The organism is Bacillus sp. ISL-57 (genome assembly GCF_018613135.1).
GTDB classification, from domain to species: domain Bacteria; phylum Bacillota; class Bacilli; order Bacillales; family DSM-1321; genus Peribacillus; species Peribacillus frigoritolerans.
Map to the genome: position 1 here is coordinate 288,358 of NZ_JAGGQV010000001.1, position 57,671 is coordinate 346,028.

Sequence of the window (57,671 nt, forward strand, 5' to 3'; positions counted from 1 at the left end):
ATTACCGGTATTACAAAGGCAATCGTTCAAGCGGGCTGGCTTGCAGCAGAATCACAATTAGCCATCATTTTAACCGTTATCGGATCCGGTCTGTTTGCCTACTTGGGGATTTTGGTTGGGACCAATGCTGCAAAAGAATACGGCGGATCACCTGCACTTGGTGCCCTTGCTGGTATCCTGGTCATAAACCCGGCCGTCGGCGACATTTCATTGTTCGGTGAAAATTTGCTCCCTGGCCGCGGAGGGTTGATCGGAGTGCTCTTTGCAGCTATTTTCATAGCCTTGGTGGAAAAACAGGTCAGGAAATTCATTCCACAATCACTGGATATCATTTTGACGCCAACCATCGCTTTACTCGTTACCGGGATTGTCACTTACATTGTATTTATGCCGGTAGGAGGGTTTTTATCGGATGCCATTACGACCGGGTTATTGAATGTATTGGATTTCGGCGGTGTTGTAGCTGGATTCGTGCTTGGGGCGGCCTTCCTCCCTCTCGTCATTACTGGTTTACATCAAGGTTTAACGCCTGTCCATCTAGAATTGATAAATTCGATTGGTGATGATCCACTGCTACCCATTTTGGCGATGGGTGGCGCGGGCCAAGTGGGAGCGGCATTTGCCATCTATATGAAAACGAAGAAAGCAAGTTTGAAGAGAGCTATCGGAGGAGGCCTTCCTTCAGGGATGCTAGGTATTGGTGAACCCCTAATATTTGGAGTGACCCTGCCATTGGGCCGGCCCTTCTTAACTGCATGTTTAGGTGCAGGAGTAGGCGGGGCATTCCAAGCTCAATTCGGAATCGCCACGTCTTCCATCGGTGTGTCCGGACTGCCGCTTACCTTTCTAGTTCATCCAAACCAAATTGCCCTGTTCCTTGCTGGGTTGTTCATTTCCTATATAGCAGGTTTTATTTTTACGTATCTGTTCGGATTTAAAGATGAAATGGCGGTTGGATTTAAGTGATCGGAATTTCATTTTATCTACAGGACCCGCATGCAGAAACACAAATTATACATGCTGCAAACCTAGGAGTGAAGAGAGCATTTACTTCGCTCCATATTCCTGAAGAAAAGGGAGACCTCGTGAAGAGGATGATCAGGCTTTTAAAGCTTGCAGAGGACTATGGAATGGAAATCCATGCAGATGTCTCATTAAATACGCTTGATCATTTGGGGATTAACAAATTTACGGATTTAAGGCCATTAGGTATTAAAGGGATTCGCCTTGATGATGGGTTCGGTAAAGAAATGGTCATTTCTTTATCTAAGGTGTTTTCACTCTCACTTAATGCAAGTACGTTGAATGAAGATGAACTTTTAGCCGTGCTTGGGGGCGGTGTGGAACCGGAAAATCTGATAGCTTGGCACAACTTTTATCCAAGGCCTGAAACGGGCCTTGAAGAAGTGTTCTTTCATGAACAGAATAGAATGTTCAAGAAATACGGCATACCGATCTTTGCTTTCATCCCGGGTGCAGGAAGTAAACGCGGTCCTCTTCATGAGGGCCTTCCAACGCTTGAAAAACACAGGTTGATGAATCCTTACGCCGCCGGAATTGAGTTGATACAGCATGTGGAAGGAGTTTACGTTGGAGATCAAGGAACAGAGGATAATCTACTTGAGAATCTAACTGCATATGAAAATCTGAAAATTCTAACTGTTAGAGTGGAATCCCGACTTTTGGAAAGCGGACTGTATAAATTGAGGCCAGATGTTTCTCAAGATGTTTTCCGGCTGCAGAATACCCGGGTCACCGCAAATGTTGAGCCGAGTAATACAGCTGCACGAAGCCTTGGATCCATAACGATGGACAATGATGCTTACGGAAGATATCGGGGAGAGGTTCAAATTTGCAAAAGAGACCTAGGGGCAAACCACCGAGTCAACGTTATAGGAAGAGTTATAGAAGAAGATTTACCTTTGCTGTCCCTTCTAAAGCCTGGTCAAACGATAAAACTTATAATTGGGTAAACAATTGGACTCCAAGAATCCAGGGGTAAATGGAAACATTTCATGAAGGCTTTTTTAAAGAGGCGGCTGCTGGGATTCCCGATGCTGCCTTGATTTCTTTATGATCTATATAGTTCATTTCCATTCATCTTTACCCCTTCACGGCAGTGGTTTTGAATTGTTGCTAACAGAACTAAAAAGAATACAAGGGAGGAAGCCTAATGATAAAAAGGATATGTGCCCCAGCTGGAATCGCATTATGTTTGGTTTTATCCATTATGGGAGGGAGTGCGACAGCAAAGGGATACGAGAATGAAAAAGCGGTTTCCGATATTCAGGAAATCGTAGAAAACATGACAATCGATGAAAAAGTCGGTCAAATGCTCATGCCGGATTTTCGTAATTGGCAAAAACAAGGAGAAACAAAGGCTACCGGGTTTATTGAAATGAACTCGGAAGTTGCAAGCATCATCAAAAAATATCATCTGGGCGGTGTGATTCTGTTTGCTGAGAATGTAGTCGATACCGAACAAACGGTTCGGCTCACGGATGGTTTGCAGATGGCAAGCCCGGACCTTCCGCTGTTCATAACGATTGATCAGGAAGGAGGAATCGTAACTCGTCTTCAAACTGGAACGAACCTTCCTGGTAATATGGCACTTGGTGCAGCCAGAAAAGAGAGTTACGCTTATCAATCCGGAGAAATTATTGGTAAGGAACTGTCGGCACTTGGCATAAATGTCAATTTCGGACCGTCTGTCGATGTCAATAATAATCCCGGAAATCCTGTTATTGGCGTTCGTTCCTTCAGTTCCGATCCGGACCTTGTATCAAAGCTTGGCATTCAGATGATAAAAGGATTGCAAAAACAGAACATGATAGCGACGACCAAGCATTTCCCTGGCCATGGAGATACAGCAGTCGACAGTCATTATGGTCTTCCCCTTGTTTCTCATGATAAAGAGCGATTGCGCTCAATCGAGCTGCTTCCTTTCCAAAAAGCCATCGATGCTGGAGTTGATATGATGATGACTGCACATGTTCAATTTCCTGCATTCGATGACACTACCTATATCAGTAAAAAAGACGGTCAGGAAATCATGGTTCCTGCAACGCTGTCACAAAAGGTCATCACGGGTCTATTACGTGAAGAAATGGGATTTGACGGTGTTGTGGTTACAGATGCTTTGAATATGAAAGCCATCGCGGACAACTTCGGACAGGAAGAAGCTGTGGTCCTTGCCCTGAAATCTGGTGTTGATATTGCTTTGATGCCGGCACAGGTTAATTCGCTTCAAATGGAAAAGAATCTAGCCTCTGTATTCAATGCAGTGAAGGCGGCAGTGACAAGCGGGGAAATCCCTCTAAATCAAGTCAATCAATCTGTCACGAGGATACTTGAACTAAAAGTGAAAAGAGGGATATTAAACCCGGAGGATACCCCGATAGATAAAAAAATCGAAACCGCGCTTCAAGTGGTCGGGAATGAAACTCATTTAATAAAAGAAAGGAAAATGGCGGAAGATGCCATCACTCTATTGAAAAATGAACACAAAACATTGCCTTTCAAACCTAAGAAAAATGATAAAGTTTTAATTCTTGCTCCTTTTGATGACCAAGTTGAATCCATGTCCAGGAGCATCAGCGAATTAGCTGATAAAAAGAAAATAAAGAAAGTCCAAATAACGGGTATGAGTTTTTCAGGAAAGTCATTTACAGATCAAGTGGCCAGACTCATTGATGAATCGGACTTTGTCATAACTGGTTCCTATATTGTCAAAAACGATCCGGCTGTCAATGATGGAGTGATAGATGATAGCATTCAAGATTCGTCGAAGTGGGCAACAGCCTTCCCTAGAGCGGTCATGAATCATGCTAATAAGAAAGATAAAGAATTTGTTTTAATGAGTTTAAGAAACCCTTATGATGTTGCAAACTTTGAAGAAGCGAAAGCGGTTCTTGCTGTTTACGGGTTCAAAGGGTATTCGAATGGGCGTTATAGACAGCCGAATATCCCGGCGGGCATCTCGACCATTTTTGGAGAATCAAAACCTAAAGGCACGTTGCCGGTCGCTATACCATCAGTAACTAAGCCCGATGAAAGCCTTTATAAATTTGGATATGGATTAGATATTAAATCTGGAAGACCCATTAAAAAATAGGGAGAGAAGCAATTTGAAAAGAATGTTAATCCTATTTACCATTTGCATGCTTTCTTTCGGCATCGTTTCCTCAAAAAGTGTAACAGCTATTAAAGAGAAGAAAAAACAAAGAGTCAGTCCCGGTATTGAAGTTCTTTTAAAAGATGAAAAGAACGTTTTAAGCGGAAAGAAAGTCGGCTTGATTACGAATCCAACTGGCATCGATTCCAAATTAACCAGCATCGTCGATCTCCTTCATGATGATCCGGATATTAATTTGACAGCGTTATTTGGTCCAGAACATGGAGTGCGTGGAGATGCGCAAGCTGGTGCAAGCGTTGAATATTATATTGACGAAAAAACAGGATTGCCCGTTTATAGTTTATATGGCAAAACGAAAAAACCGACGCCTGAAATGTTAAAGGATGTTGAGGTCCTTGTTTTTGATATCCAGGATGTCGGAACACGCTATTACACTTATATCTATACGATGGCTTATGCAATGGAAGCAGCCAAAGAAAATGATATCCCCTTTATCGTGCTGGACCGGCCGAACCCACAAGGCGGGGAGACGGTTGATGGACCGGTACTTGAACCTGAATTCTCATCGTTTGTTGGGTTGTATCCAATTCCGCTTAAGCATGGGATGACTGTTGGGGAACTCGCGACTTTGTTCAATAAAGAATTCAAAATAGGAGCAGATCTAAAGGTCATCAAGATGAAAGGCTGGAAGCGAGATATGGATTATGACGATACTGGTCTCCCTTTTGTCTTACCGTCACCGAATATGCCGACAGTTTCCACTACGTTCGTATATCCGGCAACAGGCTTGATCGAGGGAACGAATGTCTCGGAAGGCAGAGGAACGACCAAACCATTCGAGTTGATAGGTGCTCCTTATATAAACAGTGATGAGCTCGCTGGGAAATTAAATGCATTAAGGTTACCCGGTGTAAAATTCAGGGCAGCGTCCTTTACACCTACATTTTCAAAACATGCAGGTAAACTTAGCCACGGAGTGGAAATTTATATAACGGATAGAGAAGAGTTCAAGGCTGTCCCTACTGGACTTCACATCATCAAGACCATTCAGGATCTATATCCCGGTGATTTCGAATTCCTTGCAGCCAACAATTTCAATTTATTGATTGGCAATGGCTGGATAATGTCTAGAATTAAAGAAGGTTCAACAGTAAATGAAATCTTGAAAGAATATCAAGTAAAGCAGGATGCCTTTAAAAAGGTTCGCAAAAATTACTTGCTCTATAAATAAGTGAAAAAAGAAAAGTCCGGGTTGGACTTTTCTTTTTTTATGGGCTTTCGAAGGAGGAGTAAATCGCTAAGACTTTATTCCTGATTATAGTTAAATTTATAAATGAAATGAAGTTCTAAAATGGAAGGAACCGTTGTCTAATAGAATATGGGCTTTGCCCTAAATCAGTATTGTCAGGAGGAAAGCGGAATGAAAAAATATCTTCAAAAAATAGGGCGTTCCTTGATGCTGCCAGTAGCCGTATTGCCGGCAGCCGCCATTTTAATGGGGATCGGTTACTGGATAGATCCAGCAGGATGGGGAGCGGGAAGTCCGTTAGCAGCTTTCTTAATCAAAGCAGGTTCTTCGATCATTGACAATATGGCAATCTTGTTTGCCGTTGGAGTGGCGTTGGGGATGTCGAAAGGAAAAGATGGAGCTGCCGCTTTGAGCGGGCTGGTAGCCTATCTGGTCGTAACGACATTGCTTTCCACGGACACGGTGGCGATGCTGCAAGGAATCGATGTAAAAGATGTAAATCCAGCATTTGTGAAAATAGAAAATGCATTTGTCGGAATCCTCTCGGGTCTTATAGCGGCAGCTATGTTTAATCGTTTCAGTAAGGTAGAACTGCCGGATGCTTTCGCTTTCTTTAGCGGTAAACGCCTAGTCCCGATCCTTACTGCGGTTGCCATGTTACTGGTTTCCCTAATATTATTCTTCGTATGGCCACTCATCTACTCTTGGTTAGTTATATTTGGGGAAGGAATAAGTGAATTAGGTGCCGCTGGAGCAGGACTCTATGGGTTCTTCAATCGGCTTTTGATACCAACTGGTTTACATCATGCATTAAACTCCGTGTTCTGGTTCGATGTAATAGGTCTTAACGATATCGGTAAATTCTGGGCTGGAACGGGAATAAAAGGAACCACAGGCATGTATCAAGCCGGCTTCTTTCCCGTCATGATGTTCGGTTTACCGGCAGCGGCCCTTGCCATGTACCATTCGGCAAAATCACGGAAGAAAAAACAAGTGGCCTCATTAATGCTCGCAGCCGGCTTCGCTTCATTTTTCACAGGCGTTACTGAACCTTTGGAATTTGCTTTCATGTTTGTTGCACCAGCCCTATTCGTTGTGCATGCCTTATTAACAGGAATATCGTTGGCTATTGCTGCGACTTTCCAATGGACAGCAGGGTTCGGTTTTAGTGCAGGATTCATTGACTTTGTTTTAAGCTCAAGATTACCAATGGCAAATGAACCGTATATGCTGCTTCTTCAAGGACTGGCTTTTGCAGTCATCTACTACTTCTTATTCCGATTCTTGATAACTAGGTTCAATTTAATGACTCCCGGCAGAGAAGATGATACAGAAGATGAGCTTGATGGCGGAGGAGCGATTGCGGAAGCAGACAGCTCTCAAGGCGGGAAAAATGAGAGTAAATTCTTTGGAATGGCTTCCGCTATTTATGAGGGATTAGGCGGAGACGCTAACGTAACATCTGTAGATAACTGTGTTACCCGTTTAAGGGTTGAAGTGGAAAATATGGAATCTGTCGATCAGAGTAAAATCAAATCAGCAGGGGTTGCTGGAATCAATATTGTGGGTCCGCAAAGCATTCAAGTCATCGTAGGGACACAGGTACAATTCATAGCTGATGAAATAGAAAAGATCAGGCGGCAATAGATCTGGTTAAACTGCATTTTGCCTTTTAATGAAAAAATCTACGATCAGAATAATGATTTCTGATCGTAGGGATTATTATGGTAAAGTACTGATTTTTAAAGCGCGAAAGATTTACTTAATAAACTCTGCTCTTAAAATAGAATAAAAGGAATCAATGTTCTATAATATATAAGGGTATAGTGAAGGATTTGCCATGAAGCTTAGAGAAATAGTATAGGAGCTCGCCCGCCAATCATTGATCATCGGTGATGAAGGCTGTATACATACATAACAACCTAACAGGGTACTAAGATACTAAACAAGCGATATCTTATGAATTTTTTCTGCCTTTTAATATAAGGGAGGTTCCGGTCATGTATAAACAAAAAACCAAAGAGACGGACAGTAGTGTCATTGAGTTCATCGAAAACGTCGATAACCCGAAAAAACGTGAAGATGCCTACGAATTGTTGAGTGTTTTTACCGAAACGACAGGTTATGAGGCAAAGATGTGGGGACCGAGCATAATTGGGTTCGGAACCTATCATTATAAATATGAATCAGGTCACGAAGGAGATGCCCCCCTGGTTGGCTTTTCACCTCGAAAAGCAAAAATCAGTTTATACTTTGCTCCAGGGGACAAAAAAAGAGAAGAATTGTTACAGGCATTTGGAAAACATACTTCCGGAAAAGCGTGTGTGTACATCAATAAAGTGGCAGATATCAATATTAATGTATTGAAAGAATTGATTAATCAATCTGTCAAGTTTTTGAGAGATACATACCCGGACAATGAAATATAATAAAATGTTTGTTTAAGAGGAACAAGAAAGCGAGTGGGATTGAAAATGAGAAAAATTAATGTGGGCATAGTTGGGTACGGATTGTCAGGAGCTACTTTCCACGCGCCATTACTAAGTGTTTTAGAGCAGTTCCAAATAGTGAAAGTTGTGAGCTCCAATAAGGAAAAAGTCCAAAAGGATTTGAAATATGTGGAAGTGGTAGGCAGCTTAGAGGAAATTCTTGAAGACCCATCCATTGATTTGGCTGTTATTACGACACCGAGTGGTTTGCATTATGAAATGGCAAAGCAAAGCTTGTTAGCCGGGAAGCATGTCATCCTCGAAAAGCCGATGGTTGTGGAAGCTTGGGAGGCGGAGGAGCTCATCAAGATTGCTGAGGAAAAGAATCTTCTTTTAAGTGTCTATCATAACCGGAGATGGGATAATGACTTTTTGACCGTGAAAAAACTTATGGATGATGGAGTGCTTGGGGAAATCAATACATACCAAGTCCATTATGATCGATACCGGCCTGTGGTCAGGGATAGATGGAGAGAAAAACCAGGCCCGGGATCAGGCATGCTTTATGATCTAGGATCACATCTCATCGATCAAGCACTTCATTTGTTTGGATTGCCGCAATTCGTATGGGCAGATGTATTTTCCCAAAAAGAAAATGCAGAAACGGATGATTATTTCCATGTGATATTAGGATATGAAAAGCTGAGGGTCATCTTGCATTCAGGCTCAATCGTTCCGTTTAATGGACCGCGGTATCAGGTTCATGGAAGTAAAGGATCATTTATCAAATACGGTCTTGATTGCCAAGAGGCTGACTTAAGTGAGGGGAAAAAACCAGTGGATGACTCTTGGGGTGCAGATGATCCCGAATTCTATGGTAAGCTGGTTACGGTTGAAGGAGAAAATGAGATGCATGAAACCATCGAAACACTGCATGGTTCTTATTTAACGTATTACCAGGCAGTTGCCGATAGTATATTGAGCGGGAAAAAAGCTCCAGTCACTGCCCAAGAGGGGTTAGCGGTCATTAAAATCATTGATGCGGCTTTTGAAAGCAGTAAAGGAAAGAAAGCCATTTTTATTAAATGAAATTAATTTCCCTTTATTACAATATGAAATGAGAAAACTGAATGATAAGCGGCCTTATTCTAAAATTAGGTCGCTTTTAGAATGTAGACAAACTCGTTAAAAGTCGAGTTTGTCTACATTTTTTTATGGCTTGTACAATTTGGACATTGATTGGAACGTAGGGCACTCGCTTTCCGCGGGCGGTCCGGGAGCCTCCTCGGCTTTCGCCTGCGGGGTCTCCCCTGGACGTGTTTTCCCGCAGATGTCTCTTGTTTTAAAATAGAAGTTTTAAAACTTGAGGTGATGAGGATGCTTTCTATACTTGATTCTAATCAGTGAGATCAACTTGAAATAATTACTTTAGATCAACTTTTTTATTTTGGTGAAATAAAAGCTTCAACTTTAGGAAAGAATGTAGCAAATACTCGTGAATTCAAGTGTTACGGAAGATTTTGAGCAGTTTCCGCAAGAAAATGGAGCAGAGTATGCTAGAGTTGGGGACGTTACTCGTGAAATTGACGCATTTACTCGTAAGTTTGAAGCAAATACTCGTGACTACAAATATTACGCATGATTTGGAGTTAAATCCGAATGAAATAGGAGCGAATATTCGAGAGTTGGAAGTGTGTTACTCGTGAATTAGAGCCATTTACTCGTGAATTTGGAGCAAATACTCGTGAAATTGACTCATTTACTCGTGAGTTTGAAGCAAATACTCGTGAATTAGAGTGTTACGCAAAAATATGAGAAGTTTCCGTATGAAATTGGAGCAAGTTCTCAAGAGATTGAAGTGTTACTCGTCAATAAACTTTTTTGGAGGATTTCAATTAAAAGAAGAATGGATAAAAAAATCATAATGAAAACCCCCGGATAGCGGATGCTACTCGGGGGGTGGGGTTAAGGAATAAATTTTGAAATGCCATTTAAGCTCTAAGATAATGCTTTTGCATGAAGAGATCGCTTTTGCCAAGCCATAGTAATCATTAAAGTAATGAATAAGAGGATAAGACCCAACATGAACGGATAGGTAATGTGGACATCATACATCATTCCCGCAAGTGTTGGTCCAAGCACATTTCCGATGCTCATATACGCATTATTCATACCCATTGCAAAACCTTGCTCATTCCCTGCCATCTTGGAAATCAGTGTGTTAAGAACTGGACGTAAGATGGAAGTGGAAAGGAAGATGATAAGAGAAATCAAAAAGAAAATCAGGTAATTTGATGCAAAAAGTGATAGGAGGAAACCGATGGCTGCAACACTGATAAAGATATTCAGAACATTCACTTCCCCGAAACGCTGTACGATCCGATCGACGACAAACAATTGAACTATTACACTGACGATACCGGTGGCTGTAACCATGACGGCGATGTCCTTAGGAGTCGAATTGAATTGATTATCAAGATAAAGACCAATTACAGATTCATACGCCATTAAGCCAAAGCTCATTACAAGAGTAATGATAAGTGGGATGAAATAAGGCTTTTTCACGGATAAAGTGATCTTCCGAAGCATCGTTTCAGTTTTTGCATCCATGGATTGAGTAACCTGTGCCGTTTCGCTTTCTTTTAAAACAAAAATCGAAAATACAACTGCAGATAGGGATACCAGCGCAGAAATCAAAAAGGGAAACTTCAAGCCAAAGTCAGCTAAAAAACCTCCAATTCCTGGACCGACTACAATTCCCAGGGACATGGCGGCAGATACTAAACTATTGCCTTTAGCGCGTTGATCAAATGTGGTGATATCAGCAACATAAGCAAAAATTGCGGGTATAAGCAAAGCTGCCCCGATTCCGCCAATGATACGTGAAGCATATAATAACCAAATGGAATTGACTGCATAAAAAATAAACATGGATAATGTCAAACCGACCAATCCATAAATAATCATTTTTCTGCGCCCGAATTGGTCAGTCCATTTTCCGGCAATTGGCGAAAAGATAAGTTGTGCACCTGCGAAAATGGCAATCATTAGGCCAGCGGCGGTTCCACCTTGATTAATGGAGGCCAGGTATGCTGGTAAAATGGGAATGATGATACCGAAACTCCCTATTGCGATAAACATATTGATCATGAGGATAATGATCTTTTTGCGTTGTTCTGCTGACATGGACAGCCTCTCTCTCTCTTTAAAAATCAATAACCAATTTAATTCGCATGGTTAATTTTTTGATACGTTAATTATGTTATAGTTTTAGATAGATAGTGTCAATAAGAAAGGATTGTCAAACATGCATTCAAGTGAATTGTATAATTTACATCTAGAGATCAAGGAACTAAGCAGCCTATCACAGGAATTGGTGGAACCGTTACTGGTTAAATATGATATAACTTCTGTTCAGTATCGCGCATTGCAATTAATAGTCTTGAATGAATCCATAGCGGTTAAAGATGTTTCTAATCATTTGAAGATTAAACCTGCAGCAGGAACTGCACTAATTGATCGGCTTGAACGGAAGAAGTTGATTGAGAGGGTACACAGTGAGGATGATCGGCGGGTCGTTTTTATCCAATCCACTGAAAATGGATGGAGTACCTATCATTCCATCAATAAGTGTTTTACCAAAACCTTTCGTGACTTTTATGGTGTACTAAATGAAGAGGAAACGGAACGTCTTAAAGAAATCGTTGGGAAACTTACCGAACATGCCTCTTCATGCATAGAAAATAAAAGATAGTCTTTCTGAAGTGTACTGTCTCCAATATAATAAAAAGAAGAAGCGCTATATTAATTTTTTACGGTGTTTGTTTTAAAAAAATATCTATTAAAGCAGTGAATTTCACTGTTTTTAGGAGATTAATTGTCGGAATAATTAAAAAATATTCAAAAATCTTTAAATGGAAATCCATTAAAGAAGATATGACGGCTGGAAAATGAATATGTATTAAAAGGATACGAAGTCAGGATCCATCATGACGAACCAAGCAGGGTGCTGTATATAGTGAATCTGTAAAGAAGGAGATGATAAAAATGTTTTTCCCATTAACTCCAATTGATTGGAAGCGCAGGGCCGTAAAATATTATCCTCATAAAGTGGCAGTCATCGATGAAGAGAAAAAGTTTACATATAAGGAATTCGGGCAGCGAACAGATCAACTTTCCAAAGCTTTGCATTCTTCGGGAATTGAAAAAGGTGACCATATTGCAGTTATGTTGCCAAATACACATTATATGCTGGAATGTTTTTATGGCATTTGTCAAATGGGAGCGGTAATGGTTCCTTTGAATTATAGGCTTGCTGCAGAGGATTTGGAATATATCATCAAGCATAGCGATTCAAAAATGTTGATAATCGATGAAGAATTCACCGCTCCGATTGAAAAGATCATTACTAAACTTTCCTTGGAAAAGATCATCATCGTGCCTTTTGAAGGATATGAAACCACTTTACCTGGAATAGATTATGAGAATTTCATTTTGCATGCAAATGATGATGGACTGCCAGAGGTTAAAATCGAAGAAAATCAACTTTTGACTATAAATTACACGAGTGGAACGACTTCAAAACCAAAAGGGGTCATGTTAACTCATCGCGGGAATTACATGAACGCCGCTAATTTCATTTATCACCTAGGGGTGAAGCATGACGATGTATACTTACATACATTGCCAATGTTTCACGCTAATGGCTGGGGAGGGGTATGGTCGGTAACGGCTACTGGCGGGACTCATGTATGTTTAAGGAAAGTCGATCCTCCTCTTATCCTCAAATTATTCGCCCGTCATAATATTACATTGTTATGTGGAGCGCCTACTGTCGTCAATATGCTGGTAAATGACCCTAAAGCAAAAGAAACAAATATCAAAGTGCATCCAAGGATGTCAACAGCAGGTGCTCCTCCAGCAGCAGCGCTTATACAAAAGGCACAAGAAATCCTTGGTTTGAATATGATCCACGTATATGGATTAACAGAAACTTCCCCATTCATCCTATATAACGAGTGGAAGGATGAGTTTGAAGCTAAATCTGCGGACGAACAAGCAATAATAAAGGCAAGACAAGGTATTGAATTGGTTTTTAATGGGGAAACGATGGTAATCAATAAAGAAGGGAAAGAAGTCGCTTGGGATGGAAAGGAACTGGGGGAAATCATTACTCGCGGCAATGTTGTAATGGAAGGATATTATAAGGATCCGGAAAAGACGGCCGAAGCAATTAGGGATGGCTGGTTTCATACTGGGGATCTGGCAGTTACCCATCCTGATGGATATATTGAGATACAGGACAGGGCTAAGGATTTAATCATTTCCGGCGGGGAAAATATTTTTTCAACAGAGGTAGAAGGGGTAATGTATAAACATCCAGATGTTTTGGAGGCTGCGGTCATTGCCATTCCAGACGATAAATGGGGAGAAACGCCTAAGGCAATCATTGTGCTGCAGCCCGATGCAAAAGTGACGGAAAATGAGATCATTACCTTTTGCCGCTCAAAAATGGCTCACTTTAAAGCACCGACAAAAGTTGAATTCGTAGAGTCTTTACCGAAAACGGCAACAAGTAAACTACAAAAATACCGATTGAGGGAAATCCATTGGAAAGGATCGAAAAAGGTAAATTAACTGCTTTCATAGGAACGGGATATATATTAAGTGAATGTCGTAAAAAGGAAAATCAAATGAAGTATGGAATTAACAAGACCAAGAATGCTTTTAAATAAGCATTCTTGGTTTTTATATTATGGAAAGCAACATTTCCACTGTAATATTAGGAGCAGGAAGGATTAATTAACGAGGGCTTCTAAATGAAAGAATTGACTTAGTGTAATATATATACGTTATTTTAGATAAACTTGGTTTTTTACCACTAGCATAGACAGATACATGATAAGCGTGTTTTCCGGAATAATATGCTGCTATTAAACTATTAGGACTGCCAGCAAGTGCTGATGCCAGTGCAGTAGCTACTCCTGCTGGTGCGGTTGGGTCACCCGCAAACACAAGAGTACTTACGATGCTTAACCATGTTGTTCCCTTTTGATGAGCCTTTACCATCTTTCCTAATTGGGTATTTGTTAGTTTAGCCTGATGAGCAATAGGTTTGCTCATTTCAATGATGCTTGCTGTTGGTTGTATTAGTATAACATCATCACTAATTAATTTGACTTCCACAATAGGGTTTACTGTTGCTGAAGGTATTGTTTCTTTTTTCTCTTCGGCCAATGTATTGGGGACATGTGAGAATACTAATAAACTGATTATTAGTATTGAAAATAAGGACTTTTTCTTCATTTTTAATACACTCCCTTATATTTTTTTGAAAATTTTGTATAATTTCATGCTATATAACTATATGTAGAAGGTCATAAAATATGGAAACTAAGGAAAAAAATTTTAAAACAGTAATAATTGTACTTATTTCTATATGTCTAGGTTTTATAATCAGGATGTCCTCAGTAATAATAGCTGGTCGAAATTTATTTTCTATGTACAACAAAGACCTATTAATTTTATTTATAGCGATAATTGGATTAATTATTTGGTTGAATAAAAATGAAAAAAAGGATCTAATTATCAGTTAAAAGGGGTTCTATAGCGAGTGTCTTGGAGGAACCGTTCAAACCCTTTAATCCCATTAGTCTTTATTCTGACTTAGTGTTAGTTTTATAAAAAAAGCATTATTTCCGGATAATTAGGGTGGAAACTTTCATAAATGGATTTTGTGAATTCGTAAAAAAAAAGGCGGGGAGAAAAACAGATTGTTTTTCTCCCCGTCTTTTTTCCATGGGTAGCATGAAAAATTTTAAAAAACCTAATGAGATTATATTATATGAAGAAACTAAGAAGCACAAAGACAAAATGGCCTTGATCTTATAAAATTCTGTAAATTTAAATCAAACATTATAACGTTATATTGATTAGTTCGACAAAATATGATAATCTATTTTTGTAAAGAGAAATTAATGAATTCTTATACAATTCAGTGTAACCGTATACAAAGTACTTTCAATCGATAGGATGTACCGAAAAGGATGAGGGAAATGACAGATACGTTAGTTCTGAAGAATGTAAAAATGGTAGAAGGAAAAGCAGCGGATATCATCCTGGAAAATGGGATGATTAAGGAAATTGCACGACCCGGAACTGCAACAGGAGATAAGATAATAGATTATGATCAAAAGGTTTTTGTTTCGAGCGGTTGGATTGATATGCATGTACATGCTTTCCCGGAATTCGATCCTTATGGTGATGAGGTTGATGAGATTGGATATAAAACTGGTGTAACAACGGTCATAGATGCGGGAAGCACGGGGGCAGATAGGATAACCGATCTGGTTAGAAGTTGTGAAAATTCCAAAACGAATGTTTTCGCCTTTCTGAATATTTCGCGGATTGGATTGAAAAGGATTGATGAGTTATCGGATATTTCATGGTTGGACGAAGGGGAATTAATGAAGGCAATTTCCAAATACGGGGATTTTGTCGTTGGACTTAAAGCGAGAATAAGTAAAAGTGTAGTTGGTCCAAATGGTGTCGAGCCATTAAAAATCGCTAGGAAATTCTCGGCTGAAACGGGTTTGCCATTAATGGTTCATATCGGTTCAGGGCCGCCTGATATTAAGGAAGTCCTTCAATTACTTGAGGAAAAGGACATTATTACTCATTTTCTAAATGGTAAAGCGAATAATTTATTTGATGAAAGAGAAGTGCCGCTGCCTGAGTTGATTAAGGCGATTGAACGTGGTGTACATTTGGATGTAGGTCATGGAACGGCAAGCTTTTCTTTTAAAACTGCAGAAATGGCTAAAAAGCGGGGAATCGGCTTCAATACGATCAGTACGGATATATATCGGAAAAACAGAGAGAATGGGCCAGTTTTTAATATGGCAAATGTGCTTACAAAATTTTTGTACCTCGGTTATCCATTAAAAGAAGTAATAGATGCGGTTACGGTCAATGCAGCAGCTTGGTTGAATAAACCAGAGCTTGGAAGGATTTCAGCTGGTGATATTGCGAACCTGACTTTATTCAGTATCGAGAATGAGCCGACCCTTTTATTGGATTCCGAAGGCGAAAAAAGGATGGCAGAAAAAAGAGTTGTTGTAAAAGGAGTGGTTATAAATGGAGAATTCATTGAATGCTAAATACGGTTTGAAAAGAGTCATCAATGCAAGCGGAAGAATGAGCATATTGGGAGTCTCTGCCCCAACTGACACAGTGATGGACGCGATGAAAAAAGGTGGGCAAAATTATGTTGAAATTTCTGATTTAGTCGATAAGTCAGGCCAGCATATAGCGGATTTGCTTCATTCTGAAGCAGCTGTGGTCGTAAACTCAGCATCAAGCGGAATTGCGCTTTCAGTAGCGGCAATCGTTACTGAAGGAAACAGAAGGAAAAGCGAAAGGCTTCATCAAGATCGTATTCAAAAGAATGAGATCATCATGCTGAAAGGCCATAACGTTCAGTATGGTGCACCGGTTGAAACCATGATTTATCTTGGCGGCGGAAAATTGGTTGAAGTTGGATATGCAAATGAAGGGAAGGCAGAACATATTGCGGAGGCCATAAATGAAAATACTTCCGCCATTTTATATGTGAAATCGCATCATACTGTCCAGAAAAATATGATATCGGTTGAAGAAGCATGGGAAGTGGCCAAAACGAATAATATCCCTCTGATTGTCGATGCAGCAGCGGAAGAAGATTTGGAAAAATATGTACAATTCTCCGACCTGGCGATTTATAGTGGTTCAAAAGCCATTGAAGGACCCACATCCGGTATCGTTGCTGGCAGAAAAAAATATATCGAATGGGTAAAGGTTCAATTGCACTGTATAGGAAGGAGCATGAAGGTTGGAAAGGAAACGACCTTTGGTCTGCTTCAGGCATTGGATGAGTATTTTGTCAAGACGGATAATAGCGAAAAAGAAAAAGCTAGTTTACAAGTGCTCACATCACTTGACTCGATTGATGGCGTAAAAGTTACGATAGTTCAGGATGAAGCCGGACGTGCCATATTTAGAGCACGTATTTCCATAAATCCTTTGATAGCGGAAACGACGGCGAAAGAAGTGAACGAGCACCTCAAAAATGGGGATATCGCCATTTATACACGGGATTATGGGATACGGCAAGGCTTTTTCGATATAGATCCGCGCCCATTGCAAGGTGATGATATAAATGTTATTGAATCACGATTAAGAACCATATTAGGAGGAAAACAAGGATGACTAACATAAACAAACGGTTATTGAATGATCGTGTAGCCTTAAATGTACTTGCAAATAGTGTGGAAAATGCAGTGGAAGTCTTTGAAGCAGCAGAAGGACATGTATTGGTTGGTGTACTCTCAAAGGATTATCCAACTGTCGAAGCAGGTGTTACTGCAATGAAAGAATACGGGGAAGCCATTGATGAAGCCGTTTCAATTGGATTGGGCGCAGGCGATAATAGACAGGCTGCAGTTGTCGCAGAAATAGCAAAATACTATCCAGGCAGTCATATTAACCAGGTTTTTCCGGCTGTTGGTGCTACGAGGGCCAATTTAGGCGAGAAGGATAGCTGGATAAATTCACTTGTTTCTCCAACTGGGAAAGTCGGTTATGTGAATATCTCCACTGGTCCAGTAAGTGCAGGCGCAAGTGAAACTGCCATTGTGCCAATCAAAGCTGCCATTGCGCTCGTTCGCGACATGGGAGGGAATGCTTTGAAATATTTCCCTATGAAAGGGCTGAAGCATGAAGATGAATATCGTGCTGTAGCAAAAGCTTGTGGTGAAGAGGGATTTGCTTTGGAACCAACAGGTGGAATCGACTTAAATAATTTCGAGACCATATTAGAAATTGCATTAGAAGCAAAAGTGCCTAAAGTCATTCCCCACGTATATTCTTCCATCATTGATGAAGCGACTGGTAAAACGAATGGGGAGGATGTACGGAAATTATTGGCCATGACGAAAAAATTGGTTGAAAAATATGCCTAAAAGGATTGTGGCATTCGGGGAAGTGATGATGCGTTTGCAGGTACCAGGGCATGAATTGCTATCACAGGCTAACACGCTGCAATACTCCTTTTCAGGCACGGGAGTAAATGTGGCTTCTGCGATGACAAAACTTGGACATGATGGGTATCTTGTGACAATGTTACCGGATAACCCCCTTGGTGATTCAGCAATTTCAGCTTTGCAGCGCTTAGGAATCGGAAGGAACTACATCTCTAGAGGCGGCAAATACATGGGGATGTACTTTTTGGAAAACGGATTTGGACAGCGGGCGAGCCGTGTCACATATTCCAATCGACTGGAAAGCAGTTTTAATACTGCCACCTTATCCGATTATGATATGGATATGATTTCGGAAAAGACGGATATCATCCATTTTTGCGGAATCACTCTTGCAATGGCGGAAAATGTTCGGGAAAGCATGAAGGTGCTGGCTAGAAAAGTCAAAGAAAAGGGCGGTACAGTCTGTTTCGACTGCAATTACCGACCTTCCTTATGGGAGGGTGGTTACGCTGACGCAAAGCCTCATTATGAGGAAATGCTTTCTTTGGCTGATATCGTCATGATGAATGAAAAAGACGCCCTTTATATTTTAGGAATGAAGTCAGAAGGTTCCACAAGGGAAGAACAGCTTGTGGAGTTGATCCCTGAAGTGGCCAAGCGATTCAAAATTCAATCGATAGCGGGGACACATCGTTCGATCAACAGTGATAATAGCCATACGTTGAGGGGGTATATATATAAAGAAGATACTTTTTACTTTTCCGATATCCTATCATTTTCCGTATATGATAGAATAGGTTCAGGCGATGCTTACACCAGCGGAATCTTACATGGCGAATTGCTAGGATATTCCCCTGAAAAGACAGTACGATTTGCTGCTGTATCAGGAATGCTGGCATGTACTGTCGTTGGAGATACTCCTTTGGCAACCGAAAAGGAGATATTCTCGGCAATGAAAGGTAAAATGGAAGATATTAAAAGATAAGGCAGGAGATCAGGAATGAATGTGAACAGGAAAAATGGACCGATGTATTTACAGATAAAAGAAATATTAAAGGATCGTATTTTACATGGGGTTTATGCCATCGACACAAACATTCCTTCCGAGCCTCTTTTGGAAGAAGAATTTAACGTAAGTAAGGTCACTGTCCGTAATGCAATCAAAGAACTCGTGCAAGAGGGGTATGTTGAAAAGAAAAGCGGCAAAGGCACTAGAGTCATAGCTAATGGTTCGATTGTCAAACTTTCCAAAGGGAAACGTTTCACAGAGCTGTTGGTGGAGGAAGGGCACTCCATTTTAAAAAAGGTGTTAAACATAAGTCGAATTGACCTTTCTTCAGACTCTAAGCTGCATTCTTTATTTGGTGCCCGTTGCATAAGTATCGAACGGATATATTTATTGGACAATGAACCTTATATTTACTTTACACATTATATTTCACTTGATTTAAACAAAGAAGAGATAAAAGACGTCCAAATCAATTCTTTGTACCGCTTTTTGGAAGAGCAAAACGTCAAACTTGAAACATTCAGAGATGAGTTTGCCGTTGCTATCGCTCCGGATCACATTTGCGAAACACTGAAAATCGAATACAATAGTCCAGTACTAAAGAGGATTCGGATTTCCAGTGATGGGGACGGAAATGTTACCGAATACAGTGAAGGATATTACAACACGGCTAAACAGAACTACATTGTGACATATAACGAGCCGGTACAATAATCCCATTTATTGTATTGGTTTGAATGTAAGCGATTTCTTGGGAATGGGGAGAATATATGGAACTATATTTATTAGGAATTACGCTGATAGCAATCGTAATCGTCATTTTAGGGGTATCATTGTGGAAATGGCATGCGTTCATCAGCCTGACTGTTGCCAGTTTATTTTTAGCGATTTTTTCCGGACTGCCAATGGACAAGATCGTTGGAGCTTATGAAACGGGTGTCGGAGCGGTCCTTGGGCACCTTATTGGAATATTGGCCTTAGGGACCATCCTAGGAAAGATGATGTCCGATTCTGGAGCTGGAATGCAGGTTGCTGACTTTTTCATTAATAAATTCGGTGTGAAAAACCTGCCATGGGCCATGCTTTTATCTGGTTTCATCATCGGCATTCCGGTATTTTTCGAGGTTGGTTTAGTAATATTGCTTCCTTTAGTCATTTCCATTCGTAAATCAACCAAAGTGAACATCTTGTTAATTGGCATTCCAGTACTTGCTGGTTTATCGATCGTACATGGGTTGGTGCCTCCGCATCCTGGAGCCATGACAGCTATTGGAATTTATAATGCAAACATGGGACAGGTACTTCTGTACTCATTGATCATCGCATTCCCGACGGCTGTAATTGCGGGACCGCTATTCGCAAAATGGATTCATAAACGGGTTATTCCTGTTGGAGAACCGGAATTGATCCGAGTCGAAACAAAGTCAAGTGGATTACCCGGCACTGGAGTATCGTTCTTCATCATCCTTTTGCCAGTATTGTTGATGGTTTTAACTGTAGTGGCGCCTTATCTGCCGCTACCGGGTTCGATTGAAAAATTCTTATTGTTTATCGGAAGTCCAGTGATCGCCCTATTAATCTCCTGTTTTGCCGCATACTATTTCTTGGGCTACAGACAAGGAATGAACAAATCACTAATTAAAAAGTTGACGGATGAATGCTTATTGCCATTAGCATCCATAATTCTGATTATCGGTGCTGGCGGAGGGTTCAAGCAAATTTTAATTGATAGTGGCGTGGGGACTGCAATCGCTTCCATGGCTGAAGAAATTTCTCTATCACCGATCGTTCTTGCATTCCTAGTGGCCGGATTGATTCGGATTGCCACAGGTTCTGCAACCGTCGCTTTGACCACGGCAGCAGGGATCGTTTCACCGGTCGTTGCCAATATGACGGGTGTTAATCTAGAATTGCTCGTAATTGCCACGGGAGCAGGCTCACTCATGTTCTCCCATGTTAATGACGCAGGTTTCTGGTTAGTAAAAGAATACATGGGACTAACCGTTAAAGAAACTTTCAAAACTTGGACAGTGATGGAAACATTACTTTCCTTCGTTGCATTCGGTTTGGTTTTAATTTTCGATATATTCATATAATTAAAATGAAATTCTACAATGTCTGATAAAGTAACATTTACCTCCGTGAACTGTCTTGGGGTGACAGATCACGGAGGCTTTTATATATTTATGAACATACTGGGGATGATAATATGACCGGATGTATTGTTAAAGATAGGTCGTTGCGGAAAAAACAGAAACAAAATTCATCCACAATGGGTAGTTAGTCTAGTGACAAGGGAGCTTCATCCAGGAGACGTTTGTTTGGCTCCTCGAAGATATAAGTCCTGACAGAGACTTCTATATTGCAAGATTGACAGCTTCCCGTTTACATATTCATTCTGAATATATTCCAATAAATCATTGGCATGGTTAGGCTTTTGACGTTTTTCCTGAATATAATGGAGAATTAAAACTTCTATATTCACACACTCACCTTACTTGACAAGTATTTTTTTCCATAAATAATATAACATGGGCATTCAAAAAAATATCATTTTTTGAATATTTTAACTATCGACATATTTATACAAATAAAGGAGTGATTCGGAGTAACCAGTGGGAAATTTTATCGGGAAATCCAAAAAATGAGCGATGTTATTTCGACTTACTTTTAAGTCGGCACAAGAAAAACCCCTGATAATTCAAGGGTTGGAGGTATAAAACTGATTTTACAAGGACTTCATGCTTGTATCTTTTGTACATGTATAGGTGATAAGCGGAGTTCTGCGGATTCTCTCTTAATGGAGAATAAATAAGCTGCTAAACCTAAGAGGGCTGTAAAAATCAGCATGGCGATCGATGAACTGAAGTCCCCGCCAGACAAGTCACGAAGCCATCCCATGATATAGCTCGAAAAGCCGCCCATGATATTCGTGAATCCAATTAGACCTGCGGCTCGTCCTGCCGTTTCAGGTGTTGAGTATTTTACCATGAGCATATTGCTTAGGTGGAACACACCGCCTTGACATCCCATTGCCAATCCCATACATAGTCCAGCCAAAATAGGGTTGGGGATGAAGACTGCTACAGTCAAAAAGACAGCCGTCAATGAAAATAGAATCGTGGCCATCAAACTTGGACGTCTGGTTTTGTCAGCCAGAAAACCGCATGCCAAGACAAATCCTAAAGCGAATAGCCAGGAAAGTGAAGTAATGCTCGACATTCCTTCCTTTTCAAATCCTTTTGCTTCAATGAGATATGTAGGAAGCCAAATGCTGATTCCAAAAAATAAGAAGGAGCATATGAGCATGCCGAACCAAACGATCCAGAAACGATAATCTTGGGCGAAACTTTTCTTATTCTCGGAATGGGCGGTTTCTTTCATTTCATCATCCGTTTGTCGAATGAATGCCAATTCCTCCTTACTTATACGGGGATGCTCTTCAGGTGTATTCCTCGTCATTAAGATGAACATCGGGATATTTATAAATAAGTTGAAAGCTGCAAGCATAAAGAAAGCTGCTTGCCAGTGGAGTAAAGATATCACAAGCACCAAAACAACGGCTCCCATTGCCGGTCCTAAATAGTTTCCGGTAAGCCAAGATGCCTGGGCCCTCCCCAGTTCACGTTTATTAAACCAGTTAGAAATAAGCTTTCCGGAAACCGGAATCATCATTCCTTCACCAAAACCAAGAATGATCCTGCTAATTAAAAATATTTCATATGAATTTGCCAGTCCTGACATAATCATCGTGATTGTCCAAACGAATAAACCGGCGATGGCTGTTTTTCGGGCACCTAATTTATCAATGATGAAGCCCCAAAAAAGATTTGAAACTCCATAAGCAATGGTGAATACAAAAGATAGAAGACCGATCTTTGCATTTTTGTCAGCACCTGTCATACCGAGTGCATGCAAGAATTCTGGATCTGTTTGAATGATGGAAATGCCAACCTTATCAATTTGTCCGAAAAACCAAAAGAAAAAAATTGGTACGGCAATAAACAACCATCTTTTTTGCCCATTTAACATAATACCATCTCCTTATCGCTTTTTAGCATTCCTTAAAACACTTATCATTGAGTATAAGTGTTTTAAAGTTATCCCTTTAGAAAGGTACTAGTTTTGAATATTCATTTAAGAGCTATATCCCGCCTTTCTTTATAATTTTGATAGATAAAAAGTAACGGTAGTGTTTTGTAAGGAAAACAAAGTTTTACTTTCTTAACGATAAATTAAAATAATTTGATTGTCAATTTAATATTTTGACAATTTTATATTTTTAGAATACAAGCGCTTTCAGTTCAATATCGAACTTTGTTTCATCCTATGGAGTAGGTGGAACTCTTTCAAGCAAGGGCCTAAAATGGAATTAATTCTACTTCTTTGTGTCCAAAAAACAAATTATTTACAAATTATCAAAAATTCTGACTTGTTGATGTTGAATTTAAAATCAGGAAAATCTATAATTCATTTATATTGTTTTGTATATGAAATACTTAATACGGGAAATTTTTACAGAGAATAACGAAGTATGAAATTTACTTATTTGTTTTTACTGGTGCTATTGGTTATATTTGGTTATATAACAACAAGCTTTTCTATCGAAACGTCAATTATGCTAGGCCTTCCAAATAGTTTTATATATGTAAATATGCTTTAATTGACACATAAACACCATTCTATTTATACATGAAGGGTAATGGATTGTAAGGTAGTAATGGTTGCCAATTTGCGATATTGATTCTTTAACAGGAATAGGGATAAGGAATAGCGCTTAAAGACCGCTCGGTTAAAAGTTCCCGGCTTTTACTAGCGTTTTCCGGAAGTGGTGAAAGCCTTGTGTATATCTGATGTGACTCATGGACCAGCTGTTGTTAGCATGAAAGAAAGTAAACGGAAACTTCTGAATTGATTACAACCCATCGAAATATGTAAATTGCAAAGCAAAGGCCGGTGCGCGCTACTGGCGCCAAAGTACCTGTCTGGTTAAGGTAATAAAAGAAAATAGGCAACGATTGAAGTATGCATCATAAACATTCACCAAAAGAACGATCAGAAAAAAATGTACATATACTGCAAGTTCTTCTTTCTAGGTATGAAGAAAGCTTTACTGAACGGGTTATAGTCAGGGAAAATGAGATTTATTCACAACGGGGGGGGAATACTCGAATGGCAAGCGAAGAAAAAGAGAAAGAGAAATATAGTGCTAATTCATTGGTTAGGGGCTTGGAAATCATTAAGCTCTTTAATGAAGTACAGCCGAGCTTGTCTCTTTCAGAAATAGCAAAACAACTGGGAGTAAGCAGAACAGTACCGTATCGATTATTATTCACATTACAAAATATTGGTTACTTGTCGCAGGATGAACATACCAAACGTTATAGTTTAACTCCTAAAGTTCTTGAATTGGGGTTCAGCTATTTGAATAGCTTGAAATTCCAGGAAATTGTCCAACCTTATATGGAGACCTTGCGTGATGAAATCGGAGCCTCCTGCCATCTGTCCATTTTGGATGGACAGGAAGTTGTTTATGTTGGAAGTGCCCCGATCAGAGGTGTATCCGCTGTCAATGTTAACATAGGTTTGCGACTGCCGGCACATGCTTTGGCCAATGGAAAATTACTTTTGGCATATCAACCGAAAGAATTGCTCATGCAAATGTTCAAAATATCGAACCTTACTCCTTATACAGACAAAACACTCACCGCGCCTGGTGAATTTCAAAAACAGCTGGAATCGATTCGGCAAAATGGTTATTCGATGACAAGCGGGGAATTCCACCCCGGCATCCGTTCCGTTGCCGCCCCGATCTTTGATAGGACCGGGAATGTATTGGCTGCCTTGAATGTCGTGGCAACAGAGTCTGCTTATCAGGAGGATTTCATCGATAAAATTGCCTTGCCGAAACTATTGGAAGTTTCTCGTCAGTTATCCGTTTATATGGGATATAGCGGGGTTAAGCCTTATCAACACGAAGATGTCTGAACGATTTAAAATCGATTAATAAATGAATAACCTCCTTCGAAAGTGTGGATCTCCCAATAGGGAATTCCACACTTTTTTTTTGTTACAAGTTTATCCCATAGATGGTGAACGTTCGGATTATAGAAATAGTTTTAAATATTCTAAAAACTCATTGACAATGAAGCGGTTTCATTTTAGACTTAATTCATAGACAAAACAATGTTTTGCTTATGAAACATAATTCGATTTAGAAACAACAAATAAGGGAGGAATTTTAAAATGACAAAAGAAACTTTTTCAGTGAAGGATTTTGAAAAAAAATATGTTGCCCGATTGAAAGACCGTACTCTTGATTGGAATGTCTTGAAGTTCCAAGAAGAAATTGATCCCGCTTATAGACGCGCACAAATGAGATATATCGGACGTGGTGCCACTGCCAATAACGATACGAATGTAATTGCAGGTGAACATTTCACTTTAAGTACGATGGTGCTTCCTCCGGGATGTATCGGTCCTTTGCACCTTCATGACGATGTTGAAGAAGTGTTTTTCATTCTTGAGGGTGAAGTCACGGCATTAATTCAAGAGGACAGCTACAGTGAAGTGCATGAAATTAAATTAAGTGCGAGAGACTGCATAAGCAGCCCACCAGGGGTTTATCGGGGAATTAGGAATGACGGGGATGTAGAGGCGCGCATGCTAGTGATGCTTGGGGCAGTGAAGCCTAACTTACCGACATATCCTGAAGGCAGTGAACTGGAAGAACTTCGTAAACAACGGTCTAAAGAAAGAGAAGCCATCATTAAAGATTGATCATTAAGCCGAAAGGGCACCTGCATTATGAAAATTAATGAGGCGCCCTTTTCGATTAGATTGTTAAATATGGCCAATGCGAATGATCAAAAGGGCAATCTAAATTATGGGAGGTATAAAAAATGCTTGGGATTACTCATTTACGGCATATAAGCATGATTACTCCGAATTTCGACGAACAAGCAGAGTTTTATGAAAAAGTTTGGGGTCTTGATAGGGTGGATGTTCCGGAAGAGGAGAATACGGTTTATTTCCGGGGGGCTGGACCGGAACATCATATTCTTAGCCTTCACAAGGGAGAAAAACGAGGATTGCACCATATAGCTTTTGGCATGGTCGATAAAAATGCGGTGGACCGTGCAGCAGGGATATTACAATCGAAGGGCGTTCGAATTATTGAACCACCTGGATATTTGGATGAAGCAGGTGCCGGTTATGGCCTGCGGTTTATCGATCCGGAAAACCGCGTGATCGAGCTTTCTGCTTGGGTGGAAGTGCAAACGTCTATTTGGAGCAAGAAAAATGTTGATCCAGTGAAATTGAATCATGTTGTAATGAACACGAAGAACTTGGATATGATCGTTGAGTTTTATACGGATGTTCTTGGTTTTAAAGTCACTGATTGGAGTGAGCATCAAATGTCATTCCTCCGGTGCAACAGAAAGCATCACTCCATAGCCTTCAATCAAGATGAGCATGCGTCAGTCAATCATATCGCATACGAAGTCGATTCCGTGGATGAGCTGATGCGAGGAATAAGCAATGTCCGAAAAGCGGGCTTGTCAGAACTTTGGGGACCTGGACGTCATGGGCCGGGAGACAATATTTTCTGTTATTTTCAAGACCCAGGCGGTTTTGTAATGGAGTATACATGTTATCTGGAAACGATCGAAGATGAATCTGAGTGGAGAGCACGTGTATGGAAACGGGTTCCGCATTTAATGGATCAGTGGGGGATTGCAGGGCCGCCGAAACCTGAAGCGCGCAAAGCAATGGGAGGAGATCCCGATCCAGGCTGGGTTGATTCTCATATAGATGGTTCTGTCATGGCGAAAAAATAAGGAGGAGTTTGATTTCCTCCCATGATTCTTGCGCTAGTTAGTTTCTTGTTGATTAAAGGACAGCATTTGAGGAAAATGGCTTTGAAAAGGAGTGAAGAGAGTGGATTTAGGATTGCAAGGAAAAGTGGCTGTCATTATGGGCGGCACGTCGGGCGTGGGATTAAAAACAGCAGAAATGTTTTTAGCTGAAGGAGCGAAAGTGGCTATTTGCGGCAGAAGTGCTGAGCGTATGGAAAGTGCACAAAGTCAATTGCTCTCATTTGGTGAAAAGGCAGATATTTTTGCCTCAACATGTGATGTCACCTCAAAATCGGATGTAGATTCTTTCATTAATGGTACCGCGGAGAGGTTTGGCGGAATCGATATTTTGGTGAATGCTGCAGGTCAAAGCGTGATGGGTCACTTTTTTGACATAACGGATGAGCAGTGGGAAGAACAGATTCAGTTAAAGTTCTTTGCCATCATATATGCCGTTCGTGCTTCGCATCCCCATATAGTGAAAAGGGGAGGCGGGCGGATCATTAATATTAATGCAACGCTTGCCAAAGAACCTGAACGTCATATGGTAGCGACTGCAGCAGCAAGGGCTGGCCTCCTTAATTTAAGCAAAACCTTGTCCCAGGAATTGGCCTTTGACAATATATTGGTGAATTCAGTGAGTCTTGGATTGATCCGGACCGATCAATGGGAGCGAAGAAGATTGAAAAATGCGCCTGATATGGACCCTGAAGAGTATTACGGGGACCTAGCGAAAAAACGGAATATCCCTCTCGGCCGCGTAGGGGAAGCGGAAGAAGTGGCCAGTGTCATTGTTTTCCTTGCTTCAGACAAAGCAAGTTATGTAGCGGGTTCGACGATTGAGACGGCAGGAGCGATCGGAAAGGCACTATAAATATATTACTGAAAAAGGTAGGATAACGCGATGAAAATACAAGAAGAATTAGAGTTTACAACCGCCGATTCCATCGTAAAGGAGCTTGTTCAAGCAGGTGTGGAAGCTGCTTTCGGGATTGTCAGCATTCACAATATGCCCATCTATGATGCAATTCTTAGGGAAGGGAGCATCAAACTCATTTGTTCACGCGGTGAGAGCGGTGCCGTAAATATGGCTGATGGATATGCACGCGCCACCGGGAAATTGGGTGTAGTGATTACCAGTACTGGAACAGGGGCAGGAAATGCTGCTGGTTCACTAGTGGAAGCTTGGGCAGCTGGTGTCCCCCTTCTTCATCTAACAGGTGAGGTGGCTTCTTCTTATCTTGGTACAGGCAAAGGATACATACATGAGTGTAAAGACCAGCTTTCAATGATGAGCGGAGCTTGTAAAAATGCAGTGAGGCTTAGAAACCCTGACCAAACCGCAGCAGTAGTAAGGAAGGCAATCCAAGAAGCTTTAACTGCACCAACGGGTCCGGTTACATTGGAAATTCCAATTGACTATCAATCGGTGATCATAGAAGATCTTTCACTCGAAGGGCTAAGAACTTCACCCTCTGAAACAAATTCAATGCCAATTATTCCTGAACTAGCCGTTCAAAAAATGGTAGGCGCACGCCGTCCTGTCATATGGGCCGGTGGTGGAGTCATCAGTGCCAATGCTTCGCAAGAGCTGAAAAAATTGGCGGAAATCCTTGGTGCAGCGGTTATAACCAGTCAGTCAGGAAAAGGTTCGATTCCAGAAAACCATGAACAATGCATCGGACATTTTGCGGCATATGAAACTACAAAAGAGTTTTTAAGAAATGCAGATTTATTGATCAGCGTAGGTGTAAGGTTTAGGGGGAATGAAACATCCAACTGGAAAGTGCCGGTGCCACAGGAACATATAGCGATCGATGCGGATTGGCAGGCCATTAACCGGAACTATAAAGCCACGTTAGGTTTGGTTGGCGATGCAAAGGATATGCTTGCTGCCATCATTCAAAAGCTTGAAGAACATTCAGTTCATGCAGAGCCATCTTATTTACAAGAAGTTCTTTCACTTAGAAATGAAGTGCGCGCTCAACTCAGGGAAACGCTTGGACCGTATGAGCAATTTGTAGATGGCATGAGGGGGATATTACCAGAGGATACCATTCTAGTTCGTGATGTGACCGTTCAGGCAAATGTTTGGGGTAGCCGTTTATTTGAAATCTATGAACCGAGAACATCGATTCATGCATCAGGCGGCGGAATTGGTCAAGGTCTTCCAACAGCAATCGGTGCCCAAATGGGATGTCAAGATAAAACCGTCGTTCTTATGGCTGGAGATGGTGGGTTTATGGTGAACGTTGGGGAAATGGTTACGGCAGCCGAAGAAAATTTACCAGTTATCATCGTATTGTTCGATGACTCAGGCTATGGAGTTCTTCGCAATATTCAAACAGCCGCATATGGTCGGCAGGTAGCTGTGGACTTATTGAGCCCTGATTTTGTGAAACTGGCTGAGTCCATGCATTTTGATGCAGTGCGTATTGGTTCTGGTGATGAATTCATATCCGAACTTAAAAAGGCTAAGGAAAGACGTAAACCTTCAATGATCGTCGTTGATATGGAAGCTGTGGGGCCAATGGCCAAACCATTTGGCGGACCACCGGGAGCTGCGGAAGCATTCAAGCCCAAAAAACTATAAGGAGGATTGAGAATGATTTCGACATACCCATTTGTTTCAGGAAAATATCTAGTTAATGGAGAATGGATAGAATTACCGGAAAAAGTCGATGTTGTAAATCCGGCAAATACATCGGAAGTAGTTGGCCAGGTGGCAAAATGCTCTGAAAAAATCGTGAGTGGCGCTATTGAAGCTGCAGAAAATGCTTTTGAAACGTGGTCTCGCTCTGATATCGGGGAACGGGCAAACAGGATGAACACTGCGGCAGAAGAACTATCAAAAGTTATCGAGGAAAATGTTACAGTGTTTGTACGTGAGAATGGCAAAACACTTGTTGAAGCTAAAAAGGATTTACTGCGCTGTGTTGAAGTAATGAAGGGCTGTGCAGCAGAGTTACTTGATTGGTGGAAGCCTGAAGTGCTTCCAGGAAAACAAAAAGTCCAAATCCGAAGAAGAGCAAGAGGTGTCACGGCAATAATCACACCGTGGAATTCTCCGATGATATTAACATTTAAAAGGGTCATACCTGCTGTTTTGGCAGGTAATGCCGTTGTCGTGAAACCTGCAACGAATTGTCCCTTAACGATCATGACCTGTTTAAAAGTAGTTGCTGAACATTTTCCTCCAGGAGTCATCAATATAGTCTCAGGATCAGGAAAAGCAATCGGCGACACACTATGTTCCGATTCACGCGTAAGGACATTGGCGTTTGTCGGAAGTACGGAAACCGGGAAAGATATCATGCAGAAATCAGCTGGAAATCTGCAAAAAGTATATATGGAACTTGGCGGCAATGATCCTGCCATCATCTTGGAAGATGCCAATATGGATGAAGCGGCTATCAAACGTTTGAGGATGGGGATTTTACGAGCAGCGGGTCAGGTTTGTTCTGCTGTAAAAAGAGTGTACGTCCATGAATCACGATATGATGAAGTTGTGGAGAAGCTGACCAAAGAGTTCAGCCGGATGGTGATCGGTGATGGAATTCAGCCTGATGTAACCATGGGTCCAATGAATAATAAAGCACAATATGACTTTGTGAATGGCTTGATCGAACGTACCGCTAAGTCAGGAGGAAATATAATCACAACCGGCATCCAGCTGAATCCGGAAACTTGGGATAAAGGTTATTATATGCTTCCTTCCATTATTACTGGCGTCGATCAGCAGAGCGAATTGGTTCGAGTGGAACAATTCGGACCGATCATTCCAATTTTACCTTTCAATGATATCGATGAAGTTGTAAAATTAGCGAATGATAGTGAGTTTGCACTGCGTGCATCTGTTTGGACCGAGAATGAAGATATCGCTGTCGAAATGGCAGATCGCCTTGAAGCTGGTGCCGTATTCCATAATAATCATACCGTTTTCAGTGACTTGGCCCTGGACTTCCCTGGCTTAAAAGAAAGCGGTGTTTCGCGGGAAACAAGACATTGCGGGTTGGAATTCTTTGCGGACTCATACGGGTTTGCTGATTGAGGAAGGATGAAACTACATGAAGTTAGGTTTAATCGGGTGCGGTAATATCGGAAAATTTCTGCTTAAGGCCATTAATAACGACGGGCTTCTTCCAGGTGGAAGAATCGATGCAATTTATGCCCGCCGTGGAGAAGTTGCGGCACAATTAGCTGAAGAATTCAGGACACAGCCATATCGTGATGTCGACGAACTCCTTAAATCCGATGTAGATTTAGTCATAGAGGCTGCAACGATAGAAGCAGCTGAAGAGTATGCATTGAAAGTGCTTAAAAGCGGGAAGGATCTCTTGCTAAGCAGCATTGGCGTGATGGCGAATTCCGCCTTTGAAGAACAATCAAACCAGATTTGTAAATTGAATGACGTGAATATTCTCCTTCCGTCTGGTGCGATTGGAGGTCTGGATGTACTTAAATCGGCAAAAGCGGTGAATGGACTTGAATCTGTTTGCATCACCACAAGAAAACCGCCAAACGCATTACCGGCAGGGTCTTCAGTGACAGAAGAAACGGTATTATTTGAAGGAACTGCTGCAGAAGCGATCAAGCAATTTCCGAGAAACATTAATGTTGCGATTGTGCTGTCTATGGCTGGTCTTGGATCAGAAAAGACGAAAGTGAAAATCATTGCCGATCCAAATGTGTTAAAAAATAATCACCTGATAGAAGCGTCAGGGTCGTTCGGGAAACTGAAACTAGAAGTGGAAAATGATCCGATGCCAAATAACCCGAAAACGAGTTATCTAGCGGCATTAAGCGTTTTGGCGACTCTGCAAAACAAGGAAAAAAGCGTTCAGATTGGGTAATGCTTAATGATGTAAAGCTTGGAAGGGAGAGAAAAAGTATGCTTAAAACTGAAAAATCCTTAGAAGAAATGTCGAAACAGCAAGTTGTTGACTATTTGAACGAAACAGTTAAACCAGAGGAAGGCGTTATACCTGCATACCTCCTTGGAGACCCAAAGGTTTATGATATAGAACATGAAAAAGTGTTTTTGAAAACATGGGTTTTTATCGGCCATGATTCTGAAGTACCGAACAAAGGAGACTTCATGACCCGTGAACTTGCTGGCTACTCGCTCATCATTACTCGTGATGCTGAAGGGGAAATCAGGGCTTTTTATAATATGTGCACCCATCGCGGAATGAAACTATGCCGTGCAGATAAAGGGAATAAGTCTTTATTTACGTGCCCCTACCATGGGTTTAATTTTAAAAACACTGGTGAACTCGTAGGAGTGCCATTACAAAAGGACATATATGGGGGTAACCTTGACCGCTCGGAAATGGGCCTTCACAAAGTAAAGCTTGAATCCTATAAAGGTCTTTTATTTGGAACTTGGAATGAAGATGCAGAGCCGCTTGAAGAGTTTCTTGGAGACATTAAATGGTATTTGGATATCCTTGTAGGACGTGCAGAAATGGAAGTAATCGGAGTTCCGCAAAGATTCGTTGTTAATTCGAACTGGAAAGTTGGTTCCGATAACTTTGTTGGTGATTCCTATCACACGATGGTCACACACGGATCCATTGCCAAACTGGGCATGGTGCCCAATGCTACCTATTCAAAGCGCGGTTTTCAAATCCATACGGACAACGGGCATGGTCTTAACTTAGGGACTCCTAATCCTGACTTCGCTTTCCCGGAAGAATTGAAAGATGAATTTAAAACTAATTTGTCTGAAGAACAATATGGAGTGTTATCAAACTTGAAGAATATGATTGGGAATGTTTTCCCTAACTTATCATTTTTAATATCCCATACAAAAATCAAAGACCAATTCATCTCCAACACTTCAATAAGGATGTGGCGGCCAATAGGTCACAATAAAATGGAAGTGATTGCTTGGATGCTTGTGGAAAAGAACGCCTCCCAAGATTGGAAAGATAGATCAAGAGATTCATTTATCTTGACCTTTAGCCCTTCCGGTATTTTCGAACAGGATGATACGGAAGTTTTTACTGATATCACTGAAGCAGCCCAAGGACCAATGCCTTTCCTAAAGAATCTAACCTACAATTATACTATGGGTCTTCATCGTGAACCAGTTGATTTTATAGGTCCTGGTGTTGCTTACGATGATAAATTCACTGAAGCGAGCCAAAGGAATTTTTACAAGTACTGGCTTGAATTGATGACGAAATGATAAACGGGAGGGGGAACGGAAATGAATGTGGAGAAAATGTTGCTCAAATGTCAATTTGAACAATGGCTGTATGATGAAGCTCAATTACTGGATGATATTGAATTTGATGATTGGTTCGATTTAATGCACTCGAGCTTACGCTATCAAATGCCTGTACGTGTTAATAAAGAAGGAGTGGAACGCCCGGATTATTCAACGGACATGTTTACATTTAATGATGATATTGAGCTGCTGAAACTTCGAGTGGATCGTTTGAAAACGGATTATGCATGGGCGGAAATACCGCCATCAAGAACACGGCGTTTTGTCTCAAATGTACGTGTTAAAGACTATGTTGAAGGTGAAAAGGCAGTCGTCAAGAGCTACCTGCTCATCTATCGTAGCCGCAGCACGGATATTCAACATGATCTGATTTCGGGGGAACGAAATGATGAATTCATTTTCGAAGAAGGTAAATGGAAACTTTCCAAACGAATATTCATTGTTGATCAATCAACGATAAATACCAGAAATCTTGCTATTTTCGTATAATATTGACTTGGTTAAAAAGGGGAGGCTGGTTACAATGGCAATGGCGTTAAAGGATAAAGTAGTGCTGATTACCGGTGGCAATTCAGGTATCGGGGAGGCTGTCACTAGACGTTTCATACAAGAAGGGGCAAAAGTCAGCATCATCGGCCGCTCGATAGAAACGCTAAAGAAAATGAAAGCGGAATTTGGTGAAGAGATTCTCATTAACCAAGGCGATGTAAGCAAATATGAAGACAATGAGAGGGCTGTCCAGGCCACTGTTGAGCAATTTGGAAAACTGGATGTTTTCGTAGCCAATGCAGGAGTCTTTGATGGATTTGCTAAATTTGCCGACGTAACTCCCGATGCACTTTCCGATGCATATGATTTTCTGATCGATATTAATGTTAAAGGATCATTCTTCGGTGCTAAAGCCGCTCTTGAAGAACTGCAAAAATCGAATGGAAATATTATTTTCACCGTATCCGGTGCCAGTTTTTATCCGGATGGCGGCGGGGTGTGGTACACAGCAAGCAAGCATGCCCAAATAGGGCTGATGCGGCAACTTGCCTTTGAACTCGCTCCTAACATCAGGGTGAATGCTGTAGCTCCTGGTGGCACTCTGACCGCATTATCGGTCATTCCTCCCCTGCGTCCATTCGTTAAAATCGTGGATAATGAAACGAAGGCAAATAGCATAAAAAAGAGAAACCCTCTACAGCTTGCACAGCTGCCTGAAGATCATGTAGCTGCATATGTCCTGTTGGCATCAGACGCAGCGCGTGCAATTACCGGTGAAGTCATCTCCAGTGATGGAGGATTGTCCGTACGCGGGCTGGGTTGAGTTCATAATAAAATAAACTATGGGAAGTAGGTTTATTAGTATGGCTGAATCACTATTGGGCAATAGGAATATTAATCAACTCGCATTTGTTGTAAAAGATATTGAAGCTGCTAATCTAGCTTTCACAAGACTGCTGGGCATTAAGAAGGCAGAACCATTTCTAACTGGTGACAGTTCTGTTTCGAAAGTTACTTTTAGAGGTGTACCAACGGAATCGCAATCCAAACTGGCTTTCCTGAATACTCCTACCGTCCAATTTGAACTAATAGAACCCGATAAAAATCCAGGAACGATGCGTGAGTTCCTGGATGAAGTAGGTGAAGGGATCCACCATATAGCTTTTGATGTGGACTCTATCCAAAAGAGGCTGCCAATCTTGGAGAAAAGTGGCTACCCAGCTTTGCAAACAGGTGAATTCACATCAAGTGACGGCCGATATGTATATGTGGATACACTAGATGATCACAAAACGTTAGTTGAACTGCTTGAAAGTGCGGAGCCAAGAGTAACGGCATGGGAAAGACCGGAAGATGACAGCATTCAGCCGCTACTAGGGACTAACAAAGTGGAACAGCTTGCGTTTGTTGTCAAAGACCTTGATGCGGCTGCAGATGCATATAGTAAGTTGTTGGGTGTTGAAAAACCTCCCATCATCCATTCTGGTTCATCCGATATTACAAACGTGATTTACAAAGGGAAGCCCACTGAAGGCAAATCAAAATATATGTTCATCAATACTCCGTTAATTCAAATTGAATTGATCGAGCCGGGCGAATCACCCAGTACGTGGAAAGATCATCTAGAAACATATGGTGAGGGTGTTCACCATATCTCTTTTGTCGTTAAAGACATGGAGGCTAAAATGAAGATGCTGGAAGAAATGGGCTATCCGGTCATACAGAGAGGAAACTTTTTTAACGGAAAAGGCCGGTATGCCTATATGGATACAAAAGCGACCTTTAAAGTGATTATTGAATTGCTGGAACGTTACGATGAGTAAACAAGTAACCATTGATCATCAAAAGGTGTATGGATGATTGTCCGGACATTTGGAACTTACATAATTAGGAATAAGAACCCCAGGGGTCATTCAATCGAAAAACCTAGCCATTTTCCCACCTAATCAGCTGAATAACTACCTAGAGCGCAACCGTATAAAAAGCATACAAGGCAATGGTCGGGAAGGGGACTTCAACCATGGCCTTGTACGGTTCGAATAAAAGTGAAAAATTTAACAGCAATATTATTACTTTTTCTACATCTTTGTCACGAATGGTCTGGATTAACTGTAAGTGCTCGTTGTTTCGTTCCTCATACCAAGATTTATCAACCCAATGTAACATCCTCATTACGGGCCGATTAAAAGGAAATTCGAAAAGAAAGTCATGATGAATCTGTAGTTTTTTGGAGAAAGGTATTTCTCGAGTTGGAATATAATAAGCGGGGAAATTCGATGTTTGCACGACTTGCCGCTATTCGGTCATTTTTAATTATTTCTTGTTGCGGTTTATCCGTTGCCCATTCCAGTTTTTTTAAACTCCTCTTCCGTAATTCCTTCACAGTCTTTTTGTATAGAATGGTTTTCGAGCATTTTACTGATTTCCAATTCTTACTGCATAAGTTGAATATCCACATTGGATATGACCATCCCTATGGACAGGTTTAACCAGAAGCAAATTTTCCTATTCCAATTTCCCAATAGCATCACAAACCGGTGTACTGTTACAATTGAAGCTGGGCGATATCATCTTCCGTTAAACGGTCTCCGGGCAATACTCTTCAATGATCGCACTATTAATAACAAAAAATATACCTTCCCTTAAGGGCTTAGAAAAATAATGTTCTATTTGTTCTGAAAATATTGATAACGGTTGGTTTCCATGGCGCTCCTTTTTAATAATATACAAGTATATATTTTTTATCTTAAAAATGAGTGAAGTCATTTCAATGCTTCATACATTTTATTGATACAATTCAATGGGATGGATGACCCTATTACCACTAAAGACGCTCACAAGGCTATCGGAACTTTTTGGCAAGTGATAAAATTCCAGGTAGCCCTCATATATGCTGTAACTGGGGACCTGCCTGAAACTTTTGAGGAAAAAAGGGCGTCATAGAAAAAGCGGAAGCACTAATAGTAGGTTTTGATATCATTTTGCCCTGACGAGTGATGTATATGAAAATTCTTTTTAGAGATAACCATGCTAGAAGGGAGATTCATGTTGCTCGATTACATAAAGATGCTATGATTGAGATCGAAGTATTTTAAACACAAGAGAACATCAGATTGATATTTTCTTTTGTTTATATACATAGAGGATCAGGAGGAGTTATAAATGAATTTAGCACAATTTCCTAGAAAGCGATATACACCGACATATACACCAGTTGAAAGACTGGATCATTTTTCTGAAGTTCTAGGGGGCCCATCCATTTACGTTAAACGAGACGATATGCTTGGTCTGACGGCAGGCGGAAATAAAACAAGGAAACTGGAATTTCTTGTTGCCGATGCATTGGACAAAGGCGCGGATACATTGATTACATGTGGAGGCATTCAATCAAATCATTGCCGCTTGACACTAGCTGCTGCGGTTAAAGAGAAAATGAAATGCATCCTTGTGTTGGAAGAGGGCCTTTCAAATACTGAACCGGATTTTAACGGTAACTATTTTCTCTACCATTTATTAGGAGCTGAACAAATAAAAGTAGTGCCTAATGGAGCTGACTTAATGCAAGAAATGCAAAAAGTGGCTAAAGAGGTGACAGAGAAAGGACATCAACCTTACATTATCCCGGTTGGGGGATCCAATGTCATTGGTGCGACGGGATACGTTGCATGTGCTCAGGAGATCTTGGCCCAGTCCTTTGAGCAAGGGATTGATTTGAAAGCAGTTATTTGTGTAAGCGGCAGTGGAGGAATGCATGCTGGTTTGGTGGCAGGATTTCATGGAAATCACAGTGGAGTATCGGTAATTGGAATAAACGTAAGCAGAGGGAAAGCTGAACAAGAAGAGAAAGTTTTTCAGCTTGTTAAGGAAACTTTAACACATATCGGCATTCCGAATTCACTTCCTCGTGAGGCTGTTACGTGTTTTGATGAGTATGTCGGCCCGGGTTATGCTTTGCCTACACCTGAAATGGTGGAAGCAGTCAAGCTAATGGCAAGAACGGAAGGGATATTGTTGGATCCGGTATATACGGGGAAAGCGGCAGCGGGACTCATCGATTTAATACAAAAAGGCACCTTTAAGCCGGAGGATAACATTCTATTTATTCACTCTGGCGGTGCTTCATCGCTTTACGCCAATACGTCTCTCTTTAATTGAGATTTTACGAACCAACTGGTTCGCCGGCACCAGTTGGTTCGTCTAAAGTAATCATTTCAAGTTGATCTCGTTGAATAGAATGATGTTTCGAAAGCATTCTCATCACCTCAAGTTTTTAATGGATCTATTTTAAAACAAAAAAAGACTGTAGGGAAAAGTGTTATATCTAAAAGGTAAGTCAAAGTTTTATTGGAACGGAAGGTACGAGACTCCTGCGGGAAAAGCGCGCCCCACAGGCGAAAGCCGAGGAGGCTCCGGGACCGCCCGCGGAAAGCGAGTGCCCTACGTTCCAATCAACGTCCAAATTGTACAAGCCATAAAAAAGGACAAACTCGATTTTGAGTTTGTCTACAGTCTGAGAGGATTCTACAGTTGTAGAATCCTCCTTTAATGTTACTTTTCAATTAAAGACCTCGTATGATCAAAAACAACTTTCCCATCAACGATCGTTAACTGTACCTTTGTATTGGGGATTTCTCCCACTGGCATTTCAAAGAGATTTCGTTCTAATACTACGATATCAGCAAGTTTTCCTACTTCTAATGTTCCCAATTCCTTCTCCCTAAAGGAACCATAAGCTGATCCGGCTGTATAAGCTTTCAATGCTTCGGCAAGTGTGATGCGCTCATGTGGATGCCATACCGCTTTTCCGCTGCTGTCGATTCTCGTTACTGCCCGATAGATTTGCAGAAGCGGATCAAGGGTATCGATTGGGAAGTCCGTTCCGAATGCCAATTTCGCCCCGGCTTCTTGCAGTGTATTAATCGAGAAAACATACTTTTCTCGTTCTGTACCAATCCGCTCGGTATACACACCTCTTTCAGACATCGCAAAGTGATCCGGCTGCATTGAAGCGGTCACGCCTAGCTGTTTGAAACGATGAATATCATCAGGGTGGATCACTTCAATGTGTTCAACGGAATGCCGCGAGTCTCGTTTACCGTTTGTCTTTTGCGCTTCCTCATAGGCATCTAAAGCAAGGCGAATCGCTCCGTCTCCAATTGCATGAAAACGAATGCTGAAGCCTTCTTTATCAGCATCTACGACCCATTTTTTGATTGTTTCAGGAGGGAACGATGATTCACCTCGTGTATTCGGTTGATCAGCATAAGGTTCAAGTAAATAAGCGGTACGGGCTGTAATGACGCCATCGATAAATTGTTTAAGTCCTGACACACGAAGTTTGTCCGATTGATACGTATCTCGTAATTTTTTGACACGTTCAAGATTGCCATTTAAAGCTGGCCATAAATGAATACGGGCAGTTAAACCTCCATTGTTTTCAAATTCTTTGAAAACATCATAATCATTAAGCATTTCCAATGCTTCTATTGCGAATAAGTCGTGGACGGATGTTACTCCTAAACCAGCCGCATGAGTGAGGAAATTCGTGAAAAGTTCTCTCTTTTGTTCTTTTGTAAAATGATAGGCATGGAGGATAACCGCGTCCATTGCTTTTTCGTATAAAAGACCATTAGGTTCCCCATTTTCGTCTTTTCCAATCATTCCATACGAAGGGTTTTCCGTATGACGGGTAATATTAGCGATTTCAAGTGCCTTTGAATTTACCCATGCGTAATGACCTTCGGCGTGAAACATAAGCACCGGACGGTCGGGGAGAATGCGGTCCAATGAAGACCGATTCGGTAATTGCTGCGTATCCCAATATCCTGCATCCCATGAAGCGCCGATTATCCAAGGATCTTGCGGGCGCGATTCGGCAAATTCACGAATCATTTCCAACGCTTCTTCTTCTGAACGGGCTGGGAATAAATTGGCACTATTCATCGAAACAGCCCCATCCATCATGTGAAGATGGAAATCATGAAAACCCGGTAGAATTAATTGGTCATTAAATTGATGGATTTTGGTATTCTCGCCTAAATAAGGTTTAACCTCCTCCTTAGAACCAACCGCAATGATTTTATTGTCCTTAATCGCAATTGAGGCGGGCTCCGGTTGATCAGAAAGTCCTGTAAATACAGCATTACTTGAAATAATTACATCAGCTGGTTGTTGATTCATTATCTATCATTCCTTTCAATTCTATAGAATAGCTTCTATTATTAAGCTTGTTCAATGGCAAGCTCAGGAGGCGGCTGTCTAAACATTTTTGTAAGGTTAAGAAGGTACACAAATCCGATCGCAAACCAAGTTCCTCCCAGTATTAACGAATGGATGTCTAACTTTATCCAAAAGAAACCTGTAAGAGAAGCACCAATTAACGGAATGATAAGGTACCGAATTGTCCCTATTAAGGATCGCTGCTTTTTTCGGAAATAATAGTGAGCGATAACCGAAATATTAACGAAAGTAAAAGCGAATAATGCACCAAAATTTATAAGAGATACGGCAGTCGTAAGGCTTAAGAATAGGGCGCTTAAAGCCACGCCTCCTATAATTAGTATGTTGAAGACAGGTGTACGATATTTAGGAGAAAGGTATCCAAATATTTTGGCAGGAAGTACACGTTCACGTCCCATTGCAAATAAAATGCGCGAAGCACTTGTACCTGACGCAATAGCTGATGAAAAACTGGACATGATTCCTTCAGCAAGCATATAACTTATCAAAAAGTTACCCCCGATATACATGGCAATTTCCATATAGGCTGCTTCCGGGGCTTTAAATGATTGGTAGTCAGGCCAGACAAGCTGTAAAAAGTACGAACCGATAAAATAATATAATCCACCAATGATTGTTACAAGATAAATGGCCTTAGGTATGGATTTTCGCGGGTTTTTCGTTTCTTCAGAAAGAGTTGTTACTGCATCAAACCCTAAAAAGGAAAAGCATAAAATAGGGATTATGGACATGAAGCCCGGAATATTTATATTTGAATCAATAAACGGGAGGATCGAAAAAAGCGTTCCTGCACCTTGACCATTTAAAAGCCCCTTTATTGAAAAAATGATGAACAACGCAAGTGTTCCGAATTGCAAGAATAGAAGCCCCATATTAAGCTTAGCCGCTACCTTAATACCGAGAATATTTATAATCGTAACCGTGACGATAAAGAGAATGATCCAGACGTACATAGGAATTATAGGGAAATATGCTTTCATTGCAATGCCTAACAATAGAGCACTGATCATTGGACTGAACATATAATCCAGTATAATGGTCCAACCTACGAGAAAACCAATGTGAGGACTTAGGGATTTTTGCGTAAACGTATAGGCTGCACCCGCATTTGGAAAGGCTTTGACCATTTGCGCATAGCTGTAGGCTGTAAACAGCATAACGATAAAGGCAACGATATAAGCAGTAGTGATCATCCCGTTTGTGCTATGAACAGCAACTCCATATGTTGAAAACAAAGTAGTTGGGGCCATAAAGGCCAAACCAAAAAACACAACATATTTTAATGGAAGTGAACGTTTAAGAGTTGGTGAGTTTGAATTATTCATATATCAGTCCCCTATTAAATGGCTGCATCATAGTCATTCTTTATTCCAATACCATACTGATTCTGCAAAGCAGACCGATCTCCATGCCCAACTTTTCTATAGTTTTTATTTTCCATAGTATGGTCTATTTTCGCATTTAAACGTTTGATGACAAAGATGTACATCCGCTGTTTGATCATCTTTTTCCGAATCGTTTACTTATCATACTAAAGAACCGGCATAATCATAAACTACTTGACCGTCAACCATTGTTAACAGTACCTTTATATCTGGTATTTCTTCCACAAGCACTTCAAAGGGATTTCGTTCCAAGACGATAATATCAGCAAGTTTACCTGCTTCCAATGTCCCTAATTCCTGCTCTCTAAATGTACCGTAGGCTGGGCCACTTGTATAAGCTTTCAATGCTTCGGCAAGTGTGATGCACTCATGTGGATGCCATACCGTTTTTCCGCTGCTGTCGATTCTCGTTACCGCACGATAAATTTGGAGGAGCGGATTCAAAATATCAATTGGGAAGTCCGTTCCAAAAGCCAGTTTCGCACCGGTTTTTTGCAAAGTATTAATCGAGAAGACATACTTTTCCCGTTCAGCACCAACTTGTTCGGTGTAAACACCTCTTTCAGACATCGCTAAGTGATCTGGCTGCATTGAGACCATAACACCGAGCTCACTAAAACGATGAATATCATCTGGATGAATCACTTCAATGTGTTCGACGGAATGTCGTGAATCTCGTTTACCATTTGTCTTTTGCGCTTCCTCATAGGCATCTAAGGCAAGACGGATTGCTCCATCTCCAATCGCATGAAAACGAATGCTGAAGCCCTCTTTATCTGCAGCAACGACCCATTTTTTGATCGTTTCAGGAGGGAAAGACGTCTCACCGCGTGTTTCTGGTTGATCCGCATAAGGCTCGAGTAGATAAGCTGTACGGGCGGTAATGACGCCATCGATAAATTGTTTAAGTCCCGACACACGGAGCTTATCCGATTGATATGTCTCTCGCAATTGTTTGGAGTGCCCAAGATCGCCATTTAATGCAGGCCATAAATGAATCCGCGTTGTTAATTTACCGTTGTCTTCGAATTCTTTGAAAACATCTAGTGATTCTATTGTCTTTAAACCATGTAAGTCATTGACAGCAGTCACCCCTAAGCTGGCTGCATGTGCCAAGAAATTGGAGAAGATTTCATTTTTTTGTGAATTTGAAAAATTAAAGGCATGGCGGATAACCGCATCCATTGCTTTTTCATATAAAATACCATTGGGTTCGCCATTTTCATCTTTTCCTATAATGCCATAGAAAGGATTTTCCGAATGACGAGTAATATTAGCAATCTCCAAAGCTTTCGTATTCACCCATGCATAATGACCTTCAGCGTGAAACATGAGTGCCGGACGGTTAGGAAGAATATGATCCAATGAATGGCGAGTCGGTAATTGTTGTATATCCCAATAACCTGCATCCCAAGTAAATCCGATTACCCATTGATTTTCCGGTTTTGATTCGGCAAATTCACCAATCATTTTCAGCGCTTCATCTTCTGAGCGAGCGGCGAACAGATTGACACTATTGAGGGCAACGGCACCTTGCATGATATGAAGGTGGAAATCATGGAATCCCGGCATAATTAATTGGTCTTTAAACTGATAGATTTTCGTGTGCTCACCTGCGCAGTGTTTAATTTCTTCCTCAGTACCAATCGCAACAATTTTGTTGTCCTTAATTGCAATGGAGGCGGGTTCAGGTTGATCGGAAAGACCTGTAAATACAGTATTACTTGATATAATTACGTCAGCTACTTGTTGACTCATCATCAATCATTCCCTTCTTTTATAGCGTTATTATTAAGCTTCCTCAAAGGCAAGCTCAGGAGGCGGCTGCCTAAGCATTTTCGTTAAGTTTAATAGATAAATAAATCCGATAAGAAGCCAAGTTCCACCCAGTATTAGTGAATGTTTATCTAGATTTATGAAAAACAATCCAATTAGTGCTGCACCAGTAAGCGGGATAATCATATATTGAATCGTTCCTCTAAAAGATCTCTGTTTCTTTTGAAAAAAATAGTAAGAAACAACTGAAAGATTCACAAAGAAAAAGGCAAATAACGCACCAAAACTAATAAGTGATACAGCTGTCGTTAGATTTAAGAAAAGAGCGCTTAATGCAATCCCGCCAATGAGTAAAATATTGAACACGGGTGTCCGGTATTTCGGTGATAGATAGCCGAAGATTTTTTTCGGCAATACATTTTCCCTTCCCATCGCATACAAAATACGAGAGGCGCTCGTTCCCGATGCCACGGCTGAAGCTGTGGTGGAAGTTAGCCCCACTGCCACAAAGAAGCTCACAAAAATGTTTCCGCCGATATACATAGCTATCTCTAAATAGGCGGATTCAGGGTTAGTGAAAGAATGGAACTCCGGAAAAATTAGTTGTGCAAAATAAGAACTTGTGATAAATAAAAATCCGCCAATCATCGTTATGAAATAGATCGCTTTTGGCAACGTCCTCGTAGGATCCTTCGTCTCCTCTGACAGAGTAGTTACTGCATCAAAGCCTAAAAAGCTAAAACAAAGAATTGGGATAACAGATAGGAGAGCCGGTGCGCTAATTTCAGGGTCATAAAAGGGAACGGTGGAAAATAATGTCCCTGTTCCTTTTCCATCAAGAAGACCTTTAATGGACAAAATAAAAAATAGTGCAAACAATAAAAATTGCAAGAAAAGCATATACGTATTAAGTTTCGCTGCTAATTTAATGCCAAGGATGTTGACAGCAGTAATAACCACAATAAATAAAATGATCCAAACAAACATCGGAATGGATGGAAAATAAGCTTTCAATGAAATTCCGACGATTAGGGCGCTGATCATCGGGCTAAATATATAATCAATGATGATTGTCCAACCAACGATAAACCCTATATGCGGACTTATAGATTTTTGCGTAAACGTATATGCTGCTCCTGCTTTTGGGAACGCTTTCACTAATTGGGCATAGCTATAAGCTGTAAATAACATGACAACTAAAGCAATGGCATAAGCCGTCGGCAGCATCCCGCCGGTGCTGTTTACAGCAACCCCATATGTTGAGAAAAACGTTTTTGGAGCCATGAAAGCCAATCCGAAAAAGACGACATACTTCAAAGTAAGAGTACGTTTAAGAGTTGGTGAATTCGTATTTTCCATTAATCAATCCTCCTTGTGAATTTTTTACTAACGATTTTACACATTCATTAATGTGTCGTAAATAACCTGATTATTCAGAATAATTAAATTGAAATTCTGTATATTCAGTTAATGGAAAGGTTATTTGTCTGTATTCATTTAAGGATAACCAACATAAAGTATCTTTCTTGTGAACGGATACAAAAAATTGAGCTCTGACTGAATGCTTTTAACATTTTTTCATAGTGCCTGTCCTCCAATCGGCCGCACAGAGGATTTGGTAAAGTAGAGTAGCATAATGCAAGGAACAACTTCGTAATGGCCTTGTCTTTTTTGATGTCACACTTTTTAATAAAAGGTATCACTCCTTCGAACAAAATGATTTTTCAAAATAATGGTTTGCTGTTTTCATTTAGGAATGCATCACTCCATTCATTATGTATAAATCCATTATAAAGTCTCGTCTAACACGAGAGTAAACAGTTGCGATACAAAAAACAGCCTTCGAAATGATAATGCTTTCATTTCGAAGGCTGTTCACTTGTTACTTTTCTTGAATCGGAATTTGTATTTCATAATAAGCTTCATCATATTGATCAGTCAGAGAAACGTCAACCTGCATAATTCGAAAGGCGTCACCGGTAATAATATAGTCATGAGTATCACAATAATGGAGTAGCTTTTTTAGCTGGATTAGCATTTTCTCCCTTGTGAGTCCTCCATAATAGGAACATAAAAATAGCCCATTTTCAATTTTTTGGGTTGGTTGCTCTGACTCCTCACCCTGAACAAGAATGAATGATTGAGATTGATAGTCACTTAGGTTAGCGGAAAAGTCAGATGATTGACGAATTTCATCAAAATACTCTTTCTTGATAAAATCTCCAAATTTATTGCTGGCCAAAGCAGGAATGAGTCCACCAATCTTGTTTTCGAGCTCCAAATATCCAAAATAAAGATTTTCTGTATCCGTCCAACTTACCGATCTGGCTAGCTGGATGTATTCCCGTTCTTCACATTGTTTTATCAAGATATCCGAATTGCTGTAACTGTTTGTGAAATGTTCAATATTGTATAATCGTGTCATCAAAATATTATGGATACCTTGCAATTTCTTAATTTCTTCCTGTATATTAGCCATTGATTTTTGAAGTGATTGAACCGACTTTTTGACATTGCGATCCGTAAGAAACTGCTTGATTTCTTCTAAGGAAAACCCGATGCTCTTTAACTCTTTGATTGTTCCGAGAACCTCATACTGGGAAATGGAGTAATAACGATAGCCAGTTTCGGGGTCAATATGAAAAGGCTTTAGCAATCCGATTTTATCGTAATGGCGCAATGTATCTACGGTTACACCTCGCAATTTCGCCATTTCTCCTATACTAAGCTTATTTTGCATGGCTTTTCTCCTAACCAATACTGAATTTATATATATTAATAACATGATTTCTCCCTATTATAAAGTAGTGATTCTTGATGTGTATAGATAGTGCAGGAAGATTTGTAGAGCATCGCATTAAATAAAATTGCAGTCACAAACTTACACGTCCAGTATTCGATTTAAACAGGGTTAACCATTTCAGCTCTTGAAATGGGTATACTTTTTTGGACTTAAAGGATTAAAATGCAGAAGAGGTAGTACAGTTCAACAGTTTTTCTTGAAAACTTGTAACCAAAACTTCCAAGCGGAAAGTACAAAGAAAAGCAATGGTTTTCTAATTAGAATGGATATTATTGATTGCATGTTTAATGAGGAATTTGTAATGAGGGAACATATGTTTTATAATGTAACTTAAGTAATGTCCATCGAAATAGGGGAGGTATTATATGTATATTTCAATTTCAGATTTTATTAAAGAATGGAATAAAGAAGCCATACTCACTCAAAATGTCTTGGATAGTTTGACAGATGAATCCTTAGAACAACAAGTTTATCCTGAAGGTCGCACTTTAGGAAGAATTGTGTGGCATTTCACCACGAATATTCCAGATTATCTAGCTCATTTCGGGTTAAAGATAGACCGGATAGAAAGTTCGGAAAACGTTCCATCTTCAGCCCGCGAAATTGCCATCACTTTTAAAAATGTAAGTTCTCATGCGGCAAAAATTATTGAACAACAATGGACAGACGAATCCCTGGGGCAAATACAAGAAGCGTTCGGAAGACAGGAAACAAATGCTTCCATCCTTATGGGGCTAATCAAGCATATTGTTCATCATCGCGGACAAGTTACGGTTCTGATGCGTCAAGCAGGAATTAAACCTTCTGGGGTTTATGGACCGCCAAAAGAAGATTGGATTCATTTAGGTGTGGAAAATCCTCCGCTTTAAGGATTTATGAATCAGTTAGGATCTTCTACATACGGGACATTGGCGAATAATTAAATCCAGTCCTCCATTTTAAGACTGGGTTAATAATATGTTTTAGCATCCTATGAAGGGTGCTTTTTTATTTTGCGAAAGAAGGGTTTAAATGAAATCAGCTAATTTAGAGACGATGTCCTAAGTGTAATCCTTATTTTTCCAATTGGGGCTAATGAAGGTAGGGTGGATTCGGTCTTTTCATTTTGGTTAGGCTCTATTAATCATTAGTGCAGAATAGTTCTTTAAGGTTATTATTTATAATCATGCTATTTGTAAGGCGCCATATGCTGAACCCCCTCCATAATTACCACAACCACCGGCACAACTATATCCGTCAATGATCAGGAGTTAAACAAAACTACTAAAATGAAAAAATCTTCACCAAATTAATTAAAGCTGACTGAAAGTTTCTATTTATAAATATCAGGATTTTGTTGAAAAATGTCGTAATTTGCGAATATCATTATCGTCATTTCTGAGATATTATTATATTGAATGTACTTTACCACATTGAAGTGATAGTGGAACTTTGTCGGGCTCAACTTAGTGAGTGGGGGAAAATAAATGAGTGTAATCATCGAGAAGAAACAAATGGAAAACTATACTCATATGGAAGATGTAATGTTGGTAGGAAAAATCCATAATGGCGATGAAGATGCACTGGAATTTTTAATCAAAAAATACAGATGTGTCGTTCAATCAAATGCTTTAAAGTATTTTTTAACGGGTGGAGATAAGGAAGACGTCTTTCAGGAAGGGATGATTGGACTATATAAGGCCATTCGAGACTACAAAAATTGCAAAAAGGCGTCTTTCAGATCATTTGCGGAACTGTGCATTACAAGACAAATCATAACGGCCGTTAAAGCGGCTATTCGCCAAAAGCATTCTCCCTTAAATAATTATGTTTCATTGTATATGCCAATCCATCAAGGGGAGTCGGAACAGGGTTTAATTGATCTAATCCCTGAACAGAGACAAAATGACCCAGTTACGATCTTAATAAAATCAGAAGAAATTTGTGATATTGAGCTAATTTTAACCGAAGTCCTTAGTGAGTTGGAAAGCAGTGTTGTGGATTTATACCTGGAAGGAAAAACTTATTTAGAAATATCAAAGGAACTGAATGTTCAAAAAAAGACGATCGATAATGCACTTCAGCGGGTAAAAAGAAAGCTGGAGCGGCACCTCGAGTCCAGAAGAGTGGAAGAATAATAACAATCATTCTTTAAATTTTCGGTCATTATTGATTTGTAAAATAACATTGATACAATTATTAGAATAGATAAGAGTACTTGTTAAAAGCATTTTCCTGGTAATGGAGGAGTTAGTGCATGCTATTCTATGAGGAAATAAAATCCCTCAGGTAACATGCCGATAAAAAATTCCCTGAGTATAACCAAAAAAAGCCCAACTGAAACACGTGGGCTTTTTACTATGTTCATTTTTTTAATTCACTCTCTTCAATTGGAGATTATAACTCAATGTTTCATCGTCTGAATATAATTTGTATCCAAGTCCGTTACTGTAATTGAGGAAGACTTTATCCGGAAGATGTTTTTTTGACTCACTTGAAATTAATATGGGGATTCCAGCAATTATGAATCTCTCATCATCTTCGTTCTTATTATCAATTTTCAATTCATGTTCCACATAAATCGAACAGCTACCAACATAAATGGCTTCGATACGAACACCTTCATTCTCTTTATAATTAACTTTTAATAGTTGTTCAATGGCTGCTTCTTTAATCTCTATATTCATAAAACACGCTCCCATATTATTTTTTATCTAGACAATCTTCTATTCTTTCGTATACCCAATTGCTTATAAGTTAATGTGCATAAGAATGTTTATTAAGTATAATAAAGCCGATGTTCCCGGTCATCAGGCTTATGATTGTTTAATAAAATCACAATTAAGATCAAACGCCATGTGTCAGTAACTCCATCTTTGGAATAGCTTTCTTTGCAATGATCATCCTATCGGCTTCGCTTTCATGGGCCACTTTTTGTTTAATTCAGTTATAAAAGTCTTTACATTTTTTTTACCTTTCATAATTGGGGAATAGACGTAAGAGAGTGTCCTGTTAAAGGATTCATCTTTTATCTGAATGATAGAAAGGATTTTATTTTGTACATCCCTTTCAATGACACTTCGGGAAAGCAGGGCCAGGCCTGAGCCGTTTTTTATAAGTGTTTCTTTAATTCCTTGATTGCTGCTTATCGTGAGTATCGATTTAATTTTCAAACCATTTGAACGTATGACATGGTTAAGGTATTCTCGTGTACCAGATCCAACTTCCCTCGTTACCCATGCTTGGTCATGTAAATCAGTAATTTCCACATCGTCTTTATTAGCAAGTTCATGATTATTAGAAGATACAATGAATAGCTCATCTTGCATGAATGGGTGAACAGAAAGCTCTTTTTCATTAGTTTGACCTTCGATTAAACCAATATCCACTTTGTATAGCCGAACGGCTTGAACGATTTCTTCCGTGTTCCCAATTACCACTTGAAGTTCAAGTTCAGGATATTCCTCTTGAAGGTCGATGAGTAAAGAAGGAAGGATATACTCTCCTATTGTAAAACTTGCACCTATCTTTAATTCGCCCTTGATGGACCTATCGTGTTCCTGTATGTCTTGTCTGGTCTGTTCATAGATTGTGATCATTTGCTTGGCCCGGTCGTAAAGAATTTCTCCCGTTAAGGTGACTTTCAAAAATTTAGGAGAACGGAGGAATAATTTCGTCTGGAACTCCTCTTCTAATTTTTTAATATGTAAACTAACACTTGGTTGCGACATAAGAAGAATTTCTGCTGTTTTTGTAAAATTCTTGACTTCCACAAGGGTCACAAATGTTTTTAGAGCATCATAGTACATAGAAATTTCTCCTTATTATTAATATTCTTAATAGTTATAATAAATTATATATATTTTACTAATGATGTACCTTCCAGTAAAGTTTTAATGAGAAACTTATTTTAGGAAGAGTATAGGCTGGGAAAGCTATTGTCCTTTGTTGCGTGCTATGAACCTATATAACTGTATTTTTCATTTTTTTTGCAGTTAAAACCGACTTGGTCTATAGGAGTAAACGAGTTAATTTGTGGATTGAAATTAAATATTTAAACCCACTCGTATACATAATAATCAACTAAGATAAGTTAATATCCCTTTGTGAGGTGGAAATCGTGCAACTTCAGGTAAGTAACAGTCCCTTTAATCAAGAGCAAGCAGAGCTCCTTAACAGCCTGCTGCCAAGCTTGACCCAAACACAAAAAATTTGGTTGAGCGGTTATCTGACTGCATCTTTGTCAGTTTCGAATACAAGTTCAGCCGAAGCCCCGGTATTGGAAGCCCAAAGGGGGGGTAAGACAATATCAAAAGAAGTGACCATCCTGTATGGTTCACAAACGGGCAATGCTCAAGGGCTGGCAGAAAATGCGGCGAGTAAGCTTGAGGGTAATGGCTTTCAGGTTACCATTTCATCCATGAGTGACTTTAAAGTAAACAATTTGAAAAAAATCGAAAATCTTCTGATTGCCGTTAGTACACATGGAGAAGGTGATCCGCCGGATAATACATTGTCTTTCCATGAGTATCTTCATGGCAGGAGGGCACCAAGCCTTGAGGGTCTCCGATATTCGGTATTGGCGCTTGGGGACAGCTCATATGAGTTTTTCTGTGAAACGGGAAAACAATTCGATAAACGTTTGGAGGAACTTGGGGGGACACGGTTATTTCCGCGAATGGACTGTGACCTTGATTATGATGAGCCTGCTTCCGAATGGCTGGAAGGAGTACTTTCCAGTTTAAGAGAAGGGGAAGTCAGTTCTAATGCTGCAGTTCCCGAAGCAAAAACTTCTTTAGGTGAACAAACTTATTCGAGAACAAATCCGTATATAGCGGAAGTGTTGGAAAACATAAATTTGAACGGCCGTGGCTCCAATAAAGAGACACATCATCTTGAGTTATCTCTAGAGGGCTCAGGTCTTACATTTGAACCTGGTGACAGCCTTGGGATTTATCCGAAAAACGATTCGGATTTAGTGGATATGCTTCTTACGGAGCTTAATTGGGACCCTGAAGAAACCGTGAAGGTCAATAAGCAGGGGGAACTTCGTCAGCTTAGGGAATCGCTCATCTCCGATTTCGAAATAACGGTATTGACCAAATCGCTCATTGAACAAGCGGCACAGCTTTCTGATAATGAGGATTTAAAGGAGCTTTTAAAGCCTGGTAATGAAGAAAGGTTGAAAGAATATCGAGAAGGCCGTGATTTACTTGATTTTATCCGTGATTTTGGTTCATGGGGCGAATCGGCGCAAGAGTTCGTATCGATACTCCGGAAAATGCCAGCCCGTCTATATTCGATTGCGAATAGCTTATCCGCCTTTCCGGATGAAGTGCATTTGACAATCGGAGCCGTCCGGTATGAAAGTCACGGAAGGGAAAGAAACGGTGTCTGCTCGATTTTATGTGCGGACAGATTACAGCCAGGGGACACGCTGCCCGTTTACATTCAGCATAACCAGAACTTTAAGCAGCCAAAGAACCCAGACACGCCAATTATCATGGTTGGACCGGGAACGGGCATTGCCCCGTTCAGATCCTTTATCCAGGATCGCGAAGAATCTGAAGCGAAAGGAAAAACGTGGCTCTTTTATGGCAATCAGCATTTCGTGACGGATTTCCTTTATCAAACTGAATGGCAAAAGTGGTTGAAAACAGGTGTGCTTACGAAAATGGATGTGGCCTTTTCCCGCGATACGGATGAAAAGGTGTATGTTCAAGACCGGATGCGCGAGCAAAGCGGGGAATTATACGAATGGCTTCAAGAAGGGGCAGCTGTATACATTTGCGGAGACGAGAAAAACATGGCACATGATGTCCATAATACGCTTATTGAGATCATTGAAAAAGAAGGCAATATGAGCCATGCTGATGCGCAGGCTTATCTTGAAGATATGCAACAGAATAAACGATATCAACGTGATGTGTATTGAAATTTGGAAGAAAAGGAGATAACAACATGGTGAACCCACTATTGAAAGCACCAGCAGGCCCGCCAAGTGATGTTGAGCAAATTAAAGAAAGAAGCGATTATTTGCGAGGTACACTTGGAAAAGTGATGCAGGATCGGATTAGCGCCGGTATTCCGGATGATGACAATCGACTGATGAAACACCACGGCAGCTATTTGCAGGATGATCGGGATCTACGTAATGAGCGTCAAAAACAGAAACTGGAGCCTGCCTATCAATTTATGTTGCGTGTCCGCATGGCCGGCGGGGTTGCACAGCCTTCTCAATGGCTTGTTATGGATGACCTTGCCCAGAAATACGGTAACGGAACCTTGAAATTGACAACAAGGCAGACGTTTCAAATGCATGGTATTTTAAAATGGAATATGAAAAAAACCATTCAGGAAATCCATGCTTCCATGCTGGATACAATCGCTGCATGCGGAGATGTAAACCGAAACGTAATGTGCAATTCTATTCCATTTCAATCCGAAATCCATTCCGAAGTATATGAATGGTCGAAAAAATTGAGTGATTATCTATTGCCGCGTACAAGGGCGTACCATGAAATCTGGTTGGATGAAGAAAAAGTGGTTAGTTCTCCTGAAGTCGAGGAAGTCGAACCAATGTACGGAAAGCTTTATTTGCCAAGAAAGTTTAAAATAGGCATTGCGGTCCCGCCATCCAATGACATTGATGTCTACTCCCAAGATCTTGGCTTCATAGCAATTGTTGAAAATGGAAAACTTGTCGGCTTTAATGTGGCGATTGGCGGCGGTATGGGAATGACCCACGGTGACAAGGCGACATATCCTCAACTAGCCAAGGTAATCGGCTTTTGCCAGCCAGACAAAATACTGGATGTGGCTGAAAAAATCATTACGATTCAGCGTGATTACGGAAACCGGTCCGTACGGAAAAATGCCCGGTTCAAGTATACGGTAGACAGGCTTGGGCTTGAACCGGTAAAAGCTGAACTGGAAAATCGTCTAGGATGGAAGCTGGAGGAAGCGAGAACTTACCATTTTGATAATAATGGCGACCGCTATGGATGGGTAAAAGGCATGCAGGGTAAATGGCATTTTACACTATTTGTCGAGGGTGGCCGAATTGCCGATATCAATGATTACAAGCTGATGACCGGTTTGCGCGAAATCGCAAAGATCCATACGGGTGATTTCCGATTGACTGCCAATCAAAACCTGATCATTGCAGATGTGTCAAGCCAGAAAAAGAAAAAAATCATAGAATTGCTTGAAACATACGGTTTGACGGATGGTGCACATCATTCGGCGCTCAGACGCAGCTCGATTGCATGTGTGGCGCTTCCGACATGCGGGTTGGCAATGGCTGAAGCTGAGCGTTATTTGCCGGTTCTGATTGATAAAATCGAGGCCATCGTTGATGAAAACGGCTTGAGGAATGAAGAAATCACGATACGTATGACTGGTTGCCCGAACGGCTGTGCCCGGCATGCGCTCGGTGAAATTGGCTTTATCGGTAAGGCACCTGGTAAATATAATATGTATCTCGGAGCTGCATTCGACGGAAGCCGATTAAGTAAAATGTACCGTGAAAACATCGGTGAAGAAGAAATATTAAAAGAGCTGCGTGTACTTCTTTCCCGATATGCAAAAGAACGTCAGCAAGGCGAGCATTTCGGCGACTTCGTCATCAATGCAGGGATTGTTAAAGAAGTAACGGATGGAACGAATTTTCATGATTGATTAAAACAAATGAGAGACAGGAATATAACTTCCTGTCTCTTTTGGTATTCAAAGGCTTTCCAGAGTGGCTGGAACATCGATATGTTGAATCATGACCATACTCATCTATCGTCTATTTATTTGCCTTGCTGTTACTTTTATAGGCTACTTCTGCTTCAATCTCAATGAGATAATCCGGTGAAACCAGACTTTGCACCCCTACAGTGGAACGGGCTGTTTTCACTGGATTTTCCTTTGTATTAAAGAAAAGAGCGTAAGCATCGAACCAACCTTGATAGTCTGGTGTATTTCCCTTCTTTGGATCTGGCGCGACATACACACGCAGATAGATTACATCAGCGAGGGAAAGTCCTTTTGTTTTCAAATCTGCTTTTAATTTCTCTAAGATTCCGATTGCCTGCTTTTCTGTATTGCCATATCTCTCATAAGTGGTTTTTCCATCCTTGTTTAAAAGAGGTGCAACTGTTCCGCTAAACAATAACCGGTTATAACTTTGAGGCGCAGCAACTGAACTGGAAATCACAGAAGTAGGGGACCCAAAAAAGGTCACTTTATCCGATTTCAATTCATCTTTTTCGTTACCTGCGGAAGCAAATGAGTATCCTGTGATTAAACATATACTTAATACTGAGGCAGCGATGATTGATTTCATAGGTATTTTCATAAAGTCAGCTCCTGTTATTAATGTAACGACGATAGGTAGATAATCAGATTCGTTTATCCGGCTAACCACAATTCTTGCTGTTTCAAAAGCATCTGCCAGCCATGCATTTTGAATAAATGGGCTTTTCACCAGCAATTTAATATGAAAGTAGTTTTTTTCCGATCAGGTGAAGATTTCTAAATGGGCTATCGACAATTCATCATTCAGAGACCCCGGTTTGGATGATGTTAACTTTGGTTTCTACGTTAATGTCCATCTTCGGATAAATCATTTTCCATCGTTCATAGGTCAGTTGTTTATTTTTGCCGTGGTATTTTTCCTTTAAGCCAATCGGGTCAAGGGATTTTTTCTGAAAATCTTTAATAAGACGGTTTGCTTGCTTGGTTAAATCATCTTCCATTGCCTGTTCGATTTTTTTTATCATCTTTCTATTTGTAAGATTTTCACTTCGCATAGATTCCTTGATTTGTCCTTTAATTTTGAGTTTAATCGTGATGGAGGGACTACTATCTGATTTGGATACCTCATAACTTGAACCGCTTCGGATGCTTTCTACAACGATATCGCTTTTTTTCTTGTCTTTTAATTTGAATTTGTATATTCCCCGCCTATGATTTTGAACTAATGTCTTAAAAATGAACATATCACCCGTTCGAACTTTCGTGACCATTTTATTTTCATGAAAAAGGGCGACTCCAGAAACCGCAACTTCATTATTAATTAATTTAATTAAAGGAAGATACGAATCGCCGCCAGCTTCTAGAGCGTTTCCTAAAAAAAGATGGAGGTTAGTATCCGGTCCGTTACCTGTTTCATTCTGTTGATTAATCAAATCCGATAAAAAGATACCAATATTCACATTCGTATTTGGTGGTTTCGTATTTATTACATCCTTGGTCTTTCCCTCAACGACAACCAAAATGACCCTGTTTCCAAGTTGAGGCTCACGGTAGAGATAATCGGTCAGTTCTGTCATTCCGATTTTACGAACCATTTTCTCGCTAAATAAAACTATACGTGTCTGTCCTAGCAATACCGGCTTATCCGCTTTTTTGGAAACGACAGCCTGGACATCACTCGTTGTCGACGATGTTCCAGTTAAGATTTGATATTTACCCATCTTATCCTGTTGGAAGATAGGGATGACGAACATTCCTTCGACAGTATCATTCTTTAGAATATCGTAGCCAATGGCTTGGGACATATTGACTTCGTCAACCACTCTTGGCTGGGCACAGCTGCAAAGGAGGGGAAAAGCCAATATAACAAGAATCAATTTTCTCATAAACGTTTCCTCATTTTCTTTATATAAATGACGACCAAAAGAAGAGGCAAGTATAAAGCAATAAAGAGTGCGCCGTATGGATTGACGATTTTACGCAATATATATAGTGAATCAACATCAAAAACAAATATATTGGTAAGCAGGATTATAATGGACATTCCCCATAATGGATACTTTTGCTGAACATTGAATAGTCGCTTGAAACCCCGGCTTGCAGCCCACAAGGAAATGGTCATGTTGGGGATGATAACGATGGCCCACCAAGAAACGTCTATATATTCAAATCGTTGAATAAAGGGCAATTCGACAATACTGGTTAATGACAGTGTCGGCCATATAGTCAGTTCCAACTGTTTTTGTGAATAAAAAACAATGGAAACCAAATAAACGAATACGGTTATTAAGGTTGTTGTTAAGGCCCCTCCATGAGCATATTTTTGTGAAGTTTTAGCATCTTTGATGAACGGATAAAACATCACGATCATTTCAAACCCAAGCATTGTTAATGAAGTACTTCTAGTTCCTTTCAATATATCCAATAGAGTGTGGTGGAAAACAGGGAGCAAATTGGTGAATTCAGAGTATTTCATGGCATAGAATAGGACAAATAAAAGCCAATATGTCAAAATGGAGCTTAAAAAGGTAATACCCGTAATCGTTCGGAACCCTCCCGTATTTATATAATAAACCAGGATCAGAAATACTAGAGCAAACGCCCAAGATGGTACCTCTTCAAACATCCATACATGTATGACATAGATATAGCTAATCATGACTGTCATCCCTAGGATCAAAAAGTAAAGAATGAATAATAGACTGAAGAAATTCCCGATCCACTTCCCGAATGCAAGATTATTTGCAGAAATGATATCACCAGGGACGAAACTGAAGATTTTATATATGACCCAAATCATTATATGAACGATCAGGCCGGCTAGTAATATCGAAATCCAGCCATCCGTTCCCGTTGTTTTCGCTAAAACCCTTTGAAAACTTAAAACGCCTATTCCCGTTTGCATGGAATGCACTAAAAAAAACACATAGAACGGTGACACTTTATACTTTTCATTTACTCCAGCTTGGTTCATATAGGACCCTCATTTAGATCATTCATTAAAATCATTTTTTTTGATTCTTGCTTTTTTGGGCTGCGGCTGTCTAGAAGTATCATCAGGACGTAAATTAACAGGTCGTGACTTGAACAGATTAAAGGGAAGCCGGACAAAGCTATCTTTCCAATCTTGCATGCGAAATGGGTATATCGGTTCAAGGTATGGGTGTCCCATCGACGTTAATTTGATAAGGTGGGTCATCAAAAACACGCCCGCTATGGTAATGCCGAGCAGCCCCCAAATCTGGGCTCCCACTAAAAAGGGGAACCGCAGCAGCCGTATGGCATTACCCATTTTATAAATGGGAGTAACAAATGATGCCAATGCCGATAGGGCAACGATGATCAATAAGATATTACTTGTCAAACCAGCAACAACGGCCGCTTGACCGATAACGATACCGCCGACGATACCTAATGTCTGACCTACCTTCGTTGGCAGCCTGGCAGCCGCTTCCCGTAATAACTCTATGGAGATCTCCAAGAATAATGCTTCAATCAAAGGCTGAAAAGGTATTAAGTTCCTTGAGGTAACAATTGTTTCCAAAAGATCTTTAGGTATCAGCTCATAATGATAGGTCAGCACGGCTACATAAATGGGAGTAGCAAATATCGAAAAAGCGACCGCAAATATCCTTAATAAACGGAAAGCAGAAGCCGGAATCCAAGGCATATTATAATCTTCCATGGTGATGAAGTATTCCAGCAAAATGGTTGGTGTAATAAGTGCAGAGGACGACCTATCGATTAACAAGGCTACCTTGCCTTCAGCCAATGCACTTGCGATGCGATCAGGCCTTTCCGTATTTAGAAAAAGGGGAAATAAGGTATTTGAATTATCATAAAGCATTTGAGCGAGATATGACCCGTCCAATATTTCATCAAATTCTACGTCATTGATCCTTTGTATAACATTGTCAACATTTTCCTGATCAACGATCCCTTCTATCGATAAAATTGCCACTTTAGTTTTAGACAAGGACCCCACAGTCATTTCACTTACTTGCAACCCAGGGATAGGCAGCCTTTTTCTGACTAAATTAAGATTGATATCAATATCCTCGACAAAAGCTTCTTGTGCACTTATGATTCCAAATTCAAGTTCAGGTTTATTAACTTGCCTTCCTTGTTGGGCCGCAACATTGATTAATAGGCATTCATCAAGATTTCCATCTAAACGAAGTGCAATTTCGCCTCTCATGATCCTATCTTCGATTACAACCTTGGTACTGGTGATTAGTGTATTTGCTATAGGAACGTTCTCTTTAATTTGCTCCAAATTTATCGTTTCCAGAGTAGGTATGACAGAAAGAACACTTTCATG

The 57,671-nt window shown here is 40.4% G+C and carries 49 protein-coding genes (2 of these 49 only partly in view); 32 read left to right on the forward strand and 17 right to left on the reverse strand.

The window, feature by feature from the left end:
• The 8 genes from J7I90_RS01330 to J7I90_RS01365 form a co-directional block, all read left to right on the forward strand.
• A protein-coding gene (locus J7I90_RS01330; protein ID WP_214768059.1) for a PTS transporter subunit EIIC crosses the window boundary here: on the forward strand, positions 1-966 show its 3' portion. 405 nt of this gene lie to the left of the window's left edge; the window shows 966 of its 1,371 coding nt (coding positions 406-1,371); the start codon falls outside the window, past its left edge; its stop codon occupies positions 964-966.
• On the forward strand, positions 963-1,973 hold the full coding sequence (locus J7I90_RS27920) for a MupG family TIM beta-alpha barrel fold protein (RefSeq protein WP_214768060.1): 1,011 nt from the start codon (positions 963-965) through the stop codon (positions 1,971-1,973). Before J7I90_RS01330 ends, J7I90_RS27920 begins: the two co-directional genes overlap by 4 nt.
• A gap of 200 nt (positions 1,974-2,173) precedes the next feature.
• Positions 2,174-4,114, forward strand: a complete 1,941-nt coding sequence (locus tag J7I90_RS01340) for a glycoside hydrolase family 3 protein (protein WP_214768061.1) — start codon at positions 2,174-2,176, stop codon at positions 4,112-4,114.
• A 46-nt stretch (positions 4,115-4,160) separates the two neighbouring features.
• Positions 4,161-5,366, forward strand: a complete 1,206-nt coding sequence (locus J7I90_RS01345) for an exo-beta-N-acetylmuramidase NamZ family protein (RefSeq protein WP_251025076.1) — start codon at positions 4,161-4,163, stop codon at positions 5,364-5,366.
• Positions 5,367-5,555: 189 nt separating this feature from the next.
• Positions 5,556-7,031 (forward strand): N-acetylglucosamine-specific PTS transporter subunit IIBC, encoded by a 1,476-nt coding sequence (gene nagE, locus J7I90_RS01350; protein ID WP_214768062.1) that lies wholly within the window; start codon positions 5,556-5,558, stop codon positions 7,029-7,031.
• 353 nt (positions 7,032-7,384) lie between these two features.
• Positions 7,385-7,813, forward strand: coding sequence for a DUF1801 domain-containing protein (locus tag J7I90_RS01355; protein WP_214768063.1), 429 nt, complete (start codon positions 7,385-7,387; stop codon positions 7,811-7,813).
• A gap of 45 nt (positions 7,814-7,858) precedes the next feature.
• Positions 7,859-8,902, forward strand: coding sequence for an oxidoreductase (locus J7I90_RS01360; RefSeq protein WP_214768064.1), 1,044 nt, complete (start codon positions 7,859-7,861; stop codon positions 8,900-8,902).
• 416 nt (positions 8,903-9,318) lie between these two features.
• Positions 9,319-9,519, forward strand: a complete 201-nt coding sequence (locus J7I90_RS01365) for a hypothetical protein (RefSeq protein ID WP_214768065.1) — start codon at positions 9,319-9,321, stop codon at positions 9,517-9,519.
• 292 nt (positions 9,520-9,811) lie between these two features.
• Here J7I90_RS01365 and J7I90_RS01370 read toward each other — a convergent pair whose 3' ends face one another.
• The gene (locus J7I90_RS01370) at positions 9,812-10,999 is read right to left on the reverse strand and encodes an MFS transporter (RefSeq protein WP_057277784.1); all 1,188 of its coding nucleotides are present in this window, start codon (positions 10,997-10,999) and stop codon (positions 9,812-9,814) included.
• Positions 11,000-11,120: 121 nt separating this feature from the next.
• Between J7I90_RS01370 and J7I90_RS01375 the strand changes: the two genes are divergently transcribed.
• Positions 11,121-11,567, forward strand: coding sequence for a MarR family winged helix-turn-helix transcriptional regulator (locus J7I90_RS01375; protein ID WP_214768066.1), 447 nt, complete (start codon positions 11,121-11,123; stop codon positions 11,565-11,567).
• A gap of 293 nt (positions 11,568-11,860) precedes the next feature.
• Positions 11,861-13,450 carry a long-chain-fatty-acid--CoA ligase gene (locus J7I90_RS01380; protein ID WP_214768067.1) on the forward strand — a complete coding sequence of 530 codons (1,590 nt, stop codon included), beginning with the start codon at positions 11,861-11,863 and terminating at the stop codon, positions 13,448-13,450.
• A gap of 165 nt (positions 13,451-13,615) precedes the next feature.
• Here J7I90_RS01380 and J7I90_RS01385 read toward each other — a convergent pair whose 3' ends face one another.
• A complete protein-coding gene (locus J7I90_RS01385) occupies positions 13,616-14,119 on the reverse strand; it encodes a hypothetical protein (RefSeq protein WP_214768068.1) in 504 nt (167 codons plus the stop codon).
• Between the two features lie 749 nt (positions 14,120-14,868).
• Here J7I90_RS01385 and J7I90_RS01390 point away from each other — a divergent pair.
• From J7I90_RS01390 to J7I90_RS01415, 6 genes are read left to right on the forward strand one after another with little or no spacing between them, the layout of a single operon-like run.
• Positions 14,869-15,972, forward strand: coding sequence for an amidohydrolase/deacetylase family metallohydrolase (locus J7I90_RS01390; protein WP_214768069.1), 1,104 nt, complete (start codon positions 14,869-14,871; stop codon positions 15,970-15,972).
• Positions 15,950-17,059, forward strand: coding sequence for a DgaE family pyridoxal phosphate-dependent ammonia lyase (locus J7I90_RS01395; protein ID WP_214768070.1), 1,110 nt, complete (start codon positions 15,950-15,952; stop codon positions 17,057-17,059). The genes J7I90_RS01390 and J7I90_RS01395 overlap by 23 nt, the downstream gene beginning before the upstream one ends.
• Positions 17,056-17,811, forward strand: a complete 756-nt coding sequence (gene dagF / locus J7I90_RS01400; RefSeq protein ID WP_034312316.1) for a 2-dehydro-3-deoxy-phosphogluconate aldolase — start codon at positions 17,056-17,058, stop codon at positions 17,809-17,811. Before J7I90_RS01395 ends, dagF begins: the two co-directional genes overlap by 4 nt.
• Positions 17,804-18,817, forward strand: a complete 1,014-nt coding sequence (locus J7I90_RS01405; protein WP_214768071.1) for a sugar kinase — start codon at positions 17,804-17,806, stop codon at positions 18,815-18,817. Before dagF ends, J7I90_RS01405 begins: the two co-directional genes overlap by 8 nt.
• A gap of 15 nt (positions 18,818-18,832) precedes the next feature.
• The gene (locus tag J7I90_RS01410) at positions 18,833-19,555 is read left to right on the forward strand and encodes a GntR family transcriptional regulator (protein ID WP_214768072.1); all 723 of its coding nucleotides are present in this window, start codon (positions 18,833-18,835) and stop codon (positions 19,553-19,555) included.
• A 56-nt stretch (positions 19,556-19,611) separates the two neighbouring features.
• Complete coding sequence (locus tag J7I90_RS01415; RefSeq protein WP_214768073.1) at positions 19,612-20,937, forward strand: GntT/GntP/DsdX family permease; 1,326 nt, start codon at positions 19,612-19,614, stop codon at positions 20,935-20,937.
• A 206-nt stretch (positions 20,938-21,143) separates the two neighbouring features.
• On the opposite strand, the gene yppF is transcribed toward J7I90_RS01415, so the two are convergent.
• Together yppF and J7I90_RS01425 are read right to left on the reverse strand one after the other, a co-directional pair.
• A complete protein-coding gene (yppF, locus tag J7I90_RS27925; RefSeq protein ID WP_214768074.1) occupies positions 21,144-21,326 on the reverse strand; it encodes a YppF family protein in 183 nt (60 codons plus the stop codon).
• A gap of 254 nt (positions 21,327-21,580) precedes the next feature.
• Complete coding sequence (locus tag J7I90_RS01425; protein ID WP_214768075.1) at positions 21,581-22,873, reverse strand: MFS transporter; 1,293 nt, start codon at positions 22,871-22,873, stop codon at positions 21,581-21,583.
• 1,140 nt (positions 22,874-24,013) lie between these two features.
• On the opposite strand from J7I90_RS01425, the gene J7I90_RS01430 reads away from it, so the two are divergent.
• The 11 genes from J7I90_RS01430 (at position 24,014) to J7I90_RS01480 (ending at position 35,247) form a co-directional block, all read left to right on the forward strand.
• A complete protein-coding gene (locus J7I90_RS01430) occupies positions 24,014-24,829 on the forward strand; it encodes an IclR family transcriptional regulator (protein WP_034312310.1) in 816 nt (271 codons plus the stop codon).
• Between the two features lie 258 nt (positions 24,830-25,087).
• Positions 25,088-25,621 carry a cupin domain-containing protein gene (locus J7I90_RS01435; RefSeq protein ID WP_034312308.1) on the forward strand — a complete coding sequence of 178 codons (534 nt, stop codon included), beginning with the start codon at positions 25,088-25,090 and terminating at the stop codon, positions 25,619-25,621.
• A gap of 122 nt (positions 25,622-25,743) precedes the next feature.
• Positions 25,744-26,682: a VOC family protein gene (locus tag J7I90_RS01440; RefSeq protein WP_214768076.1), complete on the forward strand. Its 939-nt coding sequence runs from the start codon at positions 25,744-25,746 to the stop codon at positions 26,680-26,682.
• A 100-nt stretch (positions 26,683-26,782) separates the two neighbouring features.
• On the forward strand, positions 26,783-27,574 hold the full coding sequence (locus J7I90_RS01445) for an SDR family oxidoreductase (RefSeq protein WP_054396069.1): 792 nt from the start codon (positions 26,783-26,785) through the stop codon (positions 27,572-27,574).
• A 30-nt stretch (positions 27,575-27,604) separates the two neighbouring features.
• Positions 27,605-29,293 (forward strand): thiamine pyrophosphate-binding protein, encoded by a 1,689-nt coding sequence (locus tag J7I90_RS01450; RefSeq protein WP_214768077.1) that lies wholly within the window; start codon positions 27,605-27,607, stop codon positions 29,291-29,293.
• 12 nt (positions 29,294-29,305) lie between these two features.
• On the forward strand, positions 29,306-30,751 hold the full coding sequence (locus J7I90_RS01455; protein WP_214768078.1) for an aldehyde dehydrogenase family protein: 1,446 nt from the start codon (positions 29,306-29,308) through the stop codon (positions 30,749-30,751).
• Positions 30,752-30,767: 16 nt separating this feature from the next.
• Positions 30,768-31,553 (forward strand): aspartate dehydrogenase, encoded by a 786-nt coding sequence (gene nadX / locus J7I90_RS01460; protein ID WP_214768079.1) that lies wholly within the window; start codon positions 30,768-30,770, stop codon positions 31,551-31,553.
• Between the two features lie 38 nt (positions 31,554-31,591).
• Positions 31,592-32,893, forward strand: coding sequence for an aromatic ring-hydroxylating oxygenase subunit alpha (locus J7I90_RS01465; RefSeq protein WP_034312297.1), 1,302 nt, complete (start codon positions 31,592-31,594; stop codon positions 32,891-32,893).
• A gap of 21 nt (positions 32,894-32,914) precedes the next feature.
• Positions 32,915-33,424, forward strand: a complete 510-nt coding sequence (locus tag J7I90_RS01470; RefSeq protein ID WP_034312295.1) for an aromatic-ring-hydroxylating dioxygenase subunit beta — start codon at positions 32,915-32,917, stop codon at positions 33,422-33,424.
• A gap of 34 nt (positions 33,425-33,458) precedes the next feature.
• A complete protein-coding gene (locus J7I90_RS01475) occupies positions 33,459-34,247 on the forward strand; it encodes an SDR family NAD(P)-dependent oxidoreductase (RefSeq protein ID WP_222619771.1) in 789 nt (262 codons plus the stop codon).
• A 40-nt stretch (positions 34,248-34,287) separates the two neighbouring features.
• The gene (locus J7I90_RS01480) at positions 34,288-35,247 is read left to right on the forward strand and encodes a VOC family protein (RefSeq protein ID WP_214768080.1); all 960 of its coding nucleotides are present in this window, start codon (positions 34,288-34,290) and stop codon (positions 35,245-35,247) included.
• Positions 35,248-35,386: 139 nt separating this feature from the next.
• On the opposite strand, the gene J7I90_RS01485 is transcribed toward J7I90_RS01480, so the two are convergent.
• Positions 35,387-35,596, reverse strand: a complete 210-nt coding sequence (locus tag J7I90_RS01485) for a hypothetical protein (RefSeq protein ID WP_214768081.1) — start codon at positions 35,594-35,596, stop codon at positions 35,387-35,389.
• 990 nt (positions 35,597-36,586) lie between these two features.
• Here J7I90_RS01485 and cuyA point away from each other — a divergent pair.
• Positions 36,587-37,579, forward strand: coding sequence for a D-cysteate sulfo-lyase (gene cuyA, locus J7I90_RS01490; protein ID WP_214768082.1), 993 nt, complete (start codon positions 36,587-36,589; stop codon positions 37,577-37,579).
• Positions 37,580-37,972: 393 nt separating this feature from the next.
• Here cuyA and J7I90_RS01495 read toward each other — a convergent pair whose 3' ends face one another.
• The 6 genes from J7I90_RS01495 to J7I90_RS01520 form a co-directional block, all read right to left on the reverse strand.
• Positions 37,973-39,604, reverse strand: a complete 1,632-nt coding sequence (locus J7I90_RS01495) for an amidohydrolase (protein WP_214768083.1) — start codon at positions 39,602-39,604, stop codon at positions 37,973-37,975.
• Positions 39,605-39,645: 41 nt separating this feature from the next.
• Positions 39,646-40,989, reverse strand: coding sequence for an APC family permease (locus tag J7I90_RS01500; protein WP_214768084.1), 1,344 nt, complete (start codon positions 40,987-40,989; stop codon positions 39,646-39,648).
• Between the two features lie 14 nt (positions 40,990-41,003).
• The gene (locus J7I90_RS01505) at positions 41,004-41,168 is read right to left on the reverse strand and encodes a hypothetical protein (RefSeq protein ID WP_214768085.1); all 165 of its coding nucleotides are present in this window, start codon (positions 41,166-41,168) and stop codon (positions 41,004-41,006) included.
• Positions 41,169-41,190: 22 nt separating this feature from the next.
• A complete protein-coding gene (locus J7I90_RS01510) occupies positions 41,191-42,807 on the reverse strand; it encodes an amidohydrolase (RefSeq protein ID WP_214768393.1) in 1,617 nt (538 codons plus the stop codon).
• Positions 42,808-42,840: 33 nt separating this feature from the next.
• Positions 42,841-44,184, reverse strand: a complete 1,344-nt coding sequence (locus J7I90_RS01515) for an APC family permease (protein WP_214768086.1) — start codon at positions 44,182-44,184, stop codon at positions 42,841-42,843.
• 523 nt (positions 44,185-44,707) lie between these two features.
• Positions 44,708-45,565, reverse strand: a complete 858-nt coding sequence (locus J7I90_RS01520; protein WP_214768087.1) for a MerR family transcriptional regulator — start codon at positions 45,563-45,565, stop codon at positions 44,708-44,710.
• A 428-nt stretch (positions 45,566-45,993) separates the two neighbouring features.
• Between J7I90_RS01520 and J7I90_RS01525 the strand changes: the two genes are divergently transcribed.
• Both J7I90_RS01525 and sigH read left to right on the forward strand, forming a co-directional pair.
• Complete coding sequence (locus J7I90_RS01525) at positions 45,994-46,497, forward strand: DinB family protein (RefSeq protein ID WP_034312276.1); 504 nt, start codon at positions 45,994-45,996, stop codon at positions 46,495-46,497.
• Positions 46,498-47,094: 597 nt separating this feature from the next.
• Complete coding sequence (gene sigH / locus J7I90_RS01530; RefSeq protein ID WP_214768088.1) at positions 47,095-47,745, forward strand: RNA polymerase sporulation sigma factor SigH; 651 nt, start codon at positions 47,095-47,097, stop codon at positions 47,743-47,745.
• A 234-nt stretch (positions 47,746-47,979) separates the two neighbouring features.
• On the opposite strand, the gene J7I90_RS01535 is transcribed toward sigH, so the two are convergent.
• Together J7I90_RS01535 and J7I90_RS01540 are read right to left on the reverse strand one after the other, a co-directional pair.
• Positions 47,980-48,294, reverse strand: a complete 315-nt coding sequence (locus J7I90_RS01535; protein ID WP_214768089.1) for an iron-sulfur cluster biosynthesis family protein — start codon at positions 48,292-48,294, stop codon at positions 47,980-47,982.
• A gap of 213 nt (positions 48,295-48,507) precedes the next feature.
• Positions 48,508-49,416 carry a LysR family transcriptional regulator gene (locus tag J7I90_RS01540; RefSeq protein WP_214768090.1) on the reverse strand — a complete coding sequence of 303 codons (909 nt, stop codon included), beginning with the start codon at positions 49,414-49,416 and terminating at the stop codon, positions 48,508-48,510.
• A 311-nt stretch (positions 49,417-49,727) separates the two neighbouring features.
• Between J7I90_RS01540 and J7I90_RS01545 the strand changes: the two genes are divergently transcribed.
• Positions 49,728-51,542 carry an assimilatory sulfite reductase (NADPH) flavoprotein subunit gene (locus J7I90_RS01545; protein WP_214768091.1) on the forward strand — a complete coding sequence of 605 codons (1,815 nt, stop codon included), beginning with the start codon at positions 49,728-49,730 and terminating at the stop codon, positions 51,540-51,542.
• A gap of 26 nt (positions 51,543-51,568) precedes the next feature.
• Complete coding sequence (gene cysI / locus J7I90_RS01550) at positions 51,569-53,287, forward strand: assimilatory sulfite reductase (NADPH) hemoprotein subunit (protein WP_214768092.1); 1,719 nt, start codon at positions 51,569-51,571, stop codon at positions 53,285-53,287.
• 112 nt (positions 53,288-53,399) lie between these two features.
• On the opposite strand, the gene J7I90_RS01555 is transcribed toward cysI, so the two are convergent.
• The 4 genes from J7I90_RS01555 to J7I90_RS01570 all read right to left on the reverse strand — a co-directional run.
• Positions 53,400-54,080, reverse strand: a complete 681-nt coding sequence (locus J7I90_RS01555) for a RidA family protein (RefSeq protein ID WP_311380983.1) — start codon at positions 54,078-54,080, stop codon at positions 53,400-53,402.
• 70 nt (positions 54,081-54,150) lie between these two features.
• Entirely contained in the window at positions 54,151-55,236 is a 1,086-nt protein-coding gene (locus tag J7I90_RS01560; RefSeq protein ID WP_214768093.1) for a Ger(x)C family spore germination protein, read from the reverse strand.
• Positions 55,233-56,324, reverse strand: coding sequence for a GerAB/ArcD/ProY family transporter (locus J7I90_RS01565; RefSeq protein WP_214768094.1), 1,092 nt, complete (start codon positions 56,322-56,324; stop codon positions 55,233-55,235). The genes J7I90_RS01560 and J7I90_RS01565 overlap by 4 nt, the downstream gene beginning before the upstream one ends.
• An 18-nt stretch (positions 56,325-56,342) precedes the next feature.
• Positions 56,343-57,671, reverse strand: the 3' portion of a protein-coding gene (locus tag J7I90_RS01570; protein ID WP_214768095.1) for a spore germination protein. 198 nt of this gene lie beyond the right edge of the window; only the last 1,329 of its 1,527 coding nucleotides appear in the window; its start codon lies beyond the right edge, outside the window; its stop codon occupies positions 56,343-56,345.

What these genes read in the sequence shown, in the direction of transcription:
- J7I90_RS01340 (WP_214768061.1), top strand. Translation starts at nt 2,174, where the DNA reads ATGATAAAAAGGATATGTGCCCCAGCTGGAATCGCATTATGTTTGGTT.
- J7I90_RS01345 (WP_251025076.1), top strand. Translation starts at nt 4,161, where the DNA reads ATGCTTTCTTTCGGCATCGTTTCCTCAAAAAGTGTAACAGCTATTAAA.
- nagE (WP_214768062.1), top strand. Translation starts at nt 5,556, where the DNA reads ATGAAAAAATATCTTCAAAAAATAGGGCGTTCCTTGATGCTGCCAGTA.
- J7I90_RS01355 (WP_214768063.1), top strand. Translation starts at nt 7,385, where the DNA reads ATGTATAAACAAAAAACCAAAGAGACGGACAGTAGTGTCATTGAGTTC.
- J7I90_RS01360 (WP_214768064.1), top strand. Translation starts at nt 7,859, where the DNA reads ATGAGAAAAATTAATGTGGGCATAGTTGGGTACGGATTGTCAGGAGCT.
- J7I90_RS01370 (WP_057277784.1), bottom strand. Translation starts at nt 10,999, where the DNA reads ATGTCAGCAGAACAACGCAAAAAGATCATTATCCTCATGATCAATATG.
- J7I90_RS01375 (WP_214768066.1), top strand. Translation starts at nt 11,121, where the DNA reads ATGCATTCAAGTGAATTGTATAATTTACATCTAGAGATCAAGGAACTA.
- J7I90_RS01380 (WP_214768067.1), top strand. Translation starts at nt 11,861, where the DNA reads ATGTTTTTCCCATTAACTCCAATTGATTGGAAGCGCAGGGCCGTAAAA.
- J7I90_RS01385 (WP_214768068.1), bottom strand. Translation starts at nt 14,119, where the DNA reads ATGAAGAAAAAGTCCTTATTTTCAATACTAATAATCAGTTTATTAGTA.
- J7I90_RS01390 (WP_214768069.1), top strand. Translation starts at nt 14,869, where the DNA reads ATGACAGATACGTTAGTTCTGAAGAATGTAAAAATGGTAGAAGGAAAA.
- J7I90_RS01395 (WP_214768070.1), top strand. Translation starts at nt 15,950, where the DNA reads ATGGAGAATTCATTGAATGCTAAATACGGTTTGAAAAGAGTCATCAAT.
- dagF (WP_034312316.1), top strand. Translation starts at nt 17,056, where the DNA reads ATGACTAACATAAACAAACGGTTATTGAATGATCGTGTAGCCTTAAAT.
- J7I90_RS01405 (WP_214768071.1), top strand. Translation starts at nt 17,804, where the DNA reads ATGCCTAAAAGGATTGTGGCATTCGGGGAAGTGATGATGCGTTTGCAG.
- J7I90_RS01410 (WP_214768072.1), top strand. Translation starts at nt 18,833, where the DNA reads ATGAATGTGAACAGGAAAAATGGACCGATGTATTTACAGATAAAAGAA.
- J7I90_RS01415 (WP_214768073.1), top strand. Translation starts at nt 19,612, where the DNA reads ATGGAACTATATTTATTAGGAATTACGCTGATAGCAATCGTAATCGTC.
- J7I90_RS01425 (WP_214768075.1), bottom strand. Translation starts at nt 22,873, where the DNA reads ATGTTAAATGGGCAAAAAAGATGGTTGTTTATTGCCGTACCAATTTTT.
- J7I90_RS01430 (WP_034312310.1), top strand. Translation starts at nt 24,014, where the DNA reads ATGGCAAGCGAAGAAAAAGAGAAAGAGAAATATAGTGCTAATTCATTG.
- J7I90_RS01435 (WP_034312308.1), top strand. Translation starts at nt 25,088, where the DNA reads ATGACAAAAGAAACTTTTTCAGTGAAGGATTTTGAAAAAAAATATGTT.
- J7I90_RS01440 (WP_214768076.1), top strand. Translation starts at nt 25,744, where the DNA reads ATGCTTGGGATTACTCATTTACGGCATATAAGCATGATTACTCCGAAT.
- J7I90_RS01450 (WP_214768077.1), top strand. Translation starts at nt 27,605, where the DNA reads ATGAAAATACAAGAAGAATTAGAGTTTACAACCGCCGATTCCATCGTA.
- J7I90_RS01455 (WP_214768078.1), top strand. Translation starts at nt 29,306, where the DNA reads ATGATTTCGACATACCCATTTGTTTCAGGAAAATATCTAGTTAATGGA.
- nadX (WP_214768079.1), top strand. Translation starts at nt 30,768, where the DNA reads ATGAAGTTAGGTTTAATCGGGTGCGGTAATATCGGAAAATTTCTGCTT.
- J7I90_RS01465 (WP_034312297.1), top strand. Translation starts at nt 31,592, where the DNA reads ATGCTTAAAACTGAAAAATCCTTAGAAGAAATGTCGAAACAGCAAGTT.
- J7I90_RS01470 (WP_034312295.1), top strand. Translation starts at nt 32,915, where the DNA reads ATGAATGTGGAGAAAATGTTGCTCAAATGTCAATTTGAACAATGGCTG.
- J7I90_RS01475 (WP_222619771.1), top strand. Translation starts at nt 33,459, where the DNA reads ATGGCAATGGCGTTAAAGGATAAAGTAGTGCTGATTACCGGTGGCAAT.
- J7I90_RS01480 (WP_214768080.1), top strand. Translation starts at nt 34,288, where the DNA reads ATGGCTGAATCACTATTGGGCAATAGGAATATTAATCAACTCGCATTT.
- J7I90_RS01485 (WP_214768081.1), bottom strand. Translation starts at nt 35,596, where the DNA reads ATGAGGATGTTACATTGGGTTGATAAATCTTGGTATGAGGAACGAAAC.
- cuyA (WP_214768082.1), top strand. Translation starts at nt 36,587, where the DNA reads ATGAATTTAGCACAATTTCCTAGAAAGCGATATACACCGACATATACA.
- J7I90_RS01495 (WP_214768083.1), bottom strand. Translation starts at nt 39,604, where the DNA reads ATGAATCAACAACCAGCTGATGTAATTATTTCAAGTAATGCTGTATTT.
- J7I90_RS01500 (WP_214768084.1), bottom strand. Translation starts at nt 40,989, where the DNA reads ATGAATAATTCAAACTCACCAACTCTTAAACGTTCACTTCCATTAAAA.
- J7I90_RS01505 (WP_214768085.1), bottom strand. Translation starts at nt 41,168, where the DNA reads ATGATCAAACAGCGGATGTACATCTTTGTCATCAAACGTTTAAATGCG.
- J7I90_RS01510 (WP_214768393.1), bottom strand. Translation starts at nt 42,807, where the DNA reads ATGAGTCAACAAGTAGCTGACGTAATTATATCAAGTAATACTGTATTT.
- J7I90_RS01515 (WP_214768086.1), bottom strand. Translation starts at nt 44,184, where the DNA reads ATGGAAAATACGAATTCACCAACTCTTAAACGTACTCTTACTTTGAAG.
- J7I90_RS01520 (WP_214768087.1), bottom strand. Translation starts at nt 45,565, where the DNA reads ATGCAAAATAAGCTTAGTATAGGAGAAATGGCGAAATTGCGAGGTGTA.
- J7I90_RS01525 (WP_034312276.1), top strand. Translation starts at nt 45,994, where the DNA reads ATGTATATTTCAATTTCAGATTTTATTAAAGAATGGAATAAAGAAGCC.
- sigH (WP_214768088.1), top strand. Translation starts at nt 47,095, where the DNA reads ATGAGTGTAATCATCGAGAAGAAACAAATGGAAAACTATACTCATATG.
- J7I90_RS01535 (WP_214768089.1), bottom strand. Translation starts at nt 48,294, where the DNA reads ATGAATATAGAGATTAAAGAAGCAGCCATTGAACAACTATTAAAAGTT.
- J7I90_RS01540 (WP_214768090.1), bottom strand. Translation starts at nt 49,416, where the DNA reads ATGTACTATGATGCTCTAAAAACATTTGTGACCCTTGTGGAAGTCAAG.
- cysI (WP_214768092.1), top strand. Translation starts at nt 51,569, where the DNA reads ATGGTGAACCCACTATTGAAAGCACCAGCAGGCCCGCCAAGTGATGTT.
- J7I90_RS01560 (WP_214768093.1), bottom strand. Translation starts at nt 55,236, where the DNA reads ATGAGAAAATTGATTCTTGTTATATTGGCTTTTCCCCTCCTTTGCAGC.
- J7I90_RS01565 (WP_214768094.1), bottom strand. Translation starts at nt 56,324, where the DNA reads ATGAACCAAGCTGGAGTAAATGAAAAGTATAAAGTGTCACCGTTCTAT.